The organism is Actinospineispora eucalypti (assembly GCF_039543365.1).
GTDB classification, from domain to species: Bacteria; Actinomycetota; Actinomycetes; order Mycobacteriales; family Pseudonocardiaceae; genus Pseudonocardia; species Pseudonocardia eucalypti.
On record NZ_BAABJP010000048.1, the window covers coordinates 1 to 57,671 of the forward strand.

Sequence of the window (57,671 nt, forward strand, 5' to 3'; positions counted from 1 at the left end):
CGGTGTTCTGCTCGATCTACGACCGCCAGTTCTGGCGGCACGAGCGGTACTGGAAGCTGGCCAATTTCAACTACCAGCCGCTGTTCAACGGCACGCCGTTCAAGGGCCTGGTCTGGCGGCTGGGCGGCGCCCGGGTCGGGCGGCGGCTGTTCGACGACGGGGCCGGGTACATCTCGGAAAAGTCGCTGACCACGATCGGCGATGACTGCACACTGAACGCGGCCAGCAGGATCCAGCCACACTCGCAGGAGGACGGCACCTTCAAGTCCGACCACGTCACCATCGGCAACGGCTGCACACTGGGCATCAACTCGCTGGTGCACTACGGCACGGAGCTGGGTGACGGCAGCGTCCTGGAGACCGACGGCTTCCTGATGAAGGGCGAGCAGACCACGCCCCGCACCCGCTGGATCGGCAACCCGGCCACCGAACTGCGCTGAAAGGAACTCCCAAGTGAGGACCTCACTGGCCAAACGGCTCGCCGCCGGGCTGGTTGCCCTGGGCACGCTCGCCGCGTGCAGTCACGCGTCGCCGTCCGGCCCGGTGGGCAACCCGGATGGCCAGCTGGCCAAGGCGGCCGGCCAGGCCGGCGCCTTCACCCACCTGGAGGCGCTGCAGAAGATCGCCGACGACAACGGCGGGACCAGGGAGACGCCGAGCCCGGGTTACGACGCGAGCGTGGAGTACGTCGCCAAGGTGCTGCGCGACGCCGGCTACGAGGTGAGCACGCCGACCTTCGAAGCCACCTCCTCGTCCGATGATGACGAGGACTCGCGCAAGCGACCCCGCCGCCAGGGCAGCTACCGCAACGTGATCGCGCAGACCCGCACCGGCGACCCGAATCGGGTGGTGTTCCTCGGCGCCCACCTCGACTCGGTGCCCGAGGGCCCGGGCATCAACGACGACGGTTCCGGCGTGGCTGCCCTGCTCGAGCTGGCCACCCGGCTCGGCTCCTCCCCCGGCGTGCACAACGCGGTGCGCTTCGCCTTCTGGGGCTCGGAGGAGAGCGACATGATCGGCTCGGCGTACTACGTGAAGAACCTCTCCGGCCAGCAGCGCCAGCAGATCCTGCTCTACATGAACCTGGACATGGTGGCCTCGCCCAACGCCGGCTACTTCGTGCAGGGCGGATCCGGGGGGAAGAAGAAGGGCGCCGGCCCGCCCGGTTCCTCCACCGTGGCCAGGGTGATCACCGAGCAGCTGACCAAGACCGGTGTCCAGGTGGAGCCGATGAAGTTCGCGGGGGACTCCGACTACGACCCGTTCGTCAGGGCGGGCATCCCCTCGGCCGGCCCGCTGACCGGCGACGAGAAGAAGATGACCGACGAGCAGGCCTCGAAGTGGGGCGGGGAGTCCGGCGAGGTGTTCGACCGCTGCTACCACCAAGCTTGCGACAACCTGGCCAACATCAACCGCACCGCCCTGGACCGCAACGTCCGCGCAACCGCCGCCGCCCTCGAGTACTTCGCCTCCTACACCGGCGGCCTAACCTCCGAATGACCGACGCCACGCCTGCACTGTCGTCCGCGCACACGCCCCGCGCGATTCGTGACGCCCTGGTCGGCACGGAGCGAGCCGAGTTCGAAACACGCTATGCCGAGGAGATGGGCCGAGCTGCTCGGACCCTGGACCTGACGGGTGTGCTCGAGGTCATCGACACCTTCCGGAAGATCGCCGAGATCACCCAGCGGCAGGGCGAACAGGCGCACCGCATGATGTTGGAACGCGCCGCCCAGCTAGAACGCGGTGAGCAGGTTCCTATCGTTTCGGGGTCTGTACACAAGGCCGAGATCGACGCCCGGCTCAGACGTTAATCGGCACGCGGCCAGGTCGACGGGCTGTCTGCCAGCGCGCTCCCCTTCTACGCGGAGCTCATCGGGTTTCTCGAGCTCACGCCCTGGAGCGGCCCGGCTTACCGTGATGACAACCCGCGGGGCAACATGCGCAAAATCTTGTTCGGGCCGATGGGCGAGGGGATCGCTGTCTACCTCGTCCTGGAGCACGAGCGACGCGTGGTTGTGCTGAGCGTGACCTGGCTGGATTAGAGCTGCCCCAAAGCATCGCCTATTCGAAGCGGAGTGCCTGGATGGGGCGGAGGCGGGCGGCCCGGTGAGCGGGGTAGCCACCGGCGAGTACGCCGATGACCAGGCTGACCGCGAACGCGACCAGCACCGGCCCCGGGCTCAGGATCGGTGCGGGCAGCTCCTCGTCGAAGTCCGGTAGCACCGCCCCGGCCAGGTAGGTCAGCGCGACGCCGAGCAGCGCGCCGACCAGGCCGCCCAGCCCGGTCAGCACCACCGCTTCGGACAGGAACTGCCGCATGATCGCGGTGGTCTTCGCGCCCACCGCCTTGCGGATGCCGATCTCCCGGGTCCGCTCGGTCACCGACACCAACATGATGTTGGCGACCCCCACCCCGCCGACGAACAGGGAAATCGCCGCCACGGCGACGATGAACATGGCCAAGAACTTGATCGACCGGGTGCTCTTCTCGATCCAGTCGGTGAACGTCTTGACGTTGAAGTCGCGGCTGGCCGGGTCGTCGATGTTGTGCCGGGCCATCAGGATGTCGGTGGCCTGCCCGGCGGCGTCCTCCACGGTGTCCACGCTGCCCGACTTGAGGATGATCAGGTCGAGCTTGCCGCCGTTGTCCCCGACCAGGCTGGTCCGGGCCGCGTCCAGCGGGACGATCGCCAGGTTGTCGTCCTGCCCGTTGGACTCCAGCACGCCGTGCACCTTGAAGTTGGTGGTGCTCAGCCGGACCGTCTTGCCGACGACGTCCTGGTGCGGGGTGTCGTACCCCCACAGCAGGTTCACCGCCTCCGGCCCGAGCACCACGGCCCGCGTTCCGTTGTCGATCTCCTCCGGGGTGAACCAGCGGCCGGCGTCGGTGTGCCGGTCCACCAGGTCCAGGTAGTTCGCCGAGGCGCCGACCAGGCTGGCCTTGCTCTTCGCCTGCCCGGCGGCGAGTACCACCGAGGCGACGACCGCCGGCGAGATGTCCACGATGTCCGGCGCCTGCCGGGGGTCGCTCAACGCCTGGACGTCGCGGTCGGTCAGGTCGCGCGGCTGGCGGCCGTCCGGTACCGAGCCCTTCGCGGCGGTCACCGTGATCTGGTTGGCCAGCCGGCTGAACTCCTTGTCGAAGTCGGCCTTCATGCCGTCGCCCAGCGCCACCAGCACGATCACCGCGGCCACCCCGACGATGATGCCGGTGGTGGTCAGCAACGACCGGAGCCGGTTGTTGGCCAGGCTGTGGCAGGCGGCGGCCAGCGCCTCCTGCATCTGGCCGGCAACCCGGCCGGAATTGGACCGGACCTCTCCCCGGCGGGTCGCCCGGATGGTCAGCACCGCCCGGCGCCACAGGTTCGCGTCGTCGCCGGGCAGTACGGCCTCGGCCGGGATCGGCATGCCGCTCAGGGCGGCCGCGGCCGCCCGGCGCTCCTGGGCGGCGCGCAGCCGGCGCTCGATCTTTTCCGTCCGTCGCGGGTTCAGGCTTTCGCGTGGCTCCGCCGTCCGACGCAGCCGCCGCCCGGCCGGCGAGGGCGCTGGCACCGACCCGGCCGGCGAGGGTGGCAGCAGCCATTCCGGCTGGGACGGTGGCGGGGCGGCGGTGAACCGCGCCTTGCGGATCCCGCGCGAGGCGTGCGGCCGGTTCGACCAGCGGAACCACCACGACGTGGGTTCGGGCACCAGCCGCCGGTGGGTCTCCCGGGGTCGCGGTTCGGGAGCCCGCGGCGGGGCGGGAAGCGACACCGCGCTCCCCTGCTCCGGCGCGGGCGAACCCGACCGGCGAGCGGTCCAGCCCGAGGCCTCGTCCCGGCGCACCCGATGGGCGATCTTGCGATGCGCCGGACAGCAGTAGTGCCGAGGCTTTCCCGATCCGGGCTGCTCGACGGGTCTCCCGCAGCCCGGCAGCGCGCAGATCACCTCGACGCCGTTCATGAAGACGGCTCGACAGATGGTGCGGTGGCGAGCATGGCCGCTGTCCCCTGGTGCGCGATCGCGGAGTGAGCCACGCGCCGGAAATCACCAGGCCGAGCCAGCCACGCTCGACACGCGCGCTCACACTCCGGGGTCCGGCTGTGCCGCCCATCGACACAGGGACGGTCCCGCGCGGGGACTGCCCGGGGCTAAATCGTGAGCAAGTCTAAGCGCCCACGGCTCGGTGCTCGCCCGTCGTCGAACTAAGGAGACGTTAAGTCAGCCCATGCCCTTGACCATGCCGAGGATCGCGCTGAACAGCTGGGAGAGGAACTGCAGAATTGCTCCACCGGGGTTCGCCGCCCCGCTGGTCTCCGAGCCGCCGCCGGAGCGCCCGTTCCGCGAGTCCTTGTCGTCGTCGCCGTCGTGGTCTCCGCCGTTGTCACGCACGTTGGACGCCTTGGGCTCGGCGGGGTGCACGTTGACGTCGATCTCCAGCTTCTTCTTCTCGACGTCCTCGCGCTCCTTGCGTTCCCACTCCTCGCGGTGCCGGTCCCGGGAGCCGGAGTCCGAGACGGCCGGCCGGTCGTTGTTCGAGAACCAGCCGAAGAAGAAGCCGTCGCTCTCGGGCTCCCGCACCTCCGGCTCCCGCCGCGAGTCACCGCCACCGGTCGAGCCGGAGAAGAAGCCGCTCGAGCCGCCGCCTTCTCGGCTCCGGGTGCGGGACGAGCCGTCGTGCCCGTCCGCGTCCGAGAAGCCGTTGTCGTCGGAGCCGCGAGCCGCCAACGGCTGGGCGGCGGCCGCCAACTGAACCGGCGCCGTCTCGCCAACCGATCCGGTGGCCGGTGCGGCCGGCCCCAGGGCCGACCCCACCACCACCGCCGCTCCGCCGAACAACACCGATATCGATCCGGAAATCGCCAACATGATCTTTACCCCCATCGCGCAAAGAATCAGTACAAGGACGTCGGGAATGACCGGGACTTCTCCGGGGAACACCACACCCAGGCCCGGCCTCAAGCACTTCCACGGTCGCCGTCACGCCGAAGGCTCGATTCTCAGTCACCGCTTGGCGCACTGCAGCGACTTGTCGCTCACAGGGTTGCAGAGGTAATGAGTACGCGCAACTAACAGCCGATGACGAAGCGGCCAAGCAAATAACGAACCGGTCTCCCGGAGTCGATCACGACCACCCGGGACGATGGCCGCACACTGATCGTTAAAGCCGCCTCACAACCCCAGAGAGCATGTCACAGTTTGGTAACGGAAACAGTGGCCATTTGGTCAGCCATGGTGACCACGAAACGGTGGCCACCAATTCCGCCGGACGTGGCCGCGGCCATTTCGGCGGTGGCCATCACCGGGACCGTACCCACGGATGGCCATCGCGCCGCGGCCGGTCGACCCGGCCACATACCCGTGGCCACTTACTCTGTGGCCAAATCAACGGAGATCAACGGACACCGAGGAAACGCCGTTCGTGCCGCCGACCTTTAGCTGGATAAATAAAGTGCGCCTTTAGCTTCCGCCCGAGCGGCTGGCCACCGGCTCACCCGCGGCCAGCACCCCGGTGAGCCGTGGCCAACCGCGACCGCGTGGCCGGCCAGGCTCCACCCTTCCGCGTGGCCAGCACGGACCCGTGGCCGGCCAAGATGGCCAGCGGACCGCGGCAACCCGCCGGACGAACGGCCGGCCGTGGCCATGTCCACTCCCCCTCGACCGCGCTCGCCGGCCTCGGCGTCCGCCGGCGTCGGTTGCATCGTTAAGACTTTTAGGTATCCTCAGTTCCGCGTCCCTGGACGATGAACCCAACGATGCTGTAGGGCACTTGGGGCAGGGCCTCCGTGTGAGTCGTACCGCGGCTGGCCAGTCATCCGGGCACGTTGGCACCCGCGTGAGTGCGTCCGCGGCTCGCCAGGCGATTCCCGCTGCGCGCTACCAGCGCGTTTCTCCCGGTCAACCGACCCAGGTGGAGTGATTGGCGATGGCCCCAGCGGCTGCGACTGGAGCACGGCGCATGTGCGTCGTGTCGCCAGTGCTGCACGCTGTCGCCCGGCTGATCGCTCGCTCACCGATGGCCGTGTTGCTCGGGGCGGCGGCGGCCGTGTGGTTGGTCGGGGCGTGGTTCTCCCCGGCGAGTTCGCCGGCCGGCCAGGTCGAGGTTTCCGCCTCCATCGTGAAGACGGCGGCGGACGGCTCATCCGGCGCTGAGCAAGACCAGGCCGCGCAGCACGCCAATGGCAAGTCGGCGGAGAGCAAGGACACCGGTGGAACCGCCGAGCAGAAGAAGGAAGAAGCAGACAAGGCCGCCAGCAACAAAAAGGCCGAAGGCGACAAGGGCGGCACCGGCAAGACCGGGGAATCGGACAAAAAGGAAGAAGAGAACAAGAACGACGGTGCCAACAAGCCCGGCGACAAGCCGCAAGGCACCGAGCACCAACCGAGCACCGAGGAAACGGACGCCGCGTCCAATACCAATAACGCCCAGGGCAACCAGAACACCGGTGCCCAGGTGGACGCGGCCCCCGAGGAACATCCCGCCCAGGCCGCCAACCACCGGGACCCCCAGGGCCAGGACGCGAATGTGCGAACCGCCCAGCGGCGCGATGACGGCCAGGACGAAGTAGTCGCCGACGCCGGCAAGACCGACAAGCCACGGGCCACCGATACAACGGCCACGGCGCAAACGGCGGAGCAAAGGCCCGACTGCACGGCCGATTCCGGATCGTGCGGCGGCGCCCAGGGCACCGACAACAACACGGTGCGGAACGCCAGCGTCAAGACCGACGACGGTGTGGACGCCGGCACCGCGTGTAAGGCCGGCGCCGGTACCGCGTGCGCCAACACCGCCGACGACAACGCTTCGGCGTCCACCGGCGAGACCGGCCGGAGCACAACCGCGACGGTGGCCACCGATGACGGCACCTGCAAGGACTGCGCCCCCGAGGCACCCGTGCCCGGCAAGCAGGACCCCGCCGTCCCGGCCAGCGCCACCAACAACGGTCAGGGCACCGCCGCCAGCGGCAACGGTTCCGGCGACTCGGGCGAGGTTCCCGCCGACGCGCCGCTGCCGATGGTCGGAGCCGTGAGCGCCATTCCGGCCAACTCGACCGACACCGGCCGGCAAACCGGCGGCGCGGGCAACAACGACCCCCCGGCCACCGACGGCACTCAAACCCCCGAGATCCTCCGCAGCTCCAACCCGCACGACACCACGGACCTTGCCGCGCAGCCGGATGGCGGAGCGCGCAGCCTGGTGGACGATCTTCTCGACCCGAACCTCGGTGAGCAGAACCGGCTCACCACCCCGGGCTCCGTCCTGGTGCAGGGCGCCGTGCAGGACGCCGGCTCGCAGGCCCGCGAGGAAGCCCTCGCCGGCGGCGCCGACCCGGAGACCGCAAGGCGCGCCGAAGAGCAGGGCCGCGCGGCCGCGCTGGTCGACCTGGTCGAGCATGAACAGCTGACCAACGGCCCCAGCCAGCAGCCGGTCGACTACTCCGGCAGCTACGCCGACTACAACCAGGAAAACCGGCTGAGCGTGCGGCGCGACCGGGGGCCGGCCGCCGAAGCCGGGTGCCTCAACGAGTGCCTGCAGCTGCGCGAGCAGGTCGGCGCGGCTGGCGAGAGCGCCTTCCGGGAGGCCATCGGCAACGGGCTGCCCGAGGCCGAGGCCCAGCGGGCCAGCGCCGAGGCCCAGGCCCGCGCCAACGGCGACATCGCGCTCGGCGGTAACCCCGCGCCCGGCCGCCCGGCGGTAGCACCGGGCACCGTGGCCGGATCGGTCAACCGGGGTGGCTACATCGCGGCCGGCGGAATCGCCGACGACGGCAAGGGCCAGCCCAAGTACGCCGGTTGCGGCGGGGTCGGCGGCCCGTGTGCCTTCGCCGCCACCGACGGCACGCAGCGCATCTCCAGCGACCTGAACGCCCCCGGCGGCCCGGTCGTCCGCGCCGAGGTGCTCGGCGCCAACGCCCGGCCGATCGCCGCCGCCACCGCGCCGTTCGCCACCGCCGGCACCGCCCGCCCCGCCCCGGTCGACCCGGCGCGGGCCGCCGAGCTTCCGGCCGGGCAGGTGCGCGCCATTCAGAATGAGGCATCCGGTGCGGTGCAGGTCGCCTACGGCGGCACCGGTACGGCCACCATGGGCGCCCGCCGGGTCGCCACCGACAACGGCGGCTCCATCACCAACCCCGGTGGCGGCCGCCCGGTCGAGCTGGCCGGCGCCGGCAAGGGCGAGATCCGCAAGGCCGGTGGCGACGTCGTCAAGGTGCCGGCCGACGGCTCGGGCAAGGTCGCCGTCCGCGACGCCGGCCCCGACAACACCGGCCACGCCGGCAACCGCAACGAGGATGCCACCGCGACGGACCACACGGCCGCGTCGACCGGTTCCCGGAACGAGCACCCCGAAGCCACCGAGGGCGCCGCGAACCCCGGACCGGGCGCCGGCGCGGCGACCGACGACCCGGGCGCCGCCACCGCGGTCACCGACGCCGGCACCGCCGCGACCGGCCCGGAGGCGGTTCCCGCCCAACGCCGCACCGCCCTCACCGGCGACCGGCTGGCAGGCCCGGATGTGACGGTGGGCGGCCGCGAGGACGGCGTGAACACCGGCGCCCGGCCGAACGGCGACAACGGCGCCGTGCCGGCGTCGGCCACGCTCGCGGTCGGCGCCCCGGCCGGGCCGGTCGCCGCCGGCGACCCCGCCGGCACCGGGACCCCCGCCGCCCAGAACTTCACCGGCGACTCCCGGGACGTCGCCGACGACATCCTCGCGCTGGCCGCGATCCAGGACGGCCAGGGTGACGACCGCGCGAACGACGTCCCGGGGCTGATCGGCGACGTGGTCGAGAACGGCGACAACCGGGGCGGCAACGGCACCCAGCCGCTGGGCGGTCAGCTCCCGGCGGTGCCGGCCCCCGGTGCACCGACCGGCGCCGGCGGCAACACGGCCGGCGGCCAGACCGGCGGTGCCGGTGGAGCGGTACCGGCGACGGCCCTGCCGGTGTCGGCCGAGAGCGTCGACCCACATGCCGGCACCGTGGTCTCCGCCACCAACGGGCCGGTGTCCACCGAGCCGCGCGCCGACGAGTCGTCCGGCACCGACCCACCGGGGGACGGCACCATCCCCACCCCGATCGACGAAGTCATGCGAGCCCTCGCCAGCCCGCAAGAGAAGACGCCCGCCGAGACGCTGCTCGACCCGCTGCTCAGCAACAACCCCCAGACTTCCGACGAACCGCCGCTGTCCGACCCCGCCGCGATCCTCGGCGGACCCGCGCACCGCGACGGCGAAGACATCCCCCTGTCGACGCCCGGCGCGATCCTGAGCCAGCCCCAGCGCGGCGACGACAACAACGGCATGGTTCCCGGCACGATCACCGACCCCGCGCTCAACGGCGCTCCGCCGCGCACGCCGAAGCCGACCGAGACCGGCACCCTGACCCCCGACGAGCGGCGGGTGCTGGCCGCCGCCGACAAGGCCGAGGACGAGCTCGGCGAGACGCCCCTCCCGACCGGCCCCACGGACGAGCGGGGCGAGGCCAACGACCTCCGGATCCTCGCCGCGAACCCGAAGCTCGATTACGACGACCTCGCGGCCAAGCGGCAGAAGACCAACGCGTACAGTCGCGCCCGCGACTGGGCAACCCGCAACGGTTACAGCCCGGAGGACGCGGCGGCGATCGCCGACGAGTACGCGGACCGCAACTTCTCCCGGGACCTGCCCGAGCCCGAGCAGCCGATGGCGCCCGGCGCCGACCAGGGTGTCGAGGCCCGGGCATCCAACGGCGCGCGGGGTCCCGCCGGCGCCAGCGTCACCACCGTCCGGGACGGCCTCACCGACGTCGAGACCTGCGACGCGTCCAGCTCCGGCTGCGAGCTGTCCGCCGACACCCCCGACGGCCATGCCGAGGCCTCGGTCGATGACGACGGCGGGACCCACACCAGCGCCACCCTCGGTGGCCGAAAGGCCGACGGCGCCGACGCCTCGAGCCTCAGCGACAACACGGAGACCGGCGAGAAGACCACCTCGCACACCGGCAAGGGCCACTCCAACGACGGCGTCCGCGACGTCAGCTCCACCGACGGCGGCAGCATCCACGACCAGCCGGGCGACGGTCCGATCGCCATCACCGGCCACGGCAGCGGCACCATCCGGGATGACGACGGGAACCTCTACTCGTTCGGCGACGAGGCCCCGAACGGCAAGCACAACCCCAACGGCACGGTCACCGTGATGGACGACCCCGGTGACAAGGCCAGCACCTTCGACGCCAACACCGAGGTGGACTGGCGGGCGGAGAGCTCCAGGGACACCCCGAACGGCCGGAAGACCGACGTGGTCAGCGGGCACGGCGACCCGGGTGACCCGATCCGGATGAACGGCAAGGACGGCACCCCGCTGCTCGCCCCGAAGTGCGCCGGCTGCGACGCGGTCATCGACGGTCGCCTGCTGAACACGGTCGGCGGCGAGGACGCCTACATCGAGAGCCCCGGCGCGGACGGCGTCGGAGGCCGGCTCGGCGTCACCAACCTGCAGCCCAGCACCCGCCCCGGTGACGACCGGCCGAGCGGGGACGAGCTGGCGGCCGGCGATCCGGACAGCCCGTGGAACAGCTCCGCCGTGCTGCGCACCCCAGACGGCGTGGCCATCGACCCTCAGGACGGCACCGTCGACTCGGTCCAGCACTACCTGCCCACCGGCCCCGATGACGGTGGCCACACCGAGATCATCACCCACGGCGAGAAGAACAGCATCAAGGTGACGGGGACCCTGCCCGACGGCCGGCAGGACGATATCGACGCGTTCGTCCGGGGCGAGGGCGGCGGTTACGAGATCACCATCCAGCACCGCAACGCCTACGGCACCGGCGGCGGCATCGTCGGCCGCACCTTCGGCGACGCCCGGATCGGCAACCGGGATGCGTTCGGCGAGTGGAACGCGGTGTGGGGCGACGGCGGCCAGGTCGGCCTGCTGCTCGGTGAGGACGGCGGCTACAAGACCGGCGGGTACTGCACCGCCGGCGCCGGCGGCGGTTGTGCCGGCTCGCCGAAGGGGCTGACGTTGGGCGCTCCCAAGGGCGACGGCCTCGGCTTCCCCGAGGGCAAGGGTCTGCTGCCGACGTTGGTGCCGACCGACCAGTGGCTCGCGCAGAACGGCCTGGCCACGCCGGCCCACCCGACCAACGGCAACCTGCCCGACGTCAGCCAGACCCAGCGCGACCTGGGAATGATCCTCGGCATGGGCGCCCAGGCGCACAGCCAGTGGATGGCCGAGAAGCAGGAGGAGCTCGCCCCGTTCACGGCCGCCGCCGCGGCCGCCGGAGCCGACGACGTCCTCACCCCCCAGGAGCTGCGGGGGCTCAACGCCGAGTTGGCCAAGCTGGACCCGAAGACCGCCGCCAGGGTGGCAGCCACGGGCGTCGAGGCCTACCGGCTGTCCACGCTGCTGGACTCCAACCTGGAGACCACGCCACGGTTCGGCGGCCCGTCGTCGGACGCCAACCTCACCCGGCTGCTGGCCGACAACCCCGCCCTCACGGCCGCCATCCTGGGCAAGCCGTGGAACCCGGACCCCGCCCAGCACGATGCGCAGCTCCAGGAGGCCAAGACCGCCATCCTGCAGAGACGGGCCGACATGCAGGGTCGGCTGGAAGACCTGCGAAAGACCCAGGAGGGCTGGGACGCCATCCAGAAGTTGAACGACCAGCTGCACACGGCCCAGGCCGACGGCGCGTCGGCGGCCACCCAGCAGCGGTTGATCAACCAGATCAACAAGATGGTGGACGAGCAGCAGGCCCGTGATCTGGAGGCCTGGAAGGCGTACAGGACCGCCCAGGGTCCGGTGCGGGACGTCGACCTGGCGGCGGCGCAGGCCGCCGACCCCGCCTACGCCCAGACCATGCTGCGGGCCCGGCAGCAGGCCGAGGTGTTCGAGAAGCTGCGCTACCTGCGCGTCACCCAGCGGCCGACCACCCAGGCGGAGGCGGACGCCAACCAGCGGCTGCTGGAGTTCGCCGGTGGCATGGCCGACGGCTACCTTTCCTCGACCGTGACTCCGCGCCGGCCGGGCAACGGGCTGGGGTACATGAACCTCCCGTCCACCGGCTCGCTCGACCTGGTCATGGCGATGCGGGCGGCCCAGGGCTACGACACCGTCGAGGCCCAGACCAAGGAACACAACCCGGGGTTCATCGCCAGGGGCCCGGAGCGGCCCACATCCGCCCAGCCCGACCCGGACGCACAGCCGAGGGAGCTCACCCCGAACGAGATCGCCTCCATCGCGGCCTACTGGGTCCCGGACACGCCGGCCATGATCGAGGCCGTCCAGGGCGGCGAGTTCCTGAGCAAGGATCCGGCGATCCAGGAGAAGGTGCTGGCCAAGCTGGCCGCCGAGAACGGCGCGCCGCAGGACGCCAACGACGCCGTTGCCCTGATCGCCAGCTCGGCGGGCATGGCCGGCACCACCGCGGTGCTGCTGGATGACGAGCTGGGCGAGACCCCCAGCCCGGTGGACGACACCGGCACCGCGAAACTGGTGGCCCCGGTGAACGCGTTCTTCCGGCAGAACAACGTGCAGGACGGCCTGAACGGCGTCGGCCCCTACGCCGCGCTCGCCGCGGGCCTCTCCCCCGACCAGCAGGAACAGCTGAAGCGCTTCGCGATCATCGCCGACCCGGGCAACGACAAGACCTTCTCCTGGAGCGGTTTGTTCGATCTCGACAAGAACCGCAGCGAAGCGCAGGCCTCGATCGACGAGGCCGACCAGGAGATGCTGGAGACCCAGCTGGCGTTCAACGACGCGTTCGGCGCCCAGACGGACGACGGCGGGCGCAACTTCTGGCGCAGCGCCACCCTCTTGGTCGCCGGCTTCCCCGCCACGATCCAGAAGGCCTTCGGCTCCCTCGGCGTCGAGGCGATGAACACCGCCGGCCAAGGCGTACCGATCACCAAGACCTCACCCACCAACTGGGCCAACTACAGCGTCCTGCTCCCGGCGATGGAGAGGCTCGAGCCCGACCCGAGCAGCCCGGCAACGCGGCGCCTGATCGGTGAGGACGAAGAGACGTTCCGGAACCGGTTGCTCCCACTGACCGGTATGGGCACCGGAATGATCATGCACACCGCCGACGCGTTCACGGACCTGTGGAAGTCCTGGATCAACAACGACGCGGAGGCCGGGGCCCGGCTCGGCAAGCAGTGGCACCTGGATCCGTTCGGCACCGCGATGGCCTTCGCGCTGCCGGCCCAGCTGGTGCTGCCGATCCCGAAGGCAATGGCCGTGGCCAAGGTGGCCAAGACCGTGACCAAGGCCGACGCGCTGCGGCTGGAGATCGGTGCGCTGCGGCGCGGCGGCGCCCCGTCCGGCCGGGTCCAGCCCCTGGAAGCGCAGCTCTCCCAGCTCGACCGGTCGGCCGGGCGTTGGCAGAAGTGGGCGGCGACCCCCCTGACCATCGCCAACGGGGTGGCGAACGCGCCGTTCACGGTGCTCGGCGTGCCGGCCCGGGCCGCCGCCGGGCTCTCCCGACCGCTGCTGGCCGCCGGTTCCCGGGCGGCGGAGGCGGCCGGTTGGCGGGCCAGGGTTCGCGCGGGCAACGGGGACACCCCGGCACAGCGGGCCATCGGCAAGACGGGCAACCTGCTGCACGGCACCGCCAACGTGCTGGCCCGAGGTGCCGAGCGGGCCCGCCTGATCCGGAACTACGGCCTGTTCGGTGCCGCCGGGCTGCACGGCGCCTACCGGAACCTGGGCCTGCGTTCGGCGGGCCGTTCCTCGGCCGAGCTGCGTGACGCGGTGGCGTCCAAGCGGCAGCGGCTCACCGAGAAGACCGGCCCGTCCGGCCTGCCGGATCCGGTCCGCGCCGCCCGGGCCGCCCAGCTGGACCGGTCCTTGCGGGCGATCGAGGCGCAACGCTCGGCGCGGGTGGCCGAGAGCCTGCGCATAGCGGCCGGCGGTGCCCTGTTGCGGTCCCGGGCGGCCAACGAACGACTCAACGACGCATGGGCCGCCCACAAGACCGCCCGTGAGGCCCTCTGGCTCGCCGACGAGGCGGTTTGGAAGGCCAAGGACCCGCAGGCCCGGGAGGCGGCGTTCCAGGAACGGGCGGAGAGACAAGCGGCGCTCCGGCAGGCCCGCCAGGAAGTCGTCGACGCCCGCAACGCGTACGAGCAGCTGAACACGAAGCAGGCCGAGGCGGCGGCGAAGGCCCGCGAAAGCGCCGCCCAGGCCGCGGCCAAGGCGAAGGACGCCGACCCGAAGGCGCAAGACGCGAAGCAGGCGGAGCAAGGCGAGACCAAGGACGGCGAGGGCACCGAGCAGACCTCACCCAAGGACGGCGAGGAGAACGCGCTCGACCCGGAACAGGGTGGCGAGGGGAACGTGCCAGCGGAGGGTGCCGCCTGGCAGGACGGTCCGGCACTGATCGACCGGATCGACGCCGCGGTCCGCACGAACGGCGACGCCCCGCTCAGCATCGGTGAGCTCGCCTGGCGCCTGAAGGTCGGGGTGGACGACGTCCGCCAGGCCATCGACCAGCGACGGGAGAACCCCGACGTCGGTGGTGGCGACGCCCAGATCGTCAACGGGCGCTTCGTCGGCGGGCCGGGCGGCGACCGTCCCGCCCCACCGCCCGGTGACCCGGCCCCGAGCGGCCCCGACGGCACCCCGCCGCCCGGACCGCACCACGGCGGCAACGGGCACCATCCGACCCCCGACGCGGACGGCGTTGCCGACCTACCCGGCCAGCCGGGCGGGCCCGGCCAGGCGGTCGAGAGCAACCCGAAGATGGGCATCCGCAAGTTCGACGGGACCACGCAGAACGGTGATCCCCCGGCTCGGACCACCTTCACTTCACTGGTCAAGGAGGCGTGGACCAAGTTCCGCGAGCTCCGGCAGGCGCGTGCCGGGCGGTACGACCGCCACGGTGCCGACGACCTGGTGCGCCAGGCCGCGCAGCAGCGGTCCGACGCGGCCCAGGCCGTCGAGCAGGCCCGGCGCGACTTCGACCAGACGGTGCGCGAGGCCCTGAGCAACGAGGGGCTCGAGCGGCAGTACTACGCCAAGCGGAAGGCACTGGCCGACGCCGAGGCCCGGTACCGCGAGCTGGACCGGCGCTACCAGCGCACGGTGCGCGAGCGCGACCAGCATCGGGCCGACCCGGTGGGGCGCGCGGAGAAGGAGCTGGACCAGGCACGGCAGAACCTGAAGCGGTACCTGACGGCACCGCGGGGAGCCCGGAAGCTGCTGCGCACGGCGCGGCTGCAGTGGTCCCTGCGCTCGGCCGATGAACTACGCGGGCTGGACCGGCGCGCGCGGCGCGGCGAGCAGCTCAGCACCAACGAGTACTGGGCCTGGGTGAGGGACCAGGTCCGAGACGACAACCGGCTGCTGGCCGAGATCCCGGCCTACCGGGCGGCCCGCGAGGCGGAGAACGCGGCCCGCGAGGCCAACCGGCGGAGCGTCGAGCGGGGTGCCCAGCAGGCGAAGGCGCGCGCCGACCGGGAACGAGCCGGCCAGGCGGCGTCCGAGCGCGACCAGGCGGCGCGGCAACGGGACGAGGTGCGGCGGAACGCCGACCGGCTGATTTCCCAGGCCGAGGCCGAGGGGCACTCCAGGAAGTCGGTCGGGCAGGCCGCCGAGGCCGCCCGCGCCGGTGAGCCGAAGCAGGCCCCGGACGCCGTCCAGGCAGCCGCCGAGGCGGTCAACGACCTCGACCGGGCCAACCGGCAGCTCGCCGCCAAGGAGGCGGACGCCGCGCGGGCCGACCGGACCGCCGAGGCGTCCGAACGCGCCGTCACCGGGGCCGAGCGGGCCGAGGCGAGGGCGGCCGAGCGCGCCCGGCAGGCCAGCCGGGAGGCCCTCGAGGTTCGCACCGCCGAGGCGAACCGCCGGCACGCCGAGGCGCAACGACGCGCGGACCAGCGCGCCGCCCAGGCCCGGAAGCAGGGTCACGACCAGGCGGAGATCGACCGGGCCACCCAGGCCCACACCGCGGCCGACCACGCCGGCCAGCAGGCCAGCGAGAAGCAGGCCGAGGCCCAGCGGACTGCGGACGCCGCCGGGCAGGCCACCGGGCGGGCCGACGGGGCGCGGCGCAACGCCGCCCGCGCCGCCGCGCACGTCGAGCAGGCCAAACGCGCCGTCGCGGCGGCCGTCGAGAAGGTCAAGCAGGCCCGCGCGCGGGTCGCCGAGGCCGAGATGTCCGCCGTGCTGCCCGAGTCGGCCGAGGTCGCGGCGGCCCGGGCGGAGCTGCGGAAGGCGCGGCGGGAACGGTCCGAGGCCAACCGGCAACTGGCCGACGCGAAGCGGGAGCGGGCAGCGGCGGAGCGGGACCTGGCCGAGGCCGGGCGCGCGGAAGCGGACGCCACCTCGGCCGCCGAAGCCGCCCGGGACGAGGCCGCCACCGCCCGCCGGCGGGCCGGCGAGCTGCGCGCCGAGGCCGGCCAGGCCCCGGCGCCGGTCCGGGCCGCCGCCTTGGCCCGCCTCGCCGCCGAGCGGGCGAAGGCCGAGCTGGCCCGCCGGGCACTGGCGGAGCGGGTCCACGCCGCGCTGGCCGAGAGCGGCGGCCGCCCGGTCACGGTCAACGGCCTGGCCAAGCGGCTCGGCGCCGAAGCCGGTGAGGTCCGCGCCGCGATCGAGGGCGCGCCGACCGGCACCCTGGGCCGGCTGCACATCGGCAAGCGCGCCCGTGAGCGGGCCGAGCCCGCCCTCCAGGCCGCCGATCGCCGGGCCGCCGTCAACGAGTGGCAGCGCGCCGAAGCCGAGACCCAGGCCGCCACGACCGAGCGGAATGCCGCCGCCGACACCCACCGGGCCGCCCAGCGCAACCTGATCGAGGTCATCGGCCAGGTCACCCGCGTCAGGCAACTGGCGGACCGCCTGGCCGGCACCCCGAAGTCGGTCCTCGAAGCCGCCCGGTTCCTCATCGCCGTGGACCGGGCCGACCGGTACACCTGGAAGCACGCCCGCCAGCTGGCCAAGGGGTACTCGCGGGAGTCGATCGAGCGGGCGGTCCAGGACCTGCGCGACCTCGAGCAGGCTGTGCAGAGGGCCAGGGCCAAGGACCGCGACGTCCGCCGGGCGGAGGCCGAACTGGCCCGGGCCGAGCAGGTCCTGGCGCGGGCCACCGAGCGGGGCGAGCGGGCCGAGGCCGCAGCGGTGCGGGCCCGGGCGAACGAGCGGGCGGCGCGGGCGGCCGAACGAGCCGCCCGGCCCAAGGTGGCCGCCGCCAACCGCGAGTTCGCCGCCCAGCTGGAAGCGGAGGCGGCCGCCGCCCGGGTCGAGCAGGCCGCCGCCGAGGAGGCGTACCGGGCGGCGCGGCACAAGGCCGATCGGGTCGACGAGCCGCGGGCCAGGATCGACGCGGCCGCGGAACCGGTCACCCTGGCCGCCCGGGCCCGGCTCGCGCTCGCCGAGGCCGCACGCAAGTACGCCCGGTCCCGCAAGGCCGATCCCGAGCAGCTCGCGCGGGACGCCGTGACGACCGCTAAGCGGGAGCTCGACCGGGCCACGGCGGAGGCCGACGCGCTGAGCGCCAAGGCGCTCGAGCAGCACAGCCCCGAGGCCATCGACCGGGCGGTGCGGCGGCTGGAGGCGGCGGAGCGGCGGCTGCTCGAGGCCAGGCAGCGGTTCCGGGACGCGGACCGCGCGGCGACCCGGGCGGTCCAGGACGCCAGGCGGTCCGACGCGGCCGCCGCCGAGGCCGGCAACATCCGCCAACGGGCAACCCGGGTGCGTGAGGCCGTTGACGAGGCACACCGGAACGGCCGGGCCGACGACCTCGACCTCCGCATCGCCGAGGAGCTGGAAACCGCCGCCCGGCGGGCGGAACGGGATGCCGCCGAGACCGCCCGGGCGGCCTGGGCTTCGGCCAACCGGCGGTTGCACGAGGTCAAGCGGGCGCGGGACCGCATCGCGCCGGCCGAAAAGCTCGCCCAGGCCCTGGACCCGACGGGCCGGCTGCCCATACCGGTGCGCGACGCCGCCCGGGCCCGGGTCGCCGCCGAGCGGGTCGGCCAGGCCTACCAGGCGCTCCGCCGGGCCGACCCGGCCCAGGTGGCGCGGGACGCGCTACACGCCGCCCGAGAGGCACTCCGCGACGCGCAGCGGCGCGCCGACGACCTCGCGGCCCGGGCCGTCGAGGAGGGCCACACCCAGGGGTCGATCGACCAGCTCACCCGGGACCTGCGGGACCTGCCCCGGGCCAAGCGGATGCACGAGGCCAACGAGAAGATCGCCGAACGGGCGGCCGAGGAACTTGCCGCGGCGGAACGGAACCTCATGTACGCCCGCGAGCACGCCACCGCGACCGCGGCGGACGCGGCGCTGGCCAGGAGCGTCACGCCGGACGCCGGCCCGGCCAACCCGCCGAAGCAATCCGCCGCCGAACCGCTGGCGTTGCGGCCGCTGGCCAACAGGTGGCTGGAGACGCGCAAGTCCTACACGGCCGCCAAACGGAACTACGAACGCGCGGCGGACCGGTTCAGCCGGCGGGAACTCGAGCTGTACGAGGAACTGGGCCGGCAGCGCAAGGTCGCCGAGCTGACCGGCAACTACCGGCGCGTGCAAGAGCTGGAGCGGAAACGGCCCGAGGTCCACGACCAGAACCTGGTGGACGAGCTGGCGACGGCCCGGGAGGAACTCCGGTCGCGGGAACGCGCCCACCGCGAGGCCGGGAACCATCTCAGGCTCTACTGGGCGGCGCTGCGCGGCGGCCACCTCAAGGCGCTGAACGCGGCGTTGACCGCACGCCAGGAACTGCGCGCGCACGGCGAAGAGGGCCTGCGCGAGCTGCGGCGGCGCTACGAGGCCGGCGGCCGGATCAGTCAGGCCGAGTACTGGGCCATGATCGACGAAACCATCCGGCGGAACCGGCTGATCAACCACAAGGACCCGTTGGGCATGCACCGGGCGCAGCTGCTCGGCGAAATCGTGATGGACCGGGGCGCGCGCAACGGGTTCGGCAGGCGGCTGCGCGGCGTGATCGCGGAGATGAAGACCGGTGAGGGCAAGACCTTCCCGACCGGTGGCGCGGTGGCGGTGAAGCGCGCATTGGAGAACCGCTGGAACGGCCGGCACGGCGTGCACGTCATGACCAGCAGCACCAAGCTGGCCGACGACGCCTTCCGGATGTACGAGGCGCTGGCCGACGAGTTCGGCCTGAAGACCGGTCGGGTCCGGGACCGGGGGAAGGCGGGTTTGCCGGAACGCCAGGCGGCCTACCGGGCGGACATCACCGTCGGCACCGGCAGCGAGTTCTACTTCGACGTCCTCGACGACACCAAGTTCCCGAACCGGCGGGTGCAGGTCGGCGGGCGCAGCTTCGCGCTGGTCGACGAGGCCGACATGGTGATGCTGGACTGGGGCGCCAGCCCGCACATCCTGGCCGAGTCCATCGGCGCCACCGCCCGCCGCGCCGAGACCATCTGGGCCCGCGACTTCCTCGAGAAGCTGCGGGTGGGTGAGCACTACAGCGTCCGCCGCCAGGTCGAACCCAGCATCGGCCCGAGGCAGCTGGACCGTATCGCCCGCGACTTCGGCCACCGCCTGACCGGGCAACAGGTCCAGGACGTGCTCAACGCCTGGCGGGCCGCCGGCAAGCATCTCGACATCCACTACGTCGTCACGGACGGCGTGAACATCCAGATCCTGGACGAGCTGAACGGCCGCCCGCTGCCGGGCCGGCGTTGGAGCCAGGGCCTGCACGAGGCGGTCGAGGCGAAGCACGGCCTGCCGGTCCGGAGCGCGCAGCGCTCTGTGGCCCGCACCACCGCCGCCGAGGTGCTCGGCCGGTACGACCAGGTCGCCGGCATGACCGGCACCGCGCGCAGCGGCCTGGGCGGCCTGGGCCTCGACATCACGAAGAGGCAGTTCCGCAACCGCTACGGCATGAAGGTGGCGGTGATCCCGCGCCACGAGCCGACCCGGATGAAGATCCCCGCCCCGAGGCTGTACCGCACCGCGGCCGACCGGATCCGGGCGCTGGCCGACGAGGTCGCGGAGCACCGGAACGACGCCCAGCCGAGGATCATCGGCTTCCGCACGCCTCGGGAGTCCGAGATGTTCGCCCGGGAGCTGCGGCGGCGGGGCGTCGAGCACCTGGTGCTCAACGCCACGGACGCCCGGTACCGCTTCGAGGACAGCGTGGTGGACAAGGCGGGCAAGCCGTTCTCGGTGGTCGTGACCACGAACATGATCGGCCGGGGTACCGACATCAAGGCCGGCGGCGGTGGCCGGTTCGTCTCGGAGACCAACAAGGAGGCGGTCGAGGCGGCCGGCGGTGTGCACGTCACCGTGGCCGACCTTTTCGAGTCGCGCCGCGCCACCCACCAGGCCTTCGGCCGGACCTTCCGGCAGGGCGCCGACGGTGCGATCGTCGAGGTGTTGTCCCTGGAAGACCCGCTGTTGGCCGGATACGCGAACCGGGCGCGGCTGGAGCTGTTCAAGCGGATGCACCGCGGCGAGGTGGTCGAGGGGAAGGCCGCCCGCAAGCTGGTGGAGCACGCGGTGCGGCGCGCGGAGAAGCAGCGGGCGAAGCAGCTGCGCGACGTCATCCGGGGCAAGCGGGAGGGCGAGCAGGCGATCGTGGCGATGGTCGACAGCAGCCCGATCGGCCGAATCGTCCAGGAGGCCCGGGAAACCGGCCAGCGGACCCGGGCCGACCGGGCGGTCGAGCGGATCGGCGACAGCCACGGCAACAACGACGGCCTGAGCAGCACCTTCCACCAGGCCGTCGGCGAGATGATCGCGGGCCTGGAGGCCGAGCTGGAGGCCGCCGCCGAGGCGCGCGACCCGAGCATGTCCCCCGAGCAGCGTCGGGCGGCCGCGACCAAGGCCGCCAAGGCCGCCATCGAAGCGGCCGAGCACGCGGCCCGGGCCAGCCAGCTGCACGACCAGCTGGACGGGCAGCTGCGCGCCTACCGGGAGATCACCGAGCCGGAGATCTCCCCGCTGCGTCGGGTCGCGGTGAAGGCCGGCGGGGCGGCACCGGCCTGGTCGTCGATCCAGAACCCGGTCGACCCGGTGACCGCACAGCTGGGGGTGAGCGGCGCGGATGCCGTCGCCCTGGTGCGGACCCTGGTCGCCGGGGGTGAGTTGGACGGGGCCCGCACCACCCTGCTCCAGCTGGCCGACGTCATCCACCGGGGATACCCGGAGGACCGCGAGTTCGAGGCCGTAATGGCCGAGGCCAACGCGCGGGCGGCGGCCGACGCGCTGAGCCAGCGGCTGCGCTACCCCAACGCCGGCCCCGTCGAGCAGGCGGAGCTGGACCGCACCCTGGACCTGCTCGCGGCCCAGCTGGCCAACGCGCCGACGGCCACCCCCGACCAGGCAACCAGGGCGGCGGTGGGCGAGCTGGTCTACGACGGCCTGAACCGGCTCGCCGGCGGTGTCTCCGCCGGGCGCCAAACCGGGCGCCCGCCCCAGCGCGTGCCGACCGGCATGATGACCGACCTGTTCGAGCTCGCCCGGCACGGCGAGCTCAGCGCCGAGGAGATGGCCTGGCTGTTCCGGGGCGGCGCGAGGCCGGCCGGCGCCTCCTCCGGCAGCCAGGCCGTCGCGGAGTTCGTCGGCCGCCACGGCCTGCGCCACTGGGGCCGGGAGGCCAGCCAGCGGCTGCGCAACGGCCTGCGCAAGCTGCAGCGGCCGGAGGATCGGGGCCGGCGGATCGGTGGCCTGTTCTACCTCGGCAGGGCGCCGGACGGCGAGATCTTCGTGCTCGACCAGGACGAGCTGACCACCCGGCCGGAGATTTCCACCCGGGAGGACATCGCCTGGGGCATCGTGCTGTTCGGTGTCACCGCGGCCGAGCTGTTCCCCTCGGACGCGCCGGCCAACACCGGCCCCAGCTCGCTGCCGGAGCTGCGCGGGGAGATCGCGGAGTCGTTGCCGAAGGACTCGCGCCCGATGCTGGCCGCTCGGCTGGCCAGCCGGCTGGGCGTGACCGAGCGGCAGGTCATCGACGCGATCGACTACGACGCCAAGCCCAAGCACCGGTCCAAGCTGCACCGGTTCACCCTGGCCGGTGAGGTGTGGGTGGCCCGCTGGGACGGCTTCACGGTGCCGGACCAGGGGCTGCTGCTCCGGCTCGCCGCCGACGAGACCATGCGGGCGTACTGGGCGGCGGTCGCGGCCGGCGAGCCGGCGCCGGTGCCGGACACCCGGCGGCGGAAGCTCCAGCTGCGCGCCGCGATCACCGCACGGTTGCCCGAGGGGTTGGGCGCTCACCCGGTCGCGGCCAGCCACCTGGCCACCGCCCTGGGCGTGACCGAGCGGCGGGTCATCGACGCGGTGGACCTCGACCCGATGGGCGGGTTGCACCGGTTCACCGTCGCTGGCGAAGCGTGGGTGACTCGGTGGGCACCCGACCCGGCGACGCGGGACGAGGCGCGGCTGGTGGCCGGTGCGGCCTCGGAGATCTGGCAGGCGTACCGGGGCGCCGTCGAGGCCGGCGACCAGCTCCTGGCCATCCGGCTGGGCTGGATCCTGACCCAGCTGGAACGCCAGGGCGTGGTGGTGCACGACCACACCGGCGCCGGATACGACCCGCTGCACTCCTCGGCCCACTCGGACGTACTGGACATCGAGCGGTCCGCGTGGACGGGCCCGAAGACGGTCGTCGAGGTACACGAACCGGTGGTCTATGTGCACGGCGCCCAGATGCTCGGCGGCCAGGTCGTCGTCGCCCGCGGGCCCGACCCGTCGACCGCCCGCACCGGGCTGGCCCTGGAGAGCCGCCGGGGCTCCGGCCGGCCGAACACCGAGCTGGTGCGACGGCGCGCCTTCGACCCGGCGGCCATCCAACGAGCGAAGGAGATCATCGAGCGGCAACTGCCCGAGCTGTACCTGGGCGTCACCGACCGCACCGGCCTGGACCGAGCCTTCGAAGCCCTGGGCATCGAGCCGGTCGCCCCACCGGAGCGGGACGGCCGGGGCGGCGCCGGCATCGAAGGCACCCACACCGGTGGCACCGGCGACGCCACCGCCCCGGACGGGCAGGACCCGGCCGCCGATGCCGGCTCCTCGGCCGAGGCCGACGCCAACCCCGCGACGCCCGCCAAGCGCGGCTGGTTCGAGCGGATCCGCGGTCCGCCGGGCCTGGCGCGGGTCATCTCCTTCACCCGGCGCGCGCCGGTCACCTCGGCCCTGATCGCGGCCAACCTGGTTGCCTACCTGGTCACCGCGATCCAGGCGGCGAGCCCGATCAACCCGACGGCGGCCGCGCTGTTCCACGCCTGGGCGCTCACCCCCGGCATGGCCGAAGGCTGGCAGTGGATCACCGCCGCCTTCCTGCACCTGGACCCGGTGCACCTGCTGGGCAACGTGCTCATGCTGGCGATGCTGGGCCACGCTCTGGAGCCGGCGCTGGGCAAGGCGCGCATCCTGGCCGTGCTCGCCCTCGGCGTGCTCGGTGGCGCGGCCGGTGTGCTGGCCGCGGCGGCCCTGCACCTCACCGCCGCCGGCCTGCCGGTGGTCGGCGCCTCCGGGGCGATCTTCGCGCTGCTCTGCACCGAGCTGGTGTACAGCGAGCGCAAGACCGGGCCACTGGTGAAGATCGGGTTCAACCTGCTGGTGCTGCCCCTGCTCTGGCCCGGTGTGTCCATCCCGGCGCACGTGGGCGGTCTGGTCACCGGGATGGCCGTGGCGATGCTGCTGCCGGTGCGGACGTCACCGCGCGCCTTCGCCTTCCCCAGCCGCGAACAGCCCGGCTATCTGCCGCTGCGCCGCGTGCTCGCCGCCGGCGTGATCCTCGCGCTGGTCCTGCCGCACTTCGCCAACCTCGCCGTGGGCGCGGCAGCGATGGCGGCGCCGCTGCCGCCGGGCAGGACCGGCGGCGCGCCGCACAGCGGTGCGGTGATCAAGGACGGCTGGCGGGACGGTGAGGAACAGCGCTGGACCGAGGCCCTGCACGAGCTGGACAGGCTCGGCAAACCGCGCGAGTACGCCCCGGCGCGGCCGCGAGGGCCGCCGGCGGTGGCGACGGTCCCATTGGACCGGGACGTGCGGTCGGTGCTCCGCGAGCACGGCCTCACGGACCTGCCCGAACGGCTGGATGGCTACTACTGGGCCGAGCGCGACGTCGTGGTCGTCTTCGCGCCGAAGCTGAGCCAGCTGCGCCGGGCCGGGCTGCTCGGTGAGCTGCTGGCGCACGAGGACTTCTTCCACCGCCAGGGGAACGAGCACGCGCGCAACGACCTCGGCCTGCTCCACGACGAGGACGCCGCCCGGATCGCGGGCGCACTCGAGCGGGCCGACGGGCAAGCTCCGGCCTACTCGACCGGCTGGCTGGAGATCGGTGATCTGGGCGCCGGCACGCACCAGGCGCTCTTGCGGGTGCTGCCCCGGCTGGTCGAGGAGGCACGCGCGGCGGGCGAGGTTGTGCCGCCGTTCCAGGCCCGGGGCCCGCCGTTCGTGATCGACCCCATTGTCGCCGGTGGCATTCTCACCGAGGCGGGCCTGGGCGTTCTGCTGTCGCGTCCGCTTGTGTTCCTCTGGCGGCACCCGACGCTCGCGCCCGCCGGAGTGGTCGTGACGTTCGGGGATGTCCTGCGGGAGCGCGACGACCTCCTCGACTTCGGTGGTTTGCCCGAGTCGTGGTGGTCCCGGGCTCAGAGCTACGTGGCGAACCCAGATCCGCTCGAGGCCGCGGCGTTGGTCGAGGAGTGGCAGCGGGCGCAGGTGCGGACCGCGCTCGCCATCGCCCGTGATTACCGGGACGTCGCAAGGCGCGCGCTGGCCCGGGTCCGGCACACCACTGTCACCACGGAGCTGCCGTGGGCTCAGGACCAGGTCGACCGGGCCGCGCGGGAGTTGGCGCGGCCGACCGGCCTGCCGATCGAACCCAGCTGGCGGTCGGCCGCCGCCGCCGAACGGGAGGCCATCGCGGGCGAACTCGCCACGCTTGGCCGGGCCGGCGCGATCCTGGCGTTCGAGCCGCTGGAGAACGCACCGACCGCGCGGTTCTGGCGCGAGGTGCACGACGCGCTCCCCGCGCTCACCGCAGCGCGAAGCGGCGACCCCAGCACCTATGCCGGACTGTTCGAGCAGCTCGCCGACGCGGTCGGCCGCCCGTTCGCGGCTGGTGGGGACTGGGGCTTCCTCGAGCGCTCGGGCTGGCTGGCCGGTCACCGGACCGGGCCGAACCGGCGGGACAAGCTGGCCATGGCGCTGCTGATCGCCGTCACCGGCCGGGGCGAGTGGGTCGGCGACGTTCCACGCCGGCAGAGCTCGTATCGCCAGCTCACCGAGCTACTGCGGCTGCTCACCACCCCCGAGCTGGAGACACTGAGGCCGGCGCTGGTCGACCTGCTCGTGCGGCTGCCCGGCCGGGAGTGGGGCGGCGACCGGGCACAGTTCCTCACCGCCTGGATCGGGTTGGCGCGGAACGTGCTGCGCACCCACCCGGCGGTCACCACTCTCGACCTCGGACCGGCGGTCCGCGACGCGCTGGACGACCTCGGCCGGGGGCTGATCACGGTCGAGCGCACCCGGCTGGCGGGCACGATCCGCGCCGCCACCGCCGCGATGCAGGGGATGCTCGTCCGGCACGCGGGCGCGTTGTACGGCGTCGAGATCGGACCCGGCCAAGCCGTCGACATCGAACCCGGCTCGGACCTGTGGAACGCCCTGATCGGTTACCTCGGGGAGACCGGCGCCCGCCCCGAGCTGAGCCGACTGTTCGCCCCCTACCTGGAGACCTTCGTGCGCACCGGCAGCCGGGCGGACGCGAGCGCCGCGTTCTGGGCCGCATGGCGCGAGTGGCTCACCGGGCCGGACGGCCTCGGGCCGGCGGTAGTTGCCCGCGAACAGGTGCCGGCGGACGTGGTCGCCAACGTCGAGGGCCGAGACGTGATCATCGGTACGGCTCAGGACCCGGTGGACATCTTGCATCTCGGCCACCCGGGGCTCGGCGGGTCCTGCCTCGACTGCGTGCGCGGGGAACAACGCCAGGACGCGCAGGACTACGTGCTGCACCCGCGCGTCGCCGTCGTCTTCGCGTGGGTGCAGCACGCGGACGGCTCCCGCGGCCAGCGGCTGGCCGCCGCCACTACGTTCGTCACCGACCAGGGCATTGTCTGGCTCAGCCACCCCTACACCAGCGCCGGCCTCGACTTCGGCCGGTCGTTCCGCGACTACCTCGAACGGTGGGGCGCCCACACGGACCAGGCGGTGATCACACCCACGACGGAGGCCACCTGGTACCGCCCTGGGGAAACGGCGATCCCGGCCAGCGGCTCGGAGCGGACCATGGCGCTCACCTTCACCGCCGACGACGCGCTGGAAATCATCTGGGCGGACCCGTTCGACGGCCATGTCGCGCTCCCGGTCACGTTCACCGTGCCGGTGCACATCTGGCGCGCCGTCGTCGTGGCGATGGCTGGTGTCGCGGTGATCGGCGCGCTGGCGATGGGCGTCGATCCGTCCGCCGGGCTCGCCGCCAGGGTGTTGTGGCCGCTCAACCGGCGCGGCCCGCGCATCGGCGGGACGCGCCCGCTCGGTGGTCTGCTCGCCGCGCGGGCCAGGGCCGCCGGCGCCGCCGAGTTCGAGCGGTTGCTGCCCGACGCGCGCACCTATGAGAACCAGGGAGACGACCAGCTGGCCCAGGACCGCGCCGACGCCGCCGAGCTCGGTGTGGTGCCCGCCCGACTCGGCACCCCCACCGCCGACGTGTACCTGCGGTCCGGGCACAAGCTGCTCTGGGTGATCCGCACCGACGGGTCCATGTGGGTGGCCCCCGCGCTGAAGCGCACCGTGCGGCGGGGCAACGAGACCGTCCAACTGAAGGTGAGCCACCCGGTGGTGGCCGACGGCCAGGACGTGTTCGGCGCCGGCGAGATGCTGCCGGGCGCCTACCTGAACCCGCTCAGCGGCCACTACCACCAGCACCGCACCACCCCGACGCTCGACGCCCAGGTGCTCGCGCTGGGGCGCGCCGCCTTCGCCGCACACGGCATCGTCTTCCCGGCCGAACCATCCCCCACAGCGGTCAAGCTGCTGGCTCGGCGGGCGCACCCAGCGACCCGGCTACCCGCCGGGGCCTGGCTGGTGGATCACATGCCGGCGACCATCGTCGAGCTGACCCACGGTGACTCGACCCGCGCGACCTCGGCGAGCATCGCGTCGCTCATCGAGCGCAACGCGGCGACCTCGGCATCGCACATGGTCGTCGTGGCGCCGCTGGCCGCGCTGCGCACCGAGGAGCTGCGCGAGGCGATCTCCATGTCCTCGCCGAGGGTCTGGTCGTCGGTGGAGCGGATCAGCGTGTTCACCAACGCGGCTCACGCTTCCTCGACCCGGCCGACACAGGAGCGCGCCGACGCGACCGGCCGATCGCGGGGTTGGTTCGGCACGGGCGTCGGTGTGGGTGCCGCGATCGGAGTCGGCTCCGGCTTCGCCTCGGGTTCCGGCGCGATGCCGGTGATGATCGGGCTGGCCGGTGCCGGATTGGTCACGGCCGGCGCCGCGCGGTTGCTGAAACGGACGGCGCTGCCGGGTCTCGCGCGCGGTCCACCCCGTTGGGTGGCGCCCTTCTTCACCGGGTTCGCTCTGGGGGCGGCGCTCGCCCTGCCGGTCGTCGGATTCTCCGGGGTCGCGGCAATGGTGGCGTTGCCGGTCAGCGCTGGACACCAGCGATCCGGGGCGAGGCGCGGGTGGCTGATCTCGGTCGGGCGCAGGGTGATCGGCGCCGGTGTGCTGCTCGCCGCGGTGGGCGGGGCGCTGCTCGGGTTCGCCCCGGCGGCCTCGGCGGCACCGGCCGTGCACACCGAGGTCGTGCACGTCGCGCAGGCCAGCAATGCGTCGGTGGACCACTACACGCCTCGGCGGGGCGAAGTGCTCAGCGAGATCGCGCCGAGATTCGGCGTCTCGATCGCAGACTTCGTCGCGGCCAACCCCGGCCTGAACCCGGACAAGATCACCGCCGGCAAACCACTGCGCCTGCCGGCCAACGCACGCCAGATCCGGGTCAACGAAGGCGACCGTCTCATCTCGCTCGCGCGGCAGCTCGGCACCGACGCCGCCAGCATCGCCGCCGCGCAACCCGACCGGTTCCCGACCCGGGAGAGCTGGGACCACATCTGGCCGGACGAGTGGCTCACCCTCCCCGGCCGGGAGCTGGCTCCGGCAGTACAACCCGCACCGGCCCCGCAAGCACCGCCCGCCCAGCCGGACTCGCACACCCAGCCGGGCCAGCCCGAGAACCAGACCCCGGCACCGGCGGATGACGCCGCGCCGCGCGGTTCCCCGACACCGGCCGAGGACTGGACACTGTTCGGCTACGGAGTGGCCGGCGTGCTGGCCGCCGCATGGTTCTTCCTCGGCCGCATGTCCTGGCCGGGCAGCCGGTCCTGGCTGCGCGCCCGCGCCGAGCGCGGCAAGGCGGCGGGCTCCGCCCCCGACCCGAGCCACGGCCATAGCGCCGGCGACGGCCACGGCCACGGCCACGGCCACAGCCACAGCCACAGCCACAGCCACAGCCACAGCCACAGCCACGGCACGGTGGACCCGTCCATCCTGCGCAACAAGACCGCCGTGCGGGTCACCGCGTTCAGCTTCGCCGCGCTGGTGGCCACCGCCGGCCTGGAAGGCCTCGCGGCCTGGTGGATCGGCCTGGACAGCGCGGCGGTGACCGGCGACCTGTGGCACAACCTGGGCGACGCGTTCACCGCGATCACGATGATCGCCGCGCTCAAGTTCAGGTCGATCGCGGCCAAGGGCTGGCCGCTACTGCGCAAGCTGACCGAGCGGATCGGCACCACCGACCGGGCCGTGCGGGCCGCGCAGTGGAGCATCGTGGCCGGGATCGCCACGTCCGGCGGGTACGTCGTCGTCGAGTCGGTACTTGCGTTCCTCGACCCGCACCGCTTAGTCAACCCGTTGGCGGTGGCGGCGATCGCGCTGGGGGCCGGCCTGGCGAACCAGCTGGTCGCCCAGGTGCGGCTGTACTACGCCGACAAGCTGAAGCTCAAGGCACTGCGCGACGAAGCCCTGCACGCCCTCTCCGACGCGTGGGCGTCCTACGGCGCGGCGGGCGCCGCCGGGCTGGCCGCCGGCCTGCTCACGCTGGCCGGCACCACCAGCGGAGTACTGGCCGACCTGCTCACCGGCCTGGCCGGTTACGCCGACCCGGTCATCGGCCTGGCCATCGCGGCGCTGATCCTGCACACCGGCTACGAGGTGGCGCACGACCTGCTCGAAGGCCACACCACCCGGTTGGACCGCACCCACCCGGTCACCCCGGCCACCCCGACGGGCCAGCGCCTGGACTGGGCGCGGCTGCTCCTCGCCGTCTGGTTCGCCACCGACCCCACGGCCAGGCCGGACGGGTACACCGCCGCCCAGCTGCGCGCCGGCCTGGCCGCACAGCTGCCGGCCGACGCGCCGGAATGGTTGCTCGCGCTGGCCACCGACCTCCCCACGCTCGCCGACCGCCAGGTCAGCGACGGCATGTTCCGCATGATCGTGAAGATCCTGGTCCGGTCGGGCCTCGTCACCGCCGAGGAACGGCACCGCGTGCGCTACTACCGGCCCAACGCGGAGATCGCCGAGCTGATGGACCGCGCACCGGCCGCGTTCGTGCTGGACCTGCTGGCCGACCCGGCCGACGTCACCGGCGTCGCGGACCTGGCCGGGCGAAGCCAGCTCGAGCAGCTCTGGGCGCTGCGGGAGGCGCTCACCCACGCCATCCGGCACGCCCGTGGCCCGGCTGTCCGGGCCACCCACCAGGCACTGGTGGACGCCGAGGCCGAGGCCGGCGCGGCCAGGGACGACGCCCGGGCGGCCGCCGCCGAGCTGGACCAGCTGACCGGGCAGGCCATCCGCTGGCTGCTGTTCGAGACCGCCACGCCACGTCGGGCGATCGCGCGCATCGCCAAGGCGCTCGGGCTGCCGGTCGAGGTGGTCGCCTCCTACGCCCGCGACGACGCCTACCCCACCGAGATGCCGAGCCAGGTCCAGGCGCAGCCGAGGGACAACTCGTTCAACCGGCGACTGCCGCTGGTCAGGGCGGCGATCCTGGCCGCCCGTGAGCGCACCGCGCTGGCCGAGGCCACCGTGGAAGCCGCCGAAGCACGCCGTGACCAGGCGGCCGAAGGCGTCCGCCAGGCCATCCGGGACGCCCGCCGCGCCGGCGCCCGCTCCGTCCCCGGCCGCCACCGCGCCCCCTCCTCCTCGATTCAGTCGGTTCAGCAGGGTGGTTCGGTCGGTTCTGGCGGGGCCGGCGGAGCGGCGGGCGTCGAACCGGACCGCCCCGGCCGCCACGCCCAGGGTGGCCACGGCCGGTCCCGCACGGCGTCCGCCGCGCGGACCGGCTGGCGGCGGCTGTTCGACGCGCGCGGCCCGCCGGCCCGGCTGCGCCAGTTGGCGGCGCCGTACCTGACCGCGCTCACCGAGGCCGGCCGCCAGGTCGCCGACCTCACCGAGGCCAACCGACGTGTCCGCACCGCCGCGCGGACCGCGGCCGACGCGCACACCCGGCTGATGCTGCTCGAGGCGCTGGCCCGGTCCACCGCCGAGCTGGACCGGGCGCGCCGGGAGCACGCCGACCTGGTGGACGGCTACCACCAGGCGCTGGCCGCGTCCGACGCACTGGCCGGCGCGGTGGCCGCCGGGCTGTCCAACCGGCGGATCGCCGAGCTCACCGGCCTCACCGCCGAGACCGTCGGCCTGCTCACCGGCCGCCCGGAGACCACCCCGGCGGACCGGATCGAGCGGGGGGCCCGGGCGCGCTGGTCGCCGCTCCAGCCGCGTGCGCCGAACCTCGGCGCCGCCGGCCGAGCGGTCCGTGCCTCGGTCATCGCGTGGTGGTCGGACGCGCTCACCGGGTTGGAGCGGGCCTTCGGCTTCGAGTTCGCCGAGCTGCGCGCCCGGCTGTACGGGCACCTGCCGCTGGAACTCGACCCGGTCTGGTACCTCGCCGCCTGGCGGAACCTGAAGTGGCGGATCTGGCGGGCGCTGGACGGCTGGGCGCCGAAGCTGGTCGTGGAGCACCGGCTCTACACCACAGGCGTGCAGACGCTGATCGCGATGATCCCGGTGGTCGGGCCCTTCCTGGTCGGCGTGCTCGGGTTCACCCAGCTGCTGCACTTCAAGCTGCTCGGCAAGGGCCGCGAGATGTTCAGCAAGATGCTCTACAACCGGGCGTTCACCGGCGGGCTGCCGTGGATGTTCCCGGCGGTCGGACCCGAGTTCCACTGGAGCTGGTTCGGCTACGGCTTCAAGATCTCCGGCGGACACCTCGGCGTGTTCAGCGTGTTCGATGTGGCCAAGCCGAGGTTCAACACGAACACCACCAGGCGCAACCGGGTGATCGGTGCCTTCCCGGTCATCCGGCTGTCCTTCATGATCTTCCTGGGGCCGATCCGGGTGGAGTTCTTCCTGCTCCACTTCGACGTCCCGGGCAAGCAGGTCGCGCAGAAGTTCGCGCCGCCCCGACAAGCCGGCTGGCGGCGGTTCAACCTGGCGCTCCGGCTGTGGAACTGGTTCCGCGTGGTGGACAAGCGGCCGTGGTCGTGGAAGCCGTTCAAGTTCCTGTCCCAGACCCTGCCCGGCGTCGGCATCGGCCCGAGCGACCCGCACCTGCCCAACTTCGCGGAGTACCGCGCCTCGCTGCAGAAGCTGCTGCTGCGCCGCTACGACAAGGTGGTCGGGCAGTTCGACATCGTCAACGACATCGGTCCCGCGTTCGGCCGCCTCCTGGGGCGGCTGGCGCTCGCGCTGTTCCCGGAGCCGGTCGCCCGGCGCGTCGAGGGGCTCTGGGCGCGGTGGCTGGCCAACGTGGCCGAACGCCGCAAGCGCTACGACGCCACACTGAACGTCCGCGGCCTCCGGCAGCTGGACGCCACGATCGCCAAGCAGAAGGAGCTGCTGGACCTCATCGAGGAGGAGCTGCGCGGGCTGGGTCCGGAGGAGAGCGAGCGCAAGGACCGGCTGACCAAGCTGCGGAAGCAGCTGGCCGAGGCGATGGACACCAACTACGCGCGGCGGGCCGCGATCGAGGAAGGCCCCGGCTCACGGCAGCCACCGGTGATCCCGGCGCCGCCGGTGACAATCACCATCGTGCCCGGTCAGCGAGACGAAACCGGAGTGCTCCGGTCCGGCGCGCTGCCGGGCGACAAGACCGGCCGGGTCGGGTTCGACCTCGGCCCGATGGTCGGGCGTACCGATCCCGGCCACCCGTTGCACCGCAACTTCGACTCGATGGCCGGCGCGGTGCGGGCCGGTGACGGGCGGATCTTCGCCGCGGTCGCCGACCAGCAGGGCAGCAACGTCAGCCAGACGACCGGCCGGGACGCGGTGGCCGCCGCGATCGACGCCGCGCTGGCCGCCGACCCGTCCCTGCCGGTCCAGCAGGTCGCCGAGTTGGCCTTCGCCGCGGCCCAGGAAGCCACCGCCGGGTCGGCGGCGATCAGCACGCTGCTGCTCGTGGTGGTCTCCCCCACCGGATCGGACACCAGCGAGGTCGCCCTGGTGTGGCTGGGCGACAGCCGGGGGCACCTGGTGACCGGACACGGCACCGAGCCGCTCACCGTGGACCACACCTGGACGGTGGCGCAGACCGTGGAACGCGACCCGGAGGAGGCGCCGGAGCAGGTCATCACCCGCTGGGTGGGCCGGGGCGCCGTGCACCGCCCGCGCTACACCGTGATCGGGGTCAAGGGTCCGGCGGCCGTGGTGCTGTCCACCGACGGCCTGCACGACCTGTACCAGGAACGGGACGGAATCGGCGCGGTGGTGCGCGCCGCACCGAACCTCAGCTTCGCCGCCGACGGCCTGATCGACAAGGTGGCCGAGCAGGGCAGCGACAACAAGACCGCCGTGGTCATCCAGGTCAACCCGACCCGGCCGATGACCATCGGTCGCAAGGCGCGGCCCAAGAAGACCGGCAAGCACGGCAGCCCGCACCCCAGCCGACACCACCACGGCCACCAGCAGGCCAAGAACACCGGCGGGGACGGCGGCACCGTGGTGATCGGCAAGCCGCTCACATCGGCGCGGCGGCACGAGGTGGCCGAGGCGCTGCGCCGCCAGGCGGACCGGCTCATCCCGCTCGACGAGCTGCCGCCCTGGATGCCGCGCGGCCCGCCGGGCGTGCGCGTCGTGCTCGCTCCGGACGGCGTCCGACTGCCCTACGCCGACCGCCTGGTCGCGTTCGGCTGGCGCGACCCCTCGGTCCCGCTGGCCCGCGACGGCGTCGTGGTGATCACCGAGGCGATGCTCGAGGAACTGGTGGTGCACATCGCCGCCGGCCGGCTGGTGGCCGACTGGTGGTACGACCTGCTGGCACACGAGCGCGACTTCCACCTGCACGGGAACGAACACGAGGGCGCCCGGCACGACGCACACTCCGCCCAGCTGGCCAACGCGCTCCTGCTGGCCAGGACGATCATGCTGTTCCAGCGCGCCGGTGACCACCTGGAGGGCGCCTTCTACCTGCCCGGTGGTGTGCACCGGGGCGGGTTGTACGACCCGGCCTGGATGGCCGGGGCCATCGCGTGGTCCCGGGAGTGGATGCCGGCGGTGCGCCTGGGCGACCCGGTGGTCAACGGGCGGCGGCTGGTGGTCGGTGGCGGCCGGTCGGCGAACGACCGGCCGGTGTCCAGCCGCGACGTCACGCTCAACATCGAGCCGGCGGCGGAGCCGGAGCTGCTCGCCGACGTCGCCGCCACCAGGCTGCCCGCCGAGCGCTACGACGAGATCTTCTTCGACCGGCTCGACCGGAGCGCGTTCACCGGTGCGCGGATCGGCGCGCTGGCCGAGGTGATGGCCGCGCTGCGGGTCGGCGGCACACTCATGATCACCAGCGGGTCCCTCACCCAGCACCTGCCGGAGATCACCCGGCTGCTGACGCTGCTCGGCGCGGGCGACGTCGCGCTGGCGCCTCCGGTGCCGGGAGAACCGCTGACCGTGCTCGCCGTGGTCAAGCCGCGGAAGACCTCGCCGGAGGCCTACCGCGCGGTGCACGCCCTCGCCGCCGTCCGCGCCGAGGCCGCCCTCGCCGCCGACAGTCTCGGCAACGAGTCGAAGGTCGGCCTCGGCCGGGGCCTGCGCGCGGTGGACAGCGAGCAGCGGCGGCTGCTGGAGGCCGTGCTCGCCCACGCCCGTTGGTTGCTCGGCGGGGCGGTGCTACTGGCCATCACGCTGGCGCAGCTCGGCCTGACCACGGCGGCCACCGTTGGCAAACCCGCCGTCGAGCTGCTTTCGACACACACCTCGATCTCCGCACCCGCCCCACAGCAGCTGCCGGCGAATGCGGCGTGGGTGCTGCCCGGGGACGAGCTCGGCGTGCTGGTCAAGGCGTTCGGTGTATCGGAGGCCGACTTCCTGGCCGCCAACCCCGAGATCGCCGACCCGAACAAGATCTACGCCGGGGACACGTTGGTCATCCCGGCGAACTGGGACGGCCGGTACCGGGTGCAATCCGGGGACGTCTATTCGGCGATCACGGCGCGGTTCGGGCTGGGTGAGGACGCGCTGGCATCCGCCAACCCGGGCCGGTTCCCCACCCTGGCCAGCCGCGACCTCCTGGAGATCGGCGAGCGGCTGAACATCCCCGGCCGGGTCTTCGTCCAGCCGGTTCCCGCACCGGTGCCCACCCCGGAGCCCGCACCGACGGCCGCGCCAGAACCGGAGCCGGCGCCCGTGCGGCAGCCGACCGGCGACGGGTTGCCGTGGGGCTGGCCGCTCAGCCTGGCGCACGTCGCGCTCGCGGCCGTGCTCGCCGTGCGGGGGCTCTGGCGGAACCGCGCCGGAGTCGGCCGGGCGCTGGCCGACCGGTGGTACGGCCTGGTCGACGGGCTGCGCGGGGCCAACGCCTGGATCGCGGAGACCGTCTCCGGCGTGGAGAACGCCCTTGGCATCCGGATCCCGTCCACGCGCGCGGTGGCCGGGCAGGTGTGGGACATGGTGGCCATGCCAGCACTCATCCTCTGGTCGATCCTGCGCCGGGGCCCACCGGGCAGCGAGCTCAGCTGGGGCCGGTGGCTGCAAGCCCAGAAGCGGGTGTTCTGGGTGGCGGCGGTGTCCGTGGGCACCGGGGCGGTCACCGCGATCGGCGTGCTCGGCGGCGTGCGACTGCTCGCGCTGTCCGCGACGGCCGGGGCGTTGGCGATGTTCATCCGCGGCCTGGTCGGATCGTTCCGCAACACCCGCTGGGCGTCGGACCTGTCGGGCGGTGTGATCGCCGGCCTGTTCGCGGTGGTCGCGCTGACCCGGATGGTGTCGGTGAACACCAACATGGCCGCCGTCGCCACCAGCGCCGCGCTGGTGACCGTGCTGGCGGCGGTGCTGACCGCCGTGGCCCACGCGACCACGGCGATCCGCTACGAGATCCCCAGCGTCAGCACCGAGTGGGTCAAGACCGACCGGATGCGGCCGCACCACTGGGCATGGTGGTTGACCGGGCTCACCGGGTTCGCCACCACGGTGGTCGGGGTCGGCTTCGCCATCGTCGACTTCGCGCTGAACGGCGCGAACGCCGGCCCGGTCAACGTGATCATCTCGTTGGCTACGCTGGCGTCGATGGGCCTGGGCGTGGCCTACCAGCAGCACCACATGTTCCGCGAGGACGTGCTGCGGCGCGAACCGGACCAGCGGCACGAGCGCGTCGGGCTGCTGCTGCACGACCTGGCCCTGGCCATCTACGGCATCAACAGCCTGGCCACCAACTCCCCCGCGCTGTTCGGGGTGGCGCTGCTGATGCTGGCGGTCACCGGCATGGCCTGGTCGATCCGGCCTCGAGATCCACCGAAGGCCAACTACGACGCCGGGGTGTTCGGGTTCACCGCCCTGGTCAACCTGGCCGGCTTCGCCGTCGGCATGTGGGTGTGGGACGCCCGCGGCGGTTACGACTGGACCAGTGCCGCCATCGTGGCGACCGAAGCGGCGGTGCTCGGGTCGGGCTGGGCCGTCCACCGCTGGTTCCGTCCCCGGGCCGAGGCGGTCGGGCACTGGCTGCGGGCCGGATCGCGGAAGGTCGGCGGGCTCGCGGACCAGTTGGGCTGGTGGCTTTACAACGCGGCCGGGAAGCTGCTCAGCCGGTTCACCCGGGGCGGCGGGGCGGTCGCGGACGGCGTGCCCAGCGGCACGGCGCGGTCCCGGATGGAGCCGCGCATGCCGCGCCTGGTGGCCGGTGCGCGACGGCTCACCGACGCCGAGTTCGCGCACCTGGGCCGGCCGGTGCGGGTTCCGGGTGAGCCGGGCCTGGACCTGGTCGAGCTGGTGCGGATCACCGACGAGGCGCCGCTGGACCGCCGGCTGATCGGCTTCGGCTGGCGGGACGGCGACGGCGCACCGGTGATCCTGGTCCCGGCGCACATCGCGGCCAGGGTCGACGCGCTGGTCCGGCACGATCCGGCGTTCCTCGGATGGTGGGAAGAGTTCCTCCGGCACGAGTGGTACTTCCACCTCGCCGACACCGAACACTCCAGCCCGCGCCACGACCAGCACAGCGACTCCCTGGTGCAACGCCTGCGCGCGGCGGAGCGGGCCATGCTGATTGCCGAACTGACCCAGCTATCGCCGGGACCAGGGTCGATCCTGCCCATCGCGTTCGACCCGCTCGGCCGGCCGGTCCGGTTCGCGCCCGCCGTGCTGGCCGGGCTGGCCGAGCTGGTCGCGCGGCTGGACGAGCAGGGCAGGATCCGGCCGGGAGCGCCACTGGAGAAGGCCAGCCCGGACGGCCGGTGGGCCACCCGGGGCGTGGACTACCGGATGTTCGACGGCGATGCCGAACTGGCCGCGCTGCTGGCCGCGCACGGCCTCGACCAGGTCACCGTCGTGTACCTGCTGGCACCCGCCAACCGGGTGTTGGTCAGCCTGCGCACCAGCGGTGACCTGCTCGACCGGGGCAGCACCGAGCCGGCGCGCCGGGTACTGGAGCGGGTGGTGGACCGGTGGTTGGCCGAACCGGACACCGATCTGGCGCACTGGTGGTCGGGCCAGGACCCCGCCGAGGCCTTCCTCAACCTGCGGGTGGGACAGCTGGAGGCGGCGGAGACCCTGCTCTATGCCTGGGAGTACACCATCGAGGGCCTGGTCGAGAACGGCCCGGCAGCCGACCCGGGCGCCACCGCGAACGCCGTGGCCAACCTGGACCGGGCCGAGCGGATGCTGGCCGGGATCGGGGTCTCCGACGCGGTGCGCGCCCGCCACACCGACGCGATGAACCTCCTCGACGAGCTGCGCGCCCAGCTGCGGCCGGTCACCGAGGCGCTGCGCCGCTACGACGGGCTGACCGCCTGGCAGCGGGACCTGGTGGTACGCCCGGGCGAAGAAGTCGTGCTCTACCACCAGACGATCTTCGATCTGTTCACCGCCGCCGACCCGGCCGGCCGGGCCCGGGAGCTGCGCGAACTGCTCGACCGGGAACCCGGGTCGAGCGTCGACGAGCTGTCCCGGGTCCTGGCGCAGCTCGGCGACCTGCCGCAAACCCCGCTGGTCCGCGAGCTGGCCGACACCGCCGCGCGGCTGCGCGCGGAGTACCGGCGGATGCACCAGGCCCTGGCCGGTCCCGGTGATCACCATGGCGGGCCGGTGGCGGCCGGTATGACCGGCGCCGAGGTGCGGCAGGCGTTGCCGGTCCGCGAAGTGACCCGGTTGCGGGCCGGGGCGCGCAACCTGAGCGGCGAGGAGTTCCCCCACCTGGTGCGCGGTCCACCGGGGATGCCCGCGCCGACCGATCTGGTGCGGATCACCGACGAGGAACCGCTGGACGGGAAGCTGATCGGCCTCCCCGACGCACAGGTGTTCCTGGTTCCGGCGCACGTAGCCGCGGTGCTCAACCAGCTGATCGCGCTGGACCCGGCGTACCGGGACGTTTGGTACCAGCTCCTGCGCCTGGCCGGCGCCGGGCACACCGACGCGGAACACGACGCGGCGGCGGCCCGGGTGGCCGGCGCAATGCTGCCCGCACGGATCCTCGCGCTGTTCCAGCGGGGCCGCTGGGGCGCGTCGCCGGTGGCGGACGTGCTCGCGCTGGATCGGGCGCTGGCCCGGCTCGGCGTGGACCGGGAGAGCGTGCTGGCCGCCGTCGCCGCCACCCCGTTCCTGGCCACCCGCGACGGGGACGGCGTCACCGAGCTGCTCGCGGTGAACCCGGCCGCCACCTACGCCGGCTTCGTCCTGACCCTGCCCGACGGCGAGCCGAGGCTCACCCTGGACGGCCCGCACGGTGAGCTGCTGCTGGACGGCCGCCAGGTCGGCCGCTTCATCGGCACCATGCTGGGCCGGTTCGACACATTCCTGGAGTCGTCGGCGGCGTTGTGGCTGCTCGAGGGCGACAACGTCTACCGGGTGCTGGCCGACGCCTGGCGGACCGGTGGCATCCCGACCCGCGGCAACGGCCGGTCCGCCCAGCTACTGCGCATCGACCTCGGTGCCCCGGTGGCGCGGATGCCGTGGGCCGGTGGCCTCGAGACCGGCTTCGTGGACGTCGTCACCTCGTGGCTGGACACCGGTGAGGAGCTCCTGGTCGGGTTCTACCCGGTGCGCGGGACCGAGACGCTCGGCCCGATCGCCACCGGTTACCCGGCCGGCGCGGCGGTGCGCATCCAGGCCGAGGACGGCGGCGCCACCCTGGGCAGCGGCGTGATCATTCGCGCGGCCGCTCCCGGCCGCCCGGCGCTAGCGCTGACCGCGCTACACGTGCTGGAGAACGCCGAGTGGTGGACCGCCGGCGGGTACCGGGTGCTGGACTACGAGGTCATCACGCCGGCCGAGCTCGAGCGGCTGGCCCCCGCCGAGTGGGCCGCCTGGAAGCGGGACCAACGCGGCTTGATCGAGCCCGCGCACATCGACCTGGCCGTGCTCGCGCTGGACATCCCGGTCGCGGCCGGGGTGCCGGCGGCCCCGGTTCGTCAGGCCAGTGTCCGGCCGGACCAGAAGCTCACCATCCGCGGCTACCCGCAGACCCACCGGCTGGCCACCCAGGGCGTGGTGACCAGCACCGACGCCGCCCACTACTACCTGATCGCCCCGTTCGGCGGGAAGATCTCCGGTGGGCCGGCGTTCGACGCGGCCGGACGGCTGGCCGGCATCGCCGTGCACCTCGACCAGCACAGCCACCAGCTGCACCTGTTCCAACCCGGCCTGATCAAGGCCGTGGCCGGTCTCGCCGCGCGCCGGCTGGACGCCAGGGTCATCGTCACCCGACCCGAACCCCAACCGACGCCGCGCACGCCCGAGCCAGAACCCGCGGCACCGGCCACCGCGCCGAACACCGCGCCGGGCGAGGAGCCCGCGCCGCCTGCCACCGGCCGGGCGCGCCGGGTGTTGCGCGCGGTCGCCAAGGCGCTGGGGCTCGGCTCGGCCGGCACGGTGCTGGTCGGCGGCATGCTGCTGTCGCCGCTGGGCGGCGCCCCGCCGGCCCGTGCCGAGGGGGTAATGCCGGTCGCCGCGCAGCCGAGCGGCCCGTGGGCGACCCTGACCGACGCGCCGCTGACCATGCCGGGTCTGGTGATCACCGCGCTCGGGGCGCTGGTCGGGGGGCTCGCCCTGGCGCACGTGCTCATCCGGGTGCGCGGCCCGCCCGCCGGGCCGATCCGGGCCGCGACCAAGCTGCTGGCCAAGGTTCTCCTCAAGTCGAACGTGGCGTACCCGTTCCGGCTGTTCGAGCTGGACCGAGGGGCGCGTTACCTGCCCGGTGGCGGCCTGCTGCTGGGGCGCGCCCACCTGTCCGGCACCCCCCTGGCGCTCCGGTTGCCGCGAGAGGCGCTCGCCGCGCTGAAGGCGACCATCCGGGCCGCCGAGCGGGACGCGGGCACCGGCCTGAGCCGTCGGACCCGCCATGCGTTGGCCATCCAGATGATCACGCTGGTCGCCGAGGTGGACCACATCACCGCCGAACACGGCCCCGGGGTCGGCGGGGCGATCGCGGCGAACGCCTACCGGAGGCTGCTGCGCACGGTGCCCGACCCGCTGCGCCCCCGGCTGGCCGTGGTACTCACCATGCTGACCACGCCGATCGTCTCGGCCGACGCGCTGGTCCGCGACCTGCCGCCGTACCGGCCGACCGGGCGGACCGGCTGGGGCCTGGTCAAGGCCGGGTACCACTGGGTCACCGCCTCACCGGTCCGGCTGATCCTGGTGCTCGGCGCGATCGCCGCCATGGCGGCGATACTGCTGGCCGGCCCGTCGAGCGGCGCGATGGCGGCCCTGCCGAGCGGGCCGGAGCGCGAGTACCGGGCGTTGATCGCCGATGCGCCGCAATTCCCCAACCTGCTGCCGGGAAAGCTGGCCGGCGAGCTCGACGACATGCGCCGGGCCGGCGGGCTGCCGGCCCGGTTGGGCACCGCCGAGGCCGTCGAGATGATGGCCCGCTCCCGGGAGATCCTGGGCGTGGTGCTGCCGGACGGTTCGGTGTGGATCGCACCGCAGTGGCAGGTCGTCCCGGCCACCGGGGAACGGGTGAAGGGCTCGCACGCCGCCACCGCCGGCGCAGCCGGCGCGCAGGGTCGGGCGCCCAGTTTGGCGCCCGACGGGAACACCGCGGGCGGCCAGCCGGTCATCGCTGCCTTCGAGGCCGATGTGCAGGTGCGCGAAGGCCGGCCGGCGCTGACCCGACTCGAACCGCGCAGCGGCCACTACCTCGACGGCGAATCACCCGAGACCAGCGCGCGGGTGCAGGTGATCAACCTCGCCGCGCTCCGGCGGTTTGGCCTGGAACTGAGCACCGCGCCGATGAACGAGATCGCCGAGCAGTTGCGCCGGCGCGGCTTCCGGGTGCGGGTGCCGACCGAAGGCGATACGGATCGGCTGAGCTGGGTCAACGACGTACCGGCCACGCTGGTGGAACTCGACGCTCCGGTCGCCGACCTGCCCACTGCCGCCGCCGACCTCGTCGCCGCGACCGCCGAGCTGGGCCGGGTCGCGGTGTGGGTGCGCACCGAGGGCGTCACCCGGGCCGAGCTGGCGGGCGCGCTCGAGCACGTGCTCGAACGCGTGGTGGCGCCCGAGCCGCGCAACTACGACTGGCTCTACCTGTTCACCGACCGGCACGACGTCGAGTGGGACCGGTTCTCCCCGCCGGCCGGCCGCGGCCCGCTGGCGACGCTGCCGCTGGCGCTCGGCCTCCCGGTCGGTGATCACGCATTGGCGGTCGGCGCCGCGCTGCTGGCCGGCCACGCGTTGTGGGCGCACCGGGCGGCGATCGCCTCGGCGGTCCGTGCGCTGGTCGGGCGGTCGCCGCCGGGCGCCATCACCCCCGACTGGGCCGCTGCCCACGAGGTCGACCCGCGCCGGGTCCTGGAGCGGCGCGGCCCGCTGGCCGGCGCACGGCCGTGGGTGGCGTTCGCGGTGCTCGGCGCCGCGCTGGCGCTGACCGGCGAACCGAACACCGCGCTGGCGATGGCGGCCGCCCCGGTGAGTGGCGCGCTGCTCGACCGGGTCGCGTCCGTCGCCAGCCGGCTCCTGGACGCCGCACAGGCGGGGATGCGGTTGCCGGGCACCGCGCACTACACCGACCTGGAGGTTGCGTCCGGGGCCATGCGGGACGCGGCCAAGCGGCTCATCGCGATCGCCACCGACTTCAAGGAGCTGGGCGCGCCGGGCGACCCCGGCCAGGACCGGTGGCCCGGTGACCTGCCCGAACCGCAACAGGTCCATCCGACGCTGTGGCACAGCTGGCCCGAACGCCCATCCGACACCGCCGCGGGCCGGCGGGCGACGGCCGAACGAGACCGCCTGGACCGGCAGGGCGCGCCGGCCGAGGCGCGTACCCGCCTGGCCGAGATCGCCGACCTGCTGGACGGCGCCGCCACCCAGCTCCTGGCCGTCGCCGAGGACATCCGCGCCGTCCAGGGCGACTCGAGGCTGCTGGCCACGATCCGCAAGGAGATCGTCGACGAGATCGTCGCGGAGCTGCTGGACCAGGCGGACATCCTGGTCAACAACTACCGGGCGTTCGTGTGGCGCGAGCAGCCGGCACCGGTCACCGAGGAGCTGCTGGTCTACCAACTCGCGCACCGCAACCGCCGGTGGGCGTCGCTGGCCGAACTGGCCCGCGCGCTAGCCACCGACGAGCCCACCATCCGGAACGCCGCGCACGGTTCCGCCCGGCTCGCGGTGACCGACGGGGGCCTGGTGGTGCTGGTCGGCGACGGCGTCTTCCACGGGGTGGACGAAGCTCGATCCGGCCTGGCCCTGGTCCGCCCCGGCTACGCCGCGCTCTACCCCCTGGACCGGGCCGTCAACATCATCGGGGCGGACCCGGCGGCCGGCGTCACCGTGTACGGGGGCAACGTCCGGCCGGTCCACGCGGCGCAGTTCAGCAAGGCGGGCGTGGCGTACATCGGGCCGCTGGCCGCGAATGCCCACGTGGCCGTCGACGGCCGGCGGGTCGCCGCGTTCACCGCGGTCCGGCCGGGTCAGAAGATCACCCTCGGCGCCGTGGAACTGCGCCTGAACGAGCCCGCGCACGGCCCGCTGGGCCGGGAAATCAGCCCGCGCGAGGAGGCCGCGATCGTGCGCGCCCTGCCGGCGCTGCTGGACCACGGCGAGATGGTCGCCGCCGACGAGCTGCCGTATCCCGCGCGCGGGCCGATGCACCTGCTGGTCAGCCCCGAGCGGTTCCGCGCCGCGATCGCCCGGGACCCGGAGGCCGAGCTGATCGAGCGGGAACGGACCGCGCGCGGGCTGGCCCCGCTCGACCAGCGGCTGGTCGCGTTCAGCTGGCGGGACGCGGCGTTCCCGGCCGCCGCCGAGGGCCTGATCATGATGCTGACCAGCCGGCGGGACCGGATCGCCGGCCACATCGGCGCCGGCCGGGCGCCGCCGGACCTCGGCCAGCGGATCATCGACTACGAGCGACGGTTCCGCCTGGACGACCCGTACCGCCGGCGCCCCGGCCAACGGGAGGCGGCCGGGGCACTGCTGCGCGAGCTGGACCAGGCCGATCAGCGCGCTCCGCCGGCCCCGGTGGTCGTCGCGGCGGACCGGCACGGACACACGACCGAGCTGACCGCGGCGCAGTTGAACGAGGTCGTCCGGCTGCTGTACCAGCTGCTCGACGGCGGCGCGGTGGTGCAGGAAGACCCGGATGTGGACACCTCGCCCATGCTGGCCGAGGGCTTCAACGAGCTGCTGCACCAGCGGCTGCGCGGCGCCGGGTTGGCCCCGGTGGCATTGCTCTACCTACGGTTCCCCCGCTCCGCGCAGGTGATCTTCGACCGCGAGCTGTTCTACCGGCGGATCCAGGCGTTGCCGGAGCGGACACCCGAACGGCTGGCCAGGCTGGCCGGTCAGGCCGTGGCCGACGTGGCCACGGCGCGCAGGCACCGGCAGGCGCTGGCCGAACTCGCGCTCGAGGTGACCAGCGCGGACCGCCGGCTGGAGCACGGCGATGGGATCGGGATCGCCCTGACCCAGCTGGACGAGGCCCTGGCCGACCTGGCGGCCGTCGAGCGGTGGCTGGACCACGCCGGCGGCTGGTGGCCGCGTTCCGACGACCCGCTCCTCGAGCAGCTGGTCACCGGGCGGTACGAGGTGACCGCGCTGTTGGAGGCCGCGCGGCGGGCGCCCACCGTGCTGGCCCACCTGACCCGACGCATCCGCGCCGAGCTGGGCGACGCCGGCCGGACAATGACGGCGGAGGAGCTGGCCACCCGGCTCCGCGCCCCCGCCGAGCTGATCTCGCACGCCGCCGCGCACCCCGGCCTGCGAGTGGCGGACGGCGAGATCGGCGTCGACCCGGACTGGACTCCACCGGCCGAGGCGAATGCCCCGCCCACGCTGCCGCGCGGATCGGTGCACCCGGTCGCCGGTGAAGGCGTCGGATGGGTGGTCTATCCCGGGTTGTCGATCACCTCGGGTGGCGGGCTCCGCGACGCGCTGGACCCGGACGCCGACGGTGCGCACACCTGGCTGGTGCCCCGGCTGCACGACCTCGGCCGGCTGTTGGGCCTGGACATCGAGCCACCCGGCCTGGGGCTGCTGCCCGCCGACCAGGATTCGCTCCCGCTGCCGGTGACCACCGGGGCCGTGGCCATCGGGCAGCGGCTGTGGGCGGCCGGCGTGGCGCCCGGCGGAGACACCGCCGGCGAAGTCGACGGCCAAGGGCGGGCGCCCAGTTCGGCGCCCGGCGGAAACACCGCCGGCGAGGCCCGGTTGACCGGCGGCACGGTCGTCGCCAGCGGACTCGCCACCGTGCGTGTCCAGCTGGACGGCGCCGCCGCGCTGGGCAGCCCGTTGGTCGACGCCGCCGGTGACGCCGTCGGCATGATCATCCACCTCGACCCGACGAACGGGGTGGCCACCGCGGTCGCCGCGCCGCTGCTGGCCGCCGTGGCCGAGCAGGGCTGGCGGATCGCCCACGACGAGCGCTGGCCCACCTCGACGCCGGTCGGCCAGGTGCTGCGGCTGCTAGCCCGCGCCCCCCGCGAGATCGACGACCAGCTCGTCCACCGCCGGTACCGGAACGCCCTGGACGCGCTGGCCGAGGCGGAACGGCTGGTCACCGAGATCGAGCGGCGGCTGGCCGGCACGGTCGGAGCGGAGCTCGACCGGGCGCGCCGGGAGCTCGAGCAGCTCCGCCGGCGCATCGGCGGCGGGCTGGCCGAGACGCCGTTGACCGCCGGCCACGTTGCCGCCGCGCACCGGGCGGCCGGATCGCGGGAGCCGACCGACGCGGAGCGTTCGGTGCTTCCGGCCGACGTCACGGTGCTGCCCGGGGCGGGCGACCTGGTGGCGTTCACCTGGACCGACGGCCCGACCCGGCGGGTGCTGGTCTCGGAACGGGTACTGCGGGAGACCGTCGAGATGGCGGAGCTGGCCGGCGATCCGGCCAGGGTCCGGGCGTTCTGGGCCGGGGTGCTCGACCACCACCCGTTCGGGCCGCACGCCGAGGCCGAGCGGGTCGGCCTGTTGGTCGAGCTCGGTGAGCTGCGCGCGGAGCAGGTCGGCCGGTTTGTCCGGCTGGTCGACGGGCTGACCGCCGAGGTGCTGCGGGATTCGGCACCCCGTACGGCGAGCACCGCGCTGCCGCCCGGCTTCGCGGGCGCCGAGGAGCTGCTGGACCGCTGGTTGGCGCAGGACCGGGCCTTGTTCGAGCGGCAGCCGGTCGCCGAGCTGACGGAATGGGCGGCCCGGGCACTGCGCGCGCGGTTGTGGGACCAGCTGGATCTGCGGTCCGCCCTGGCCGACCCGGCGGAGCCGCTGACCGGGCTGCTAGGCGCCCGTTACCTGGACGCGGAAGCCTGGCTCGCGGCGGTGCGGGACGCGCTGGCCGGGCACGGGTTGCAGGCCCGGCGCGCCCAGGCCGCCGAGCTGGCCGAGCGGCTGGCCCGAGCGCGTGAGCTGCGGGTGGCGCACTCGCTGCCCGACCGGTCGGCGGTGCTGGACCAGCTGCTCCCGCTCACCGAGGCACGCCTGGCCCGGCTCACCGCCCTGCTCGACGTCCTCGAGCTGGACGTCGAGCGTGTCCTGGTCAAGCAGGAACTGATCCAGGGCTTCCACGCGGTCAGCCGGATCAGGCAGACCGGCGACACGTCGCTGGAGACGCTGGAGAGCTGGGCGGAGCGGGTCGACACCGCCGAGCCGCGGCTGGCTTCACTGTTTCCGGCGCCGGAGGTCGAGCACCTGGCCGGCACGGTCGGCGACCTGCGGGCCGCGCTGGCCGAGCTGCACGCGCACCACGACCGGCTCGCCACCCCGGTCGACCGGATCACCGCGCTGCTGAACCGCTCGGCCGGCGCCGCGCCGCTCGACCGGTTGGCCTGGCTGCTCCGCCTGGACACCGGCACGCGCGACGCGCTGGCCGCCAACCGGGTGCCCGGACTGCGGGTCACCGTGGAGCACGGCCGGCGGGTCGTCCGGCTGGACGGACGTCCTTCGTACGGCGCACCGGCCGGCCTGCTGCTCGGGCTCGCGCAGTCCACCCCCCAGCTCACCATGGCCGCGCTGGGCGGCCTGGCGCTGCTGTCCTTCCGACCCACCGAGAGGTCCACGATCCGCCGGGCCGTCCTGACGCTGCTCGGGATCTCGCTGGCCAGCACCACGGCGCTGCACGTCGCCGGGATCGGCCACCTGGTCCCGACCGTCACGGTGAGTGAATACGTGGCCACGCCCGGCGGCCTGTTCCTGGCGGTCGCCATGCTGGCGATGGCCGGGGCCAGCGAGCTGGTCGCCCGGCTGGTCGAGCGCGGTCCCCGGGTTTTGCTGCGCCTCGCGGCGGTGGCGCTGGCGGTGGCATCGGTCTTCCCCACCACCCCGCTGGACGCCCCGCTGACCCTCGCCGCCTGGGTACACATGACGGCGGCGATGCACATGTTCATCGCCCTGCCGTGGGCGGCGCTGTGGTTGGCCAGGGCGCGGTCCCAGGACCGGGCGTTGCGCTTCACCGGGTGGTCCGCGGTCGGCGCCACCGCCGCGACGCTGTTGAGCGGCGCCGCCCTGGTGTTCGCCGGGGCGGAGCCGCCCTGGTTCCTCTCCGCCGGGCTGTTCGAGCGGCTGGCGCTGGGCGCGGACGTGCTCTTCCTGGCCCTCGCCGCCCGCGCGGGCCCGCCGGTGGACGGTCACGCCGGGGCGCTGGCCTGGGACGGCATGACCGACCCCGAGGTCCGCCACTTCGCCGCCGCGCTGCGCGAACTCACCCTCAACGCCGTCGCCAAGGGAGTGCAACCAGCGCCATTCCTGGCCCGAGGCCCACCGGTGCTGCTGCTCGACCCCGCGCTCGCCCGGCCCATCCTGGCCCGCCACGGGCTGGCGGACCTGCCCGAACGCCTGGTCGCGTTCGCCTGGCGGCACCCCCAACTCGGCGACGTCATCGTCATGTTCGCCCCGATGGCCGAGCGGCTCGCCCAGCTGCACGCCAGGGTCGAGCTCGACGGCTGGTGGGCAGAGGTCGTCGCGCACGAACTGGGCCACCTCAACGGCCACTGGCACACCGCCTGCCACGACGCGCACCGCGCCGACGCCCAGCGGCTGCTCGACGCGCTGCTGGCACTGACCGCGCCCGAACCGATCGCCGCGCTGCCCGCCGGGGGTGGCTGGTTCGCGGCCGCCCTGGACCCGGCAACCGGCCAGCCCCGCGCGCTCACCGGGCCGCACGCCGAGCGGGTCCGGGTGGTGCTGGGCCTGATGGACAAGCTCGACCGGATCTCCCCGGCGCCCGCCGCCGACCTGGCCATCGCCAGCCCGACCGGGCTGTGGCCGGCCGACCGGATGTCGCTGTACCTGGCCCGAGGGCTGAGCAAGCTGCTCGCCGCCGGGTTCGAAGCCGGCCGGCTGGACCCGCTGGTCGTCGTCTACCTGGCGCATCCCGGATCCCGGACGGTGCTCGTCGACCGGGGCCTGCTGCGCGGCCCGATCCGCGCGCTGCCCGAGGAGGCCCGGCGCTACCTGGAGCGCCACGAGGCGGAACACGTCGCGCTCGGCGACGAGCACATCGAGGAACAGCTCTGGGCACGGCGACCGCCGTCCCCACAGGTCGCCGGGCAACTCGCCGACCTGGCCATCACCACCTTCGAGGATCTGGAGGACGCCGTGCGTGTCGTGGACCGGTCGCTGGAGAACGCGATGGAACGGATCGGAGAGGCGGAGCGCTGGTCGCGGGCCGGCAACGTCGAGCTCGCGCTGTCCGCGCTGGCCGGGGTCGAGGAGAACCTCGGCCGGGCCGAGCGGATGGCCGGCTGGCCGATGGACGGCGACCAGTCGTTCCACGACCGGCTGGACACCACCCGCCGCGAGCTGACCGCGCTGGTCGCCGAGCTGCGCATCCCCGGGGTGTTGCACCGGCTGGGCGGCAAGCTGTGGACCACGCTGCACCCGGCCGGCGAGGAGCTGCCGTTCGAGGCCGCCGCCCGGCTGATCGGCGCACCGGCGGCGCTGGTGGCCGAAGCCGCCGAGGCGCACCCGGGCCTGCTGGTGCGCCTCGGTGCGGTGCGCCCGTTGCCCGGCTGGCACGCGCCTCCGCTGCCCACCGGCCTCTCCGGTGCGGTGCCCGGATTGGTGCTGCCCGAGGAGTTGCTCTCGCCCCGCGGCCCGCTCACCGCGGCCGCCGAGCACTGGCTGGTGGCCGAGCACCAGGACCTCACCCGGGCAGAGCGCTCGGCGCTGCTGCACCTGCTGGTCGGCCGCGCCTGGACGGCTTCGACCGGCCCGGCCCGGGTGACCGACCAGGTGGAGATCCACCAGGTGCACCTCGACCCGCCGGCCGGTGTGCTGCTGCTCCGGCCGGACGGATCCCGCACCAGCCGGCTGGAGCTGGTGGTCCGGCGGGCGGCCGGTGACGGCCGGCGGCTGGTGAACGTGTACCCCGCCGTGGACGGTGTCGCGCTGCCCCTCGCGCCGGCCGGGTCGGTGGTGACCATCGAGACCGAGCACTCGGCGTTCACCGGTTGGGCGACCCGCGCCAACCAGGTGGTGGTTCCGTTCGGCCCGCTGCTGGCCCACCTCGGCGAGCCGAACGACCTGAAGCGGGCCATGCGCCGCGTTTCGGTGAACGGCGCGGTGGCCGCCCTCCTCTTCATCCCGGGCAGCGCGGTCTACCGAGACGCCACCCCGGAGGCCCGGCTGGCCGGCGAGCTGGTGGGCATGCTGTTCGGCGCCGGCCGGCGGGAGCTGCCGCTGGCCGTGCTACACGTGCCCGCGCTGAACGCCGCACCGCTGCGCACCTCCCCGGTGCCGGCGGCGGCCGGTGACCGGGTGGCGGTGGTGACCAGGGGCAAGGGTCGCCGCACGATCATGATGGCCGCCCCGGTGCTGTCCGCGGACGGCGCGGCGCTGACCCTGGCCGCGCCACTGCGCCCCTCGGACATCGGCGCCCCGGTACTGGACGGCGAGGGCCGGGTGGTCGGCGTGATCGCCCACACCAGCACGGAGAACGGGCTGGCCGTGGCCCTGCCCGCCGGCCTGGTCGACCCGGTCGCCCGGGACGCCGACACCCGCGAGTGGTCCAGCCCGGACCGGCTGCTCGGCGACGTCCGGGTGCGGGTGGACAGCGCGCTCCGGCTGTTCGGCCGAGGACATGCCGGCGTGGCCCGCCGGGCGCTGGCCAAGGCGGAGATCCTGCTCGACGAGGTGGCGGTCGAGCAGGACCGCCGGGGCGAGGACGGCTCGACGCTGCTCGAGGGTGCTCGGCGGTGGTGGACCGCGCTGAACCGGGTCGGCGGCCGACCGCTGCGCGGCGCCGAGATGGCCCGGGCCGTCCGGTTGGCCCGCGCGCTGAACGCCGGTGGCTCCCGGCTGGCCTCGGTGGACGTGGCCGCGCTCGGCCGGCCCGGGTCCTGGCGGGTGCACCTGCACCACGACTACGACCCGGTCCGTTTCCGGGACGCCTACCGCGCGGCCACCGAGCCACTGCCGACGCCGGCGAACCTCCCCGTGGCCTGGGCTCGCGCCTACCGGGCGGTCGACGACCTCACCCAGCAACTGCCGGCGGACGACGCCGCCCCGCTGGTCGAGCTGCTGCGCTACTGGGTCTGGCCCGGCGCCCCGCCGCCCGGCCTGATCGCGCTGCTCGAAGCCGAGCTGCCGGCCGTCGTCGCCGATCTGACCGTGCCGGCCTACGAGGCCGCCCGGCACCACCTCCGCCAGATCCCCGACGACGGCCCCACCGGCCCCACCCACCCGAACCCGCCCACCACCCCCACCGACCCGCCCACCCGGGTACACCCGAGCACCGGCCGAGGCCCGGATCGGCTGGCGGCGGCTCCCCTGGCGCTGGTCGGTCTCGCGCCGGACGGGCTGCCGCCGCAGGTGATCGCGGCCGTCGCGGTCGTCGCCGGGATCGTCGGCGCTTACCTTGTCCGGAGCCACGTCCGCGGCCGTACCCCGGACCGGGACCTGGCCACCGAGCTGCGCGCGTTGTTGCTCTGGCGGGACACGGCGGTGCGCCAGCGGCGGGTCGAGCGGGCGGAGTTCGACGCGATCGTCGGCGCCCCGGGCGCTCACGTCGAGGAGCTGGCGAGGCTGCGGGCGGAACGGGACCGTGCACTCCGGTCACTGTTCGAGCGCGACGGCGTGTTCGGTTCCGGCACCGGGTGGCAGCTGGCGGTGGCGGAGGCGTTCGTCGACCACTGGATCGCCAGCAACCGGGCCGACACGCTGCGCCAGGAACGGATAGACCGCCTGGTCGAGGTGGCGGAGTCGGTCATCGCGGTCATCGAGCGGTCCGATGCGATCGACCTGGGTCTGGATCTGGACGAGCGCCTCGCCGCGCTGCACGACTCGCTCACCGAGTACGTCGAGCTGCTCCAGGAGCATCCGGTGCCCGTCGAGGAGTGGCGGAACGCCGTCCAGGACCTCGACGCCGCCATCGCCGAGGTGCGCGCGCATCGCCCGATCCCACCGGCGCTCCGCACCGAACTGGACCGGTTCACCGCCGCGCGTCAGCACGATGACCCGCTCGATGCCGAATACCCGGAGCCGCGCCGCGCCCGGTACCGGCTGGAACTCGCGCTGACCGACTTCGCGGCGGCCTATTTCCCCTGGTGGGACAACACCCCCGTGCGCCTGCACCGCGTGCCGGAGGTGTCGGCGGCACGCGAACGCCTGGCCGACCTGACGGCGCTGCTGGCGCCGGGCACGGACGTCGCGGCCCGGCTGTCCCAGGTCGAGGACGCACTGCGGATGGCCACCGCCGCCTACACCGAGGTGTTCCGGGCGGACCCGGAGTGGCTCGCCGAGGCGTCCCTGCGCATGCTGCGGTTGCGCCGGCAACGAGACACCTATGCCGAGGCGCACCTCGCCGCGTCGGCGGAAGCGGGACAGCCCGCCGAAGCGGTCCTGCTCGACCTCATCCGGTCGACCGAACGCGAGCTGGCCCGAGTCTCCCGATACCGCCTCTGGCGATGGCTGGCCAAGCGCCTCGGCCGCGGCCCACCCCCTCCGAACTCCTCCTGACCGCCCCGGCCCACCGACACGGCCTGACCGTCGCCCAACTCCTGTCGCTCAATCCACACATCACCGACCCGGACCTGATCCAGGCCGGCGACGAACCGCGCATCACCGCCTTTCCCCGCGCGCCAGCACATTTCTGAACCACTATTTCGAATATCGGCTCTTTCCGAGTGGCCACGCGACCGGCCACAGCGGCCACCGGTAGCTGAATGGCCACGGCGCCGAGCGGCCGCCGCGGCGAATGGCCACCCACCCGGATGGCCACAGCTACGGCCGACCACGAGCCGGACAAGCGGCCAGAGCCGGACCACAGCGACCGGGTTCCCCGGTCAGATCGCCACGGTGACGGCCACGTGCGCAGCGCGGCCGGTAGCGCACACGCCTACCAAGGCGACGAGTCGTCCGGCCGACGCGCCCTCCTCCGTTTCATGATCATCAGGGCATCACGGCCGCTTCGAGACACCGAAACCTGCCACCAGGTCCTGATGATCATGGACGTTCGGCCGACTCGAAGCTCACGGAAACGAATGGGAAACACCTGCGGAATAGCCGCCGGTCAATCAGCGAACAACGACACTCAAACCACTTCCCGGCGTTGCTTCTCAACGCGAATTAAGTAACTTAAGGCGCGTTCCGGCTGATGAACCCAACGCTGCCTTGGGCACTTGGGGCGGGGCCTCCGCGTGACTCGTACCGCGGCTGGCCGGTCGGCCCGGAGCGTTGGCTCCCGCGTGGGTCTCGCCGCGGCTTGCCTGGTTCACCCCTGTGCGTGTGTCGATCCCGGTGGAGTGGTTTGCGATGGCCTCGGTGGCTGTGGCTGGTGCATGGCGCGTGCGCGCCGTGCCGCCGGTCGTGCTGCCCGTGGCCAGGTTGATCGCCCGCCTCGTCGTCCGTGCGCCGATGGCCGTGCTGCTCGGCGCGGCGGCGCTGGTGTGGTTGGCCGGGGCGTGGTCATCCCCGGCGGACACAGCGGCCACGGCGGACACCCTGGCGCGGCCAACCGTGTCCGGCGCGGTGGCCATGGCCGCCGCGGACGGTGGCCAGGCCGCGGACACCCAGGACGGCAGTCCGCCCTCGGCCAACAAGTCCGACGACAAGAAGGCGGCCAGCTCCGGCAGCACGGAGAAAAAGGACGACAAGAAAGAGGAACAAACAAATAACGCGTCCGGCAACGGCGAAGCCCAAGGAAAGGACAAGGGCGGAACCGGAAAAGCGGAAGCGAAAAAGGACGACAAGCAAGAACCGGAAACGAAAGCCGCGGCGGGCACCGGCAAGGTCCAGGGCCAGGAAACGGCGAACACGAGTAACAACGCCGGCAACGACAACCAGGCCGACCCGGGCGCGGCCGCCCAGGACGCCGGCGACCAGCAGCGCCAGCCGGAGGGCGACGGCTCCGGCCCCGCCCGAAGCCAGGCCCGGCAAGCCAGCACCACCTCGCGCGCGACCGATGACCGTCCCGACGAGCAAGCCGCCGCCCGACCGACGCCCAAGGACAGCGCGGGCGCCTCGGCCCAAACCGCCGACCGGGAGACCTCCTGCGGGGCGGACTCGTCCTGCGGCGCGAGCAACCAGCCCGGCGAGGCCACCGCCCGCAACGCCAGCTACACGTCCGACGACCGGTCGGCGTGCCAGGCCGGCGGCGGCGGCAAGGCCTGCGGCAACAACGGGAACAACGGCAACGCCGAGACCGCCGTCCGGACGACCGCCAACGCGTCCGACAGGAACGGCACGGGCGGCACGGACACCTGCGACCGCTGCGAACCGGCACCCCCCGCCGTCCCGGCCAACACCGCCGTCAACGCAAGCAACGCGGCCAGCAGCAACAACAACAACACCCGAGGCGGCGCCGACGCCCGGACGGCCGACACCGACGACCGCTCCCCGGTGATCCAGACCTTCGCCGCCGGCACCACCGACCGGGAACCCGTCACCGCGACGCAGACCAGCACCGGCAACCGTGACCCACCGGAGCTGCAGACCATCTCCAGCAAGAACCCCGGCGCCAACGCCCACCTGACCCCCGCGCAACGCCGCGACGCGGCCGAGCGCATCGAAGCCGAAGACCTCGCCACCCACCCGAACCCCACCCCGGCCACCGGCACGCCGCCGGTCACGACGACACCTCCGGCCACCACCACACCTCCGGCCACCGCTCCCGTCGAGGAGCCACCGGTCGCCGGCCGCCCCGCGATCCCCCGCACCGAGGCCCACGACGAGGCCGTGCGACGCGGCAACGCGGACACCGCGCGACGCACCCCCGAAGTGGTCGGCGCGGTCGCCGCCACCCGGGACGCCAGCAAGAACCTCCCCGAGGACACCGACGGCGGTGACCCGGAGATGGGCGAGGCGGGCTGGCTCGAACTGACCACCGCCCGGGGCGAGGTCACCGAGCGGGTCTACAACGAGACCCTGAACACCCCCGGCCCGGACGGCAGGCCCCGGACCCACGACGAGGCCCTGGCCGCCGCCAAGTCCGCCGCCGGCAAGATCACCCTGGAAGGCCTCGCGGCCAACGGCCAGGTGTCCGGCGCCGGCGCCGCCGCCTACTCGCAGACCCTGGACAACGGCGGGACCGTCGAAGAGGCCCAGGAGGCCTCCCGCAAGGCCAAGGGCGCGGTCACCCAGCGCCTGTTCGCCGGCGACCAGCCGCCGGCCGCCCCCGGCTCGCACGCCGCCGCCGGCAAGTGCGGCAACGTGGGCGGCTTCGCCGGCTGCGGCGGCCGCACCACCGGCGCCGACGGCACGAGCGCCACCGGCGGCTGCGGCCGGCTCGGCGGCGGTAGCTGCGACTTCAGCGTCCAAGGCCCCGACGAGCGCATCAACGGCGGCCTGGACGGCGGCGAAGGGCACGTGGACGGCGAGGTGCGAGGCAAGGGCGGCACCGGCTCGGACACCGGCAGCGACACCGGCCCCAACGCGGCGGTGAACCTCGAGCGCAACGAGGAGACCGGCGGGGCCAACCTCGCGCACGGGGGCAACGGCCAGGTGAGCGACCGCTTCGGCCGGCGGTCCAAGACCAACAACGGCGGCGCCGTCCGGCAGGGCACCGACCCGGCCGCCGCCCCCGTGATCACCGGCGGAGGCACCGGCGAACTGCGCAACGGCCAGGGCGACGTGCACACGGTCCAGGGCAGCGGCCCGGACGGCACGGGTGGCACCAGCACGTTCACCGACCGCAACGCGGTCACCGGTGCTCCCGGCACGGTCCGCCCCGAGGGCACCGGCCCGTGGAACTTCACCACCCGGGAGGGCGACCGGTTCTCCGGGCAGGGCGGCAACGCGCAGCCGGTGACCGCATCCACCCGGGGCGCGGACGGCAGCCCGGCCCGGTTGAGGTGCGGTGACGGGGACTGCCACGTCACGTTCGCCGAAGGCCACAGCGGCGGCGCCCGCAACGGCACCGTGGACGCCTCCAGCCAGACCGGCGGCACGCGGGCCGAGATCGACGCCACCGGCCCGGGCTCCTACGTCATGGACCCGACCAAACGGGGCGTGGTGAACACCGACCAGCAGGGCGACGTGCACCTCAGCGGCAGCATCGACGGCTGGGGCGGCAGCAGCGAGTGCAACGGCTCCTGCATGATCACCCGCCCGGACGGCTCCGTGGTGGTCGCCCCCAGCGGGGTCCGCTACGAGGACCAGCACGACGCCCCGCCGGCCAAGGTGTACGAGCCGGTGCGGGTGCAGGACCGGTTCGCCACCGGCCCGGACGACGGCGGCGACCTGACCATCAGCAACGTCTGGACCCCGGACGGCGTGACCGTCTCCTCCCCCCAGGGGCAACAGACCTACAAGCCCACGTTCGGCGGCGGGGGCGGGGTGTTCCTGGACTACGCCGACACCCGGGGCAGCGGCGGCGCGGGCTGCCTGTACGGCACCGGCGGCAGTTGCTCGGGCCGCAACGCCGACGGCACGCACTTCGTGGAGTCGGCCGGCCAGGGCGAAGGCGGCACGCTGCTCGACTTCGACGGCGGCTGGTCGGCCGCCGACCCGGCCGCCCGCGGCTCGGATCCGGCGAACGAGCGGCAGCCCTGGCGCACGCTGACCCCGGCGCAGGTGGGCGTGCTCGACCCCAGCTACCAGCGCCCACCGGCGCTACCCGGCGAGAACACTCCGATGCCGCTGCTCAGCGAGACCGAGCGCCTCGCGTTGCCGGCGGACCAGCGGGCCGCGTACGACCAGGCGCTGACCGCCCCCGCCCCGGCCAACGCCATGCGGGGCGGGTTGGCCTTCCTGGGCGCGCAGACCGACAACCAGAACGGCATTCGTCAGGTGGCGCCGAAGCTGCCCCGGCTGGACGAGGCGCTGGCCGCCGCCGAGGCCGACGGCACCACGCCGGCGGAGCGAACCGAGCTGATCAACGCACTCGCCGATGCGAACAACAGCGGGTACGAGGGCTGGGAGCACGCCCAGGACCTGCTCGGCGCCGTGGACCGCGCCGCCTATGTGCCCGGCAACCACACCGACGCACCGCAGATCGGGCCGTCCACCGACCCGAAGGTGATCGCCGCGCTGGTCGACGGCTACGACCCGGCCAGGCCGCCGACCCCGGAGGACATCGACAAGGCCCAGACCAGGCTCACCGAGTTGCAGGCCGACGCGGTGGCCAAGCAGGGCGACCTCGCGGACTACCTGGCCACCCCCGAGGTCGCGGAGCTGCCCGGCCTGATGGACGACATCGGCCGCCGGATCAAGGCGTTCAACGAGCACCCGGGCACGCAGGCCCAGGCGGACGCCCTCAACCAGGAGCTGGACGGGCTGCGCGAGCGGCAGCGCCAGGCGTACGAGCGGGCCAACCAGCTGATGGGCGACCGGGCCGACGCCCGGGACCGGCTGACCACCATCGACACCCTGCTGGCCCAGGGGTCCGGCGACCCGAAGTTCGCCGCCGACATCGCGGCCGCCGCGGACCGCCGGAGCCGGGCGCAGCGACTGCTCACCGGCCTGCCCATGCCGGAGACCGAACGGGACGTCAAATACCAGCAGGCGCTGGCCGACACCGCCGGGCTGGCCGACCTGACCTACGCGTCGGTGGAGGGCGGCCCGCGCGGCCTGACCAACCAGCTCGGCGACGCGCGGCTGCCGTCCAGCATGTACCCGGACATCCAGCTGGCCCAGAACGCGGCGGCCCGGCTGCCCGACTTCGCGGGGCACCGCGGCCTGCTGGACAACGCCCGGGAAGGCCCGGTGTTCGGCCACCCCGACCAGACCACCACCCGCCTGTGGGACCAGCTCAGCCCGGACGAACAAGCCAAGATCGCCGCGCTGCAGACCCCGGAGGAGTTCGAGAACGCGGTGCTGAGCACGCCCGAAGGCGTGATCTGGGCGAAGGCCGGCACCCCCGAGGCCGCCCGCGCGGCGGGCAACTCGCTGTTCTGGACCGACGGCTCCTCGCCCTGGGTGAGCCGGCTGTCCCCGGAGCAGCGAACACAGCTCCGCGCCGCGACCGAGATGTCCCGTGAACAGGCCGTCGACCAGATGGTGGAGCTCGGTCCGGGCAGCTTCGCGGACCGGGTCGGCGCGATCGGGGACGCGGTCGGCGGCGCGATCAAGTGGCTGAACCACGACGGCCTGGGCGACGCCGTCCGGGGCGCCCCGGTGGTGGCCGACGCCCGCGAGGCCATGGGCTACGGACCCCCGCGACCCGCCGACCCGCCCGGCGCGGTGGACCGGATCAGCGACGGCGCGGTCGACTTCGTCACCGGGGTACCGGAGATGGCCGTGCACCTGGTCCAGGCGGCCGGCACCGAGCTGTACAACGCCGGCGCGTTCGTGACCATGAACAAGTTCGCCGACGGCGGCTCGCTGGGCGAGGTTCCGACGGCGGACGGCCGGCTGGTCGAACGGTCGCCGAACGCCGGCGCGCTGGACGAGATCGCCCGCACCAACCCGTTCACCGGCGGCATCATCCAGGCCGCGCACCGCAGCTGGGACCGGTGGCAGGACGCCGTGCTGAACGAGGACTGGTCCAAGGTCCAGCACGACTACTGGACCGGCACAGACCCGGCCACTGGCAAACCGGTCAACCCGGTGATGACTCTCTATGAGGATCTCACCATCCCCGCCCTGGTCGGCGGGGGCGCCGGGTTCGCCGCCGGACGGCTCGGGTCCGGCGCGCGGGCCGCCGCGGACGTGGAACTGGTGCGCGCGCAGCGGGCACAGGTGGCGGGCGACCTCGGCCGGCGGGACACGGCGCTGGCCAACGCGGCGCGGCTGAACGGCGTGGCCGAGCGGTCAGGCCGGTTCGCCGGTGCGGCGATGGTGCCGCTGGAGGTGCAGCTGGCGCCGTTCCGTGCCCTCGGCCACGCCACCGGTCTCAGCCGGCTGCTCCCCCAGCGTGCTTCCGTCGGACCGGTGCGGCCGGCCGAACGGCCCGGCGCCGAGGCGAGTCCGGCACTGGCCGCCGAGCGGCCCGGCACCGCGGGCGGTCCGGCGAGCGAACGGGCCGCACCCGAGCGGTCCGCGTCCGGGGTCATCGACGACGCCGCGCCCACGCTGACGTCCGCCGGGCAACGGCTGGCCGACGAAGCGGCCCAGCGACGCGCCGAGGCGGCCCGCACCCAACTGCGGCCGGAACGCCCGAGCCCCGTCGAACGCCCGCTGATCGACCGGATCGACGAGGTCACCACACCGGGCCAATCCGGGGTGCCCGTCAAGGATGTCGCCGACCACCTCGGTGTGACCCCGGACGAGGTGGTGAATGCCCTGGCCAGAGCCCCGGAACGGGCTCCCGGCCAACCCAGGTACCGGATCGAACGGGACCGGGACACCGACGTCCCGTACCTCCACCGCCCGAAGGGCGAGACGCCCGGCTGGACCCGAGGCCCGGAGGACGCCCCCAACCCGGAGCTCGACGCCGGCCCACCGAAACCCGGCTCGATCACCGCAAGACCGGCGCGGGCCGGGCCGGGCGATCCGC

Annotated in this window: 7 protein-coding genes (1 of these 7 running past the window's edge); 5 read left to right on the forward strand and 2 right to left on the reverse strand. The window is 73.8% G+C overall.

The genetic code is table 11. The features are described 5' to 3' along the window. The 3 genes from ABEB12_RS34425 to ABEB12_RS34435 all read left to right on the forward strand — a co-directional run. The coding region (locus ABEB12_RS34425; RefSeq protein WP_345703390.1) for a DapH/DapD/GlmU-related protein at positions 1 to 440 on the forward strand (440 nt) is incomplete at its 5' end. A gap of 13 nt (positions 441 to 453) precedes the next feature. Then, positions 454 to 1,500, forward strand: coding sequence for a M20/M25/M40 family metallo-hydrolase (locus ABEB12_RS34430; RefSeq protein ID WP_185063304.1), 1,047 nt, complete (start codon positions 454 to 456; stop codon positions 1,498 to 1,500). After that, positions 1,497 to 1,814 (forward strand): DUF6247 family protein, encoded by a 318-nt coding sequence (locus ABEB12_RS34435; protein WP_185063303.1) that lies wholly within the window; start codon positions 1,497 to 1,499, stop codon positions 1,812 to 1,814. The genes ABEB12_RS34430 and ABEB12_RS34435 overlap by 4 nt, the downstream gene beginning before the upstream one ends. Before the next feature lie 250 nt (positions 1,815 to 2,064). On the opposite strand, the gene ABEB12_RS34440 is transcribed toward ABEB12_RS34435, so the two are convergent. Beyond that, positions 2,065 to 3,945, reverse strand: coding sequence for an ABC transporter permease (locus ABEB12_RS34440; RefSeq protein ID WP_185063302.1), 1,881 nt, complete (start codon positions 3,943 to 3,945; stop codon positions 2,065 to 2,067). Positions 3,946 to 4,203: 258 nt separating this feature from the next. After that, on the reverse strand, positions 4,204 to 4,851 hold the full coding sequence (locus ABEB12_RS34445; RefSeq protein WP_185063301.1) for a hypothetical protein: 648 nt from the start codon (positions 4,849 to 4,851) through the stop codon (positions 4,204 to 4,206). A 1,108-nt stretch (positions 4,852 to 5,959) separates the two neighbouring features. Here ABEB12_RS34445 and ABEB12_RS34450 point away from each other — a divergent pair. Next, entirely contained in the window at positions 5,960 to 50,755 is a 44,796-nt protein-coding gene (locus ABEB12_RS34450) for a rhomboid family intramembrane serine protease (protein WP_185063300.1), read from the forward strand. An 804-nt stretch (positions 50,756 to 51,559) separates the two neighbouring features. After that, on the forward strand, positions 51,560 to 57,671 hold the start of the coding sequence (locus tag ABEB12_RS34455; RefSeq protein WP_185063299.1) for a protein phosphatase 2C domain-containing protein. 7,874 nt of this gene lie beyond the right edge of the window; only the first 6,112 of its 13,986 coding nucleotides appear in the window; its start codon is at positions 51,560 to 51,562; its stop codon lies beyond the right edge, outside the window.

Coding starts and splice junctions, on each gene's coding strand:
- ABEB12_RS34435 (WP_185063303.1), top strand. CDS start 1,497: ATGACCGACGCCACGCCTGCACTGTCGTCCGCGCACACGCCCCGCGCG.
- ABEB12_RS34440 (WP_185063302.1), bottom strand. CDS start 3,945: ATGAACGGCGTCGAGGTGATCTGCGCGCTGCCGGGCTGCGGGAGACCC.
- ABEB12_RS34445 (WP_185063301.1), bottom strand. CDS start 4,851: ATGTTGGCGATTTCCGGATCGATATCGGTGTTGTTCGGCGGAGCGGCG.